The sequence below is a fragment of the Nocardia sp. NPDC059228 genome (assembly GCF_042754245.1).
Taxonomy (GTDB): Bacteria; Actinomycetota; Actinomycetes; order Mycobacteriales; family Mycobacteriaceae; genus Nocardia.
In genome coordinates, this window is record NZ_JBHZAL010000038.1 from 1 (window position 1) to 54,986 (window position 54,986).

Annotated in this window: 55 protein-coding genes and 3 pseudogenes (1 of these 58 running past the window's edge); 24 read left to right on the forward strand and 34 right to left on the reverse strand. The window is 67.8% G+C overall.

The features are described 5' to 3' along the window. Window positions 1–227 precede the first annotated feature (227 nt). The 3 genes from ACFXKA_RS36070 to ACFXKA_RS36080 are packed head-to-tail and all read right to left on the reverse strand — an operon-like array spanning window position 228 to window position 3,990. Window positions 228–1,433 (reverse strand): LLM class flavin-dependent oxidoreductase, encoded by a 1,206-nt coding sequence (locus tag ACFXKA_RS36070; protein ID WP_379430767.1) that lies wholly within the window; start codon window positions 1,431–1,433, stop codon window positions 228–230. After that, window positions 1,430–2,779: an NtaA/DmoA family FMN-dependent monooxygenase gene (locus tag ACFXKA_RS36075; RefSeq protein ID WP_379430768.1), complete on the reverse strand. Its 1,350-nt coding sequence runs from the start codon at window positions 2,777–2,779 to the stop codon at window positions 1,430–1,432. The genes ACFXKA_RS36070 and ACFXKA_RS36075 overlap by 4 nt, the downstream gene beginning before the upstream one ends. Beyond that, window positions 2,776–3,990 (reverse strand): MFS transporter, encoded by a 1,215-nt coding sequence (locus tag ACFXKA_RS36080; protein WP_379430769.1) that lies wholly within the window; start codon window positions 3,988–3,990, stop codon window positions 2,776–2,778. The genes ACFXKA_RS36075 and ACFXKA_RS36080 overlap by 4 nt, the downstream gene beginning before the upstream one ends. 66 nt (window positions 3,991–4,056) lie before the next feature. On the opposite strand from ACFXKA_RS36080, the gene ACFXKA_RS36085 reads away from it, so the two are divergent. Beyond that, window positions 4,057–4,437 (forward strand): MerR family transcriptional regulator, encoded by a 381-nt coding sequence (locus ACFXKA_RS36085; protein ID WP_379430770.1) that lies wholly within the window; start codon window positions 4,057–4,059, stop codon window positions 4,435–4,437. A 179-nt stretch (window positions 4,438–4,616) separates the two neighbouring features. Here ACFXKA_RS36085 and ACFXKA_RS36090 read toward each other — a convergent pair. Further along, a pseudogene (locus ACFXKA_RS36090) lies at window positions 4,617–4,985 on the reverse strand (transposase); the annotation flags it as partial. 230 nt (window positions 4,986–5,215) lie between these two features. Beyond that, window positions 5,216–5,533 (reverse strand): DUF4365 domain-containing protein, encoded by a 318-nt coding sequence (locus ACFXKA_RS36095; RefSeq protein ID WP_379430771.1) that lies wholly within the window; start codon window positions 5,531–5,533, stop codon window positions 5,216–5,218. A 105-nt stretch (window positions 5,534–5,638) separates the two neighbouring features. Between ACFXKA_RS36095 and ACFXKA_RS36100 the strand changes: the two are divergent. Further along, window positions 5,639–6,049, forward strand: a pseudogene (locus tag ACFXKA_RS36100) (transposase); the annotation flags it as partial. 15 nt (window positions 6,050–6,064) lie between these two features. On the opposite strand, the gene ACFXKA_RS36105 reads toward ACFXKA_RS36100, so the two are convergent. After that, entirely contained in the window at window positions 6,065–6,244 is a 180-nt protein-coding gene (locus ACFXKA_RS36105; protein WP_364615373.1) for a DUF1272 domain-containing protein, read from the reverse strand. Between the two features lie 60 nt (window positions 6,245–6,304). Further along, window positions 6,305–7,351, reverse strand: a complete 1,047-nt coding sequence (locus tag ACFXKA_RS36110) for an alpha/beta hydrolase (RefSeq protein ID WP_379430772.1) — start codon at window positions 7,349–7,351, stop codon at window positions 6,305–6,307. 145 nt (window positions 7,352–7,496) lie between these two features. Here ACFXKA_RS36110 and ACFXKA_RS36115 point away from each other — a divergent pair. Next, window positions 7,497–7,826, forward strand: a pseudogene (locus ACFXKA_RS36115) (transposase family protein); the annotation flags it as partial. A gap of 75 nt (window positions 7,827–7,901) precedes the next feature. On the opposite strand, the gene ACFXKA_RS36120 reads toward ACFXKA_RS36115, so the two are convergent. From ACFXKA_RS36120 to ACFXKA_RS36140, 5 genes are all read right to left on the reverse strand, one after another. Continuing rightward, a complete protein-coding gene (locus tag ACFXKA_RS36120) occupies window positions 7,902–8,294 on the reverse strand; it encodes a hypothetical protein (RefSeq protein ID WP_379430773.1) in 393 nt (130 codons plus the stop codon). Window positions 8,295–8,431: 137 nt separating this feature from the next. Then, the gene (locus ACFXKA_RS36125; protein WP_379430774.1) at window positions 8,432–9,094 is read right to left on the reverse strand and encodes a nitroreductase; all 663 of its coding nucleotides are present in this window, start codon (window positions 9,092–9,094) and stop codon (window positions 8,432–8,434) included. A gap of 181 nt (window positions 9,095–9,275) precedes the next feature. After that, window positions 9,276–10,028: a phosphotransferase gene (locus ACFXKA_RS36130; RefSeq protein ID WP_379430776.1), complete on the reverse strand. Its 753-nt coding sequence runs from the start codon at window positions 10,026–10,028 to the stop codon at window positions 9,276–9,278. A gap of 160 nt (window positions 10,029–10,188) precedes the next feature. Further along, window positions 10,189–10,959 (reverse strand): ATP-grasp domain-containing protein, encoded by a 771-nt coding sequence (locus tag ACFXKA_RS36135; RefSeq protein ID WP_379430777.1) that lies wholly within the window; start codon window positions 10,957–10,959, stop codon window positions 10,189–10,191. 334 nt (window positions 10,960–11,293) lie between these two features. Next, on the reverse strand, window positions 11,294–11,731 hold the full coding sequence (locus tag ACFXKA_RS36140) for a MarR family winged helix-turn-helix transcriptional regulator (protein WP_379430778.1): 438 nt from the start codon (window positions 11,729–11,731) through the stop codon (window positions 11,294–11,296). Between the two features lie 30 nt (window positions 11,732–11,761). On the opposite strand from ACFXKA_RS36140, the gene ACFXKA_RS36145 reads away from it, so the two are divergent. After that, a complete protein-coding gene (locus ACFXKA_RS36145) occupies window positions 11,762–12,307 on the forward strand; it encodes a cupin domain-containing protein (protein WP_379430779.1) in 546 nt (181 codons plus the stop codon). Window positions 12,308–12,860: 553 nt separating this feature from the next. Here ACFXKA_RS36145 and ACFXKA_RS36150 read toward each other — a convergent pair. From ACFXKA_RS36150 to ACFXKA_RS36160, 3 genes are read right to left on the reverse strand one after another with little or no spacing between them, the layout of a single operon-like run. Further along, a complete protein-coding gene (locus tag ACFXKA_RS36150) occupies window positions 12,861–13,613 on the reverse strand; it encodes a hypothetical protein (protein ID WP_379430780.1) in 753 nt (250 codons plus the stop codon). Further along, window positions 13,610–14,437, reverse strand: a complete 828-nt coding sequence (locus tag ACFXKA_RS36155; protein WP_379430781.1) for an ABC transporter ATP-binding protein — start codon at window positions 14,435–14,437, stop codon at window positions 13,610–13,612. The genes ACFXKA_RS36150 and ACFXKA_RS36155 overlap by 4 nt, the downstream gene beginning before the upstream one ends. After that, on the reverse strand, window positions 14,430–14,633 hold the full coding sequence (locus ACFXKA_RS36160; protein WP_354849218.1) for a PLDc N-terminal domain-containing protein: 204 nt from the start codon (window positions 14,631–14,633) through the stop codon (window positions 14,430–14,432). The genes ACFXKA_RS36155 and ACFXKA_RS36160 overlap by 8 nt, the downstream gene beginning before the upstream one ends. Window positions 14,634–14,723: 90 nt before the next feature. Here ACFXKA_RS36160 and ACFXKA_RS36165 point away from each other — a divergent pair, with 90 nt between their 5' ends. Both ACFXKA_RS36165 and ACFXKA_RS36170 read left to right on the forward strand, forming a co-directional pair. After that, window positions 14,724–15,284 carry a helix-turn-helix domain-containing protein gene (locus ACFXKA_RS36165; RefSeq protein WP_379430783.1) on the forward strand — a complete coding sequence of 187 codons (561 nt, stop codon included), beginning with the start codon at window positions 14,724–14,726 and terminating at the stop codon, window positions 15,282–15,284. Between the two features lie 86 nt (window positions 15,285–15,370). Then, window positions 15,371–16,096: an O-methyltransferase gene (locus tag ACFXKA_RS36170; RefSeq protein WP_379430817.1), complete on the forward strand. Its 726-nt coding sequence runs from the start codon at window positions 15,371–15,373 to the stop codon at window positions 16,094–16,096. A gap of 49 nt (window positions 16,097–16,145) precedes the next feature. Here ACFXKA_RS36170 and ACFXKA_RS36175 read toward each other — a convergent pair whose 3' ends face one another. Together ACFXKA_RS36175 and ACFXKA_RS36180 are read right to left on the reverse strand one after the other, a co-directional pair. Further along, window positions 16,146–17,507 (reverse strand): cytochrome P450, encoded by a 1,362-nt coding sequence (locus ACFXKA_RS36175; RefSeq protein WP_379430785.1) that lies wholly within the window; start codon window positions 17,505–17,507, stop codon window positions 16,146–16,148. A gap of 62 nt (window positions 17,508–17,569) precedes the next feature. Continuing rightward, window positions 17,570–18,358, reverse strand: a complete 789-nt coding sequence (locus tag ACFXKA_RS36180) for a thioesterase II family protein (RefSeq protein WP_379430786.1) — start codon at window positions 18,356–18,358, stop codon at window positions 17,570–17,572. A gap of 62 nt (window positions 18,359–18,420) precedes the next feature. Here ACFXKA_RS36180 and ACFXKA_RS36185 point away from each other — a divergent pair, with 62 nt between their 5' ends. Together ACFXKA_RS36185 and ACFXKA_RS36190 are read left to right on the forward strand one after the other, a co-directional pair. After that, window positions 18,421–19,794 (forward strand): CoA transferase, encoded by a 1,374-nt coding sequence (locus tag ACFXKA_RS36185; protein WP_379430787.1) that lies wholly within the window; start codon window positions 18,421–18,423, stop codon window positions 19,792–19,794. A gap of 174 nt (window positions 19,795–19,968) precedes the next feature. After that, window positions 19,969–21,531, forward strand: a complete 1,563-nt coding sequence (locus ACFXKA_RS36190; protein WP_379430818.1) for an MFS transporter — start codon at window positions 19,969–19,971, stop codon at window positions 21,529–21,531. Window positions 21,532–21,558: 27 nt separating this feature from the next. Here ACFXKA_RS36190 and ACFXKA_RS36195 read toward each other — a convergent pair whose 3' ends face one another. Then, window positions 21,559–22,131 carry a TetR/AcrR family transcriptional regulator gene (locus tag ACFXKA_RS36195; protein ID WP_379430788.1) on the reverse strand — a complete coding sequence of 191 codons (573 nt, stop codon included), beginning with the start codon at window positions 22,129–22,131 and terminating at the stop codon, window positions 21,559–21,561. A gap of 133 nt (window positions 22,132–22,264) precedes the next feature. Between ACFXKA_RS36195 and ACFXKA_RS36200 the strand changes: the two genes are divergently transcribed. The 3 genes from ACFXKA_RS36200 to ACFXKA_RS36210 all read left to right on the forward strand — a co-directional run bounded on the left by ACFXKA_RS36200 (window position 22,265) and on the right by ACFXKA_RS36210 (window position 24,657). Then, the gene (locus ACFXKA_RS36200) at window positions 22,265–23,296 is read left to right on the forward strand and encodes a nucleoside hydrolase (protein ID WP_379430819.1); all 1,032 of its coding nucleotides are present in this window, start codon (window positions 22,265–22,267) and stop codon (window positions 23,294–23,296) included. Window positions 23,297–23,379: 83 nt separating this feature from the next. Further along, window positions 23,380–24,180, forward strand: a complete 801-nt coding sequence (locus ACFXKA_RS36205) for an amidohydrolase family protein (protein ID WP_354849380.1) — start codon at window positions 23,380–23,382, stop codon at window positions 24,178–24,180. Between the two features lie 114 nt (window positions 24,181–24,294). Then, entirely contained in the window at window positions 24,295–24,657 is a 363-nt protein-coding gene (locus tag ACFXKA_RS36210) for a DUF1304 domain-containing protein (RefSeq protein ID WP_354849236.1), read from the forward strand. Here the strand turns inward: ACFXKA_RS36210 and ACFXKA_RS36215 are convergent. The 3 genes from ACFXKA_RS36215 to ACFXKA_RS36225 are packed head-to-tail and all read right to left on the reverse strand — an operon-like array spanning window position 24,643 to window position 26,524. Next, the gene (locus ACFXKA_RS36215) at window positions 24,643–25,638 is read right to left on the reverse strand and encodes a zinc-binding dehydrogenase (protein ID WP_379430789.1); all 996 of its coding nucleotides are present in this window, start codon (window positions 25,636–25,638) and stop codon (window positions 24,643–24,645) included. The two genes, ACFXKA_RS36210 and ACFXKA_RS36215, sit on opposite strands and share 15 nt — an antisense overlap. 11 nt (window positions 25,639–25,649) lie before the next feature. Then, window positions 25,650–26,072 carry an organic hydroperoxide resistance protein gene (locus ACFXKA_RS36220; protein WP_379430790.1) on the reverse strand — a complete coding sequence of 141 codons (423 nt, stop codon included), beginning with the start codon at window positions 26,070–26,072 and terminating at the stop codon, window positions 25,650–25,652. Beyond that, on the reverse strand, window positions 26,072–26,524 hold the full coding sequence (locus tag ACFXKA_RS36225) for a MarR family winged helix-turn-helix transcriptional regulator (RefSeq protein WP_379430791.1): 453 nt from the start codon (window positions 26,522–26,524) through the stop codon (window positions 26,072–26,074). Before ACFXKA_RS36225 ends, ACFXKA_RS36220 begins: the two co-directional genes overlap by 1 nt. Before the next feature lie 201 nt (window positions 26,525–26,725). On the opposite strand from ACFXKA_RS36225, the gene ACFXKA_RS36230 reads away from it, so the two are divergent. Then, window positions 26,726–27,910, forward strand: coding sequence for an acyl-CoA dehydrogenase family protein (locus ACFXKA_RS36230; protein WP_379430792.1), 1,185 nt, complete (start codon window positions 26,726–26,728; stop codon window positions 27,908–27,910). A 193-nt stretch (window positions 27,911–28,103) separates the two neighbouring features. Continuing rightward, window positions 28,104–29,081 carry an alpha/beta hydrolase gene (locus tag ACFXKA_RS36235; RefSeq protein ID WP_379430793.1) on the forward strand — a complete coding sequence of 326 codons (978 nt, stop codon included), beginning with the start codon at window positions 28,104–28,106 and terminating at the stop codon, window positions 29,079–29,081. A gap of 60 nt (window positions 29,082–29,141) precedes the next feature. Here the strand turns inward: ACFXKA_RS36235 and ACFXKA_RS36240 are convergent, their stop codons facing one another. The 4 genes from ACFXKA_RS36240 to ACFXKA_RS36255 all read right to left on the reverse strand — a co-directional run bounded on the left by ACFXKA_RS36240 (window position 29,142) and on the right by ACFXKA_RS36255 (window position 34,856). Beyond that, window positions 29,142–29,648 carry a GNAT family N-acetyltransferase gene (locus ACFXKA_RS36240; protein ID WP_379430820.1) on the reverse strand — a complete coding sequence of 169 codons (507 nt, stop codon included), beginning with the start codon at window positions 29,646–29,648 and terminating at the stop codon, window positions 29,142–29,144. A 5-nt stretch (window positions 29,649–29,653) separates the two neighbouring features. Continuing rightward, entirely contained in the window at window positions 29,654–30,652 is a 999-nt protein-coding gene (meaB, locus tag ACFXKA_RS36245; RefSeq protein ID WP_379402684.1) for a methylmalonyl Co-A mutase-associated GTPase MeaB, read from the reverse strand. Between the two features lie 125 nt (window positions 30,653–30,777). Next, window positions 30,778–33,036, reverse strand: a complete 2,259-nt coding sequence (gene scpA, locus ACFXKA_RS36250) for a methylmalonyl-CoA mutase (protein ID WP_379430794.1) — start codon at window positions 33,034–33,036, stop codon at window positions 30,778–30,780. Window positions 33,037–33,038: 2 nt separating this feature from the next. Next, a complete protein-coding gene (locus ACFXKA_RS36255) occupies window positions 33,039–34,856 on the reverse strand; it encodes a methylmalonyl-CoA mutase family protein (RefSeq protein ID WP_379430796.1) in 1,818 nt (605 codons plus the stop codon). Between the two features lie 168 nt (window positions 34,857–35,024). On the opposite strand from ACFXKA_RS36255, the gene ACFXKA_RS36260 reads away from it, so the two are divergent. Next, on the forward strand, window positions 35,025–35,738 hold the full coding sequence (locus ACFXKA_RS36260; protein ID WP_379430798.1) for a TVP38/TMEM64 family protein: 714 nt from the start codon (window positions 35,025–35,027) through the stop codon (window positions 35,736–35,738). On the opposite strand, the gene ACFXKA_RS36265 is transcribed toward ACFXKA_RS36260, so the two are convergent. The 4 genes from ACFXKA_RS36265 to ACFXKA_RS36280 form a co-directional block, all read right to left on the reverse strand. Further along, the gene (locus ACFXKA_RS36265) at window positions 35,717–37,456 is read right to left on the reverse strand and encodes a hypothetical protein (RefSeq protein ID WP_379430799.1); all 1,740 of its coding nucleotides are present in this window, start codon (window positions 37,454–37,456) and stop codon (window positions 35,717–35,719) included. The genes ACFXKA_RS36260 and ACFXKA_RS36265 overlap by 22 nt on opposite strands. After that, the gene (locus ACFXKA_RS36270; RefSeq protein ID WP_379430800.1) at window positions 37,453–39,303 is read right to left on the reverse strand and encodes a hypothetical protein; all 1,851 of its coding nucleotides are present in this window, start codon (window positions 39,301–39,303) and stop codon (window positions 37,453–37,455) included. Before ACFXKA_RS36270 ends, ACFXKA_RS36265 begins: the two co-directional genes overlap by 4 nt. A 7-nt stretch (window positions 39,304–39,310) precedes the next feature. Next, complete coding sequence (locus ACFXKA_RS36275) at window positions 39,311–40,603, reverse strand: ABC transporter substrate-binding protein (RefSeq protein ID WP_379430801.1); 1,293 nt, start codon at window positions 40,601–40,603, stop codon at window positions 39,311–39,313. A 221-nt stretch (window positions 40,604–40,824) separates the two neighbouring features. Continuing rightward, a complete protein-coding gene (locus tag ACFXKA_RS36280; RefSeq protein ID WP_379430802.1) occupies window positions 40,825–42,165 on the reverse strand; it encodes a lipase family protein in 1,341 nt (446 codons plus the stop codon). Between the two features lie 90 nt (window positions 42,166–42,255). Here ACFXKA_RS36280 and ACFXKA_RS36285 point away from each other — a divergent pair, with 90 nt between their 5' ends. Further along, window positions 42,256–42,672 carry a hypothetical protein gene (locus ACFXKA_RS36285; protein WP_379430803.1) on the forward strand — a complete coding sequence of 139 codons (417 nt, stop codon included), beginning with the start codon at window positions 42,256–42,258 and terminating at the stop codon, window positions 42,670–42,672. A gap of 77 nt (window positions 42,673–42,749) precedes the next feature. Here ACFXKA_RS36285 and ACFXKA_RS36290 read toward each other — a convergent pair whose 3' ends face one another. Then, window positions 42,750–43,085 (reverse strand): transglycosylase family protein, encoded by a 336-nt coding sequence (locus ACFXKA_RS36290; protein WP_364611591.1) that lies wholly within the window; start codon window positions 43,083–43,085, stop codon window positions 42,750–42,752. Window positions 43,086–43,521: 436 nt separating this feature from the next. Here ACFXKA_RS36290 and ACFXKA_RS36295 point away from each other — a divergent pair, with 436 nt between their 5' ends. The 6 genes from ACFXKA_RS36295 to ACFXKA_RS36320 all read left to right on the forward strand — a co-directional run bounded on the left by ACFXKA_RS36295 (window position 43,522) and on the right by ACFXKA_RS36320 (window position 49,540). Continuing rightward, window positions 43,522–44,262, forward strand: a complete 741-nt coding sequence (locus tag ACFXKA_RS36295) for an IclR family transcriptional regulator (RefSeq protein WP_379430804.1) — start codon at window positions 43,522–43,524, stop codon at window positions 44,260–44,262. A 172-nt stretch (window positions 44,263–44,434) separates the two neighbouring features. Further along, window positions 44,435–45,514: an ABC transporter substrate-binding protein gene (locus ACFXKA_RS36300; RefSeq protein WP_354849279.1), complete on the forward strand. Its 1,080-nt coding sequence runs from the start codon at window positions 44,435–44,437 to the stop codon at window positions 45,512–45,514. Next, entirely contained in the window at window positions 45,511–46,347 is an 837-nt protein-coding gene (locus tag ACFXKA_RS36305) for an ABC transporter ATP-binding protein (protein ID WP_379430805.1), read from the forward strand. Before ACFXKA_RS36300 ends, ACFXKA_RS36305 begins: the two co-directional genes overlap by 4 nt. Then, entirely contained in the window at window positions 46,340–47,212 is an 873-nt protein-coding gene (locus ACFXKA_RS36310) for an ABC transporter permease (RefSeq protein ID WP_379430806.1), read from the forward strand. Before ACFXKA_RS36305 ends, ACFXKA_RS36310 begins: the two co-directional genes overlap by 8 nt. 24 nt (window positions 47,213–47,236) lie before the next feature. Beyond that, window positions 47,237–48,583: an LLM class flavin-dependent oxidoreductase gene (locus ACFXKA_RS36315; protein WP_379430807.1), complete on the forward strand. Its 1,347-nt coding sequence runs from the start codon at window positions 47,237–47,239 to the stop codon at window positions 48,581–48,583. An 18-nt stretch (window positions 48,584–48,601) separates the two neighbouring features. Then, window positions 48,602–49,540, forward strand: a complete 939-nt coding sequence (locus tag ACFXKA_RS36320; protein ID WP_379430808.1) for a TauD/TfdA dioxygenase family protein — start codon at window positions 48,602–48,604, stop codon at window positions 49,538–49,540. A 100-nt stretch (window positions 49,541–49,640) separates the two neighbouring features. On the opposite strand, the gene ACFXKA_RS36325 is transcribed toward ACFXKA_RS36320, so the two are convergent. Beyond that, window positions 49,641–50,888 carry an SPFH domain-containing protein gene (locus tag ACFXKA_RS36325; RefSeq protein WP_379430809.1) on the reverse strand — a complete coding sequence of 416 codons (1,248 nt, stop codon included), beginning with the start codon at window positions 50,886–50,888 and terminating at the stop codon, window positions 49,641–49,643. Then, window positions 50,888–51,319 carry an NfeD family protein gene (locus ACFXKA_RS36330; RefSeq protein WP_357007533.1) on the reverse strand — a complete coding sequence of 144 codons (432 nt, stop codon included), beginning with the start codon at window positions 51,317–51,319 and terminating at the stop codon, window positions 50,888–50,890. Before ACFXKA_RS36330 ends, ACFXKA_RS36325 begins: the two co-directional genes overlap by 1 nt. A 128-nt stretch (window positions 51,320–51,447) precedes the next feature. Between ACFXKA_RS36330 and ACFXKA_RS36335 the strand changes: the two genes are divergently transcribed. Genes ACFXKA_RS36335 through ACFXKA_RS36345 form a run of 3 tightly spaced genes read left to right on the forward strand, consistent with a single transcriptional unit; the run spans window position 51,448 to window position 53,548 of the window. Continuing rightward, the gene (locus tag ACFXKA_RS36335; protein ID WP_379430810.1) at window positions 51,448–52,272 is read left to right on the forward strand and encodes a DUF3097 domain-containing protein; all 825 of its coding nucleotides are present in this window, start codon (window positions 51,448–51,450) and stop codon (window positions 52,270–52,272) included. A gap of 22 nt (window positions 52,273–52,294) precedes the next feature. Beyond that, window positions 52,295–53,104, forward strand: a complete 810-nt coding sequence (locus tag ACFXKA_RS36340) for a hypothetical protein (RefSeq protein WP_379430811.1) — start codon at window positions 52,295–52,297, stop codon at window positions 53,102–53,104. Window positions 53,105–53,155: 51 nt separating this feature from the next. Next, a complete protein-coding gene (locus tag ACFXKA_RS36345; RefSeq protein WP_379430812.1) occupies window positions 53,156–53,548 on the forward strand; it encodes a VOC family protein in 393 nt (130 codons plus the stop codon). Between the two features lie 288 nt (window positions 53,549–53,836). Here the strand turns inward: ACFXKA_RS36345 and ACFXKA_RS36350 are convergent, their stop codons facing one another. Together ACFXKA_RS36350 and ACFXKA_RS36355 are read right to left on the reverse strand one after the other, a co-directional pair. Further along, the gene (locus ACFXKA_RS36350) at window positions 53,837–54,292 is read right to left on the reverse strand and encodes an HNH endonuclease signature motif containing protein (RefSeq protein ID WP_379430813.1); all 456 of its coding nucleotides are present in this window, start codon (window positions 54,290–54,292) and stop codon (window positions 53,837–53,839) included. Beyond that, on the reverse strand, window positions 54,289–54,986 hold the 3' portion of the coding sequence (locus ACFXKA_RS36355; RefSeq protein ID WP_379430814.1) for a DUF222 domain-containing protein. The gene runs 304 nt beyond the window's last position; only the last 698 of its 1,002 coding nucleotides appear in the window; its start codon lies off the right edge, out of view; its stop codon occupies window positions 54,289–54,291. Before ACFXKA_RS36355 ends, ACFXKA_RS36350 begins: the two co-directional genes overlap by 4 nt.

The window sequence follows — 54,986 nt, forward strand, 5'->3', positions numbered from 1 at the left end:
TCTTGGCGCGGTCGACCGGGCTCGGACCTGTTGCGGCGCCCCTTTTTTCGCCCGCACGTGCGAGCCGTCGACCATGACCCGGTCGAAGTCGATCACCCGGGCGGCATGGGCACGGGCGAGCACGGCTTGATGGATCTGCTCGAACGCTCCGGCGGCTTGCCAGTCCCGCAACCTGCGCCAAACAGGTCATCCCTGACCCGAACCCCAGTTCCTGGGGCAGATTCGGTTCACTGGCTTGCGTCGGCAAAGCGACTGATCGGCCGGGCCAAGCCGAGCATGCCCCGTAACGTGGTCGCCTCGTACGCGGTCCGGAACCCCGCCCGGCTCTGCAATTGCGGGACCAGGTCGCGGCAGATCGCCTGGAGATCGTCGGGCAGCACGGCCGGTCGCAACCGAAAGCCGTTGAGACCGGCAGATTTCCAGTCCACCATCAGATCCGCCAGTTCACCCGGGGTTCCCGTGAAGATCTCGGCGTCGGAGGTCAGTGCTTCGCCGTCGAGAGTGTCGAGCCGGTGCAGGCGACCGGCGGCGGCGCCCGGCTGATCGTCGAGCACGACGAGCAGTTCACCGAAGACCGCAAGAGGCCAGTCAGCGGGACGGCCGGTCTTGGCCCGCGCGGCGTCGACCTCACCCAGGATCCGAGTCACATCCGCGCGCGAGTGCGGCGTGACGTAGACGATGTCGGCGTCGGCTGCGGCGAGCTCGTAGGGCACCGAGGCATGAGCGAGCACAGTGACCGGCGGCTGCCCCTGCGGCGGCCGCGGGGTGATCGCTGGGCCGCGGACACTGAAGTGTTCACCGCGAAAGTTGATGTGGTGCAGTTTGTCTCGATCGATGAACCGCTCGGTGGCGGCGTCGCGGATCTCGGCATCGTCCTCCCAGCTGTCCCACAGCCGCCGAGCGACCTCGACGACGTCGCCGGCCTCGCGGTGCAACTCGGCCAGCGCCGCCGCGATCGCCTCGGGGCCTGACAGATCCGTCGGCGACAGCAGTGGGGTCTCGCGGCGGCCGAAATGGGCCGCGTCCGCCGCGCGCGACGAGACTTGCGGACGCCAGCCGGCACGCCCGTGGCTGACATAGTCGAGCGTCGCTATACCCATGGCCACATGAAACGGTTCGGTGTGGGTGACATTGGTCGTCGGCACCAGGCCCAGATGCGTGGTCAGGGGTGCGAGCCGGGAGGCCAGCAGGACCGCGTCGAGGCGGCCGCGCACCTGGTCGGTGCGGTCGTCGGGCAGATGGAACCGAGCCGACTGCATGCCCAGCGCATCCTCGATCGTGACGAAATCCAGCAGCCCGCGCTCGGCCTCGGCGACCAGCTCGCGCCAGTATCCGACCGTGAACAACTCGCGGGGGCGCGCGTTCGGCTCGCGCCATGCCGCCGGATGCCAGCCGGCGCCGTCGAGCGCGACGGCCAAGTGCAGTTCGGTCATGATGCCTCCCTCGCAGTGGTGTGTCCGGGCCTGCGGTCCAGGCCCAGGTGCTCGCGCAGCGTGGTGCCGGTGTACTCGGTGCGGAACACCCCCTTCTCTTGGAGCAGCGGGACGACGTGAGCGACCAGATCGTCCAATCCGGTGGGCGTCAGGTGCGGGACGAAGATGAAGCCGTCGGCGCCGCCGCGGCGGGCGAAGTCCTCGATGGCGTCGGCAACGGCAGCCGGCGTGCCCACGAAGGTCGGACGGGCGGCGATCTCGATCACCAGTTGCCGAATGCTCAACCCCCGCGCTGCCGATATCTCCCGCCAGCGCAGAGCCGTCTCCGCGCGTGCGCTGCGGAACGTCGAATGTCCTTGAAGTAGTTGGCTTTCCGGAATCGGGTCGATTTCCGGTAGCGGCCCGTCCGGATCGTATGAGGACAGATCGCAGCCCCAGATCCCTTCCAGGAAAGTCAGGGCCGTGCGCGGGCCGACCTGGGCCCGGGCGATCTCCACAGCACGTTCGGCAGCCTCGGCCGCGGTGTCGCCGAGTACATACGTGGCCGAAGGGAAGATCAGCAGTTCGTCGGGCGTCCGGCCGTAGGTGGCGAGCCTGGATTTGACGTCACGGTAGAACGCGCGAGCCTCGTCGAACCGGTCGTATTTGCTGAAGACGACCTCCGCTTCCCGGGCCGCGAAGTCACGGCCCGTAGGGGATTCGCCAGCCTGGATGATCACCGGGTGCCCCTGCGGACCCGATGGCGTGGCGAACCTGCCATGAATGTCGAAATGCTCTCCGGGATAGGAGAATTTGCCTGCACCAGGCCGGATGAACGCACCGCCGACAGGGTCGGCGAGGATGTCGTCGGACCGCAGACTGTCCCACAGCTCGCGGGCGGTCGCCAGGAATTCCGCGGCGCGCGTGTACCGGTCCGCCTCGGTGAGGAACCCGCCACGCCGGAAGTTCTCACCGGTGAACGCGTCGAAGCTCGTCACCACATTCCATGCGGCCCGGCCATCGCTGAGAAGGTCCAGGGTCGCCAGCCGCCGGGCCACCTCATAGGGTTCGTTGAAGGTGGCGTTGATCGTCGCGGCCAGGCCCAGGCGTTCGGTGACCGCAGCGAGCGCCGACAGCATGGTCAGCGAATCCGGACGGCCCATCACGTCCATGTCGTGCAGGAGTCCCTTGTGTTCCCGCAGCCGCAGTCCCTCGGCGAGGAAGAAGAAGTCGAATCGGCCGCGCTCGGCGGTGCGCGCCAGATGCGCGAACGATTCGAATTCGATCTGGCTTCCCGCCCGTGGGTCCGACCATACGGTGGTGTGGTGGATGCCAGGCAGCTGGGCGGCGAGATGAATCTGCTTCACGCGTAGTCCTTCGATCGAGCAGGGAAGGCATGCCCGCGAGCGCCGAGGACCACCAGCAGGGTGGGTGCCAGCAGCACCAGCACGGTCCACGGGAATGCCATCGAGCCGAACAGCGTCAACAGCACCCCGCCGACGACACCGCCGCCGGCCATCGCCACGTTCCAGAGGGTGACCAGCATGGCCTGGGCCGCATCGGCGGCATCACCGCCGGCGATCGCCACCGCGGTCTGCAGCAGGGTCGGCACGCCGCCCCAGCCCAAACCCCACAGCGCCGCCGCCGGGTAGATCAGCACCGCGTTGTGCACCTGCGCGGCCAGCATCGCGGCCGCGATGGCCACCAGAATCGTTCCGGCGATGGTCAATCCACGCAGGCGGCGGTCGATGTGCGCGCCGGTGAACCAGATGCTCAGCATCGACGCGATGCCGAAGACCAGCAGCACCGCACCGACCATGCCGTGCAGCCCGGCCCCATCGAGGAAGGTGGCGATGTAGGTGTAGAGGATGGTGTGCGCGAGAACGAACACCAGGGTCACGAACAGCACCGCACCCACCCCGGGAACTCGTGCGGTTGCCGCCAGCTGAATGCGACCGCCGCCCGACTGCCCGGGAAAGTCCGGAACCACCAACGAGATCCAGGCCAGTAGCACCACCGCGAGCACTGACATCACCGCGAACGTCACTTGCCAGCCGACCGCATCGCCGAGAAACGTCCCCAGCGGAATGCCCAGAGACAGCGCCAGCGGAATGCCGGCCATCACGATCGCAATCGACTTGCCCTGCAACGACTCCGGCGCGACACGGCGGGCATACCCGGCCAGCAGCGCCCACACCACACCGGCCGCGACTCCGGCGATGAACCGCGCGACCAGCGTCAGCGGGTACGACAGCGATGCCGCCGTCACGGTATTGGCCACCGCGAATCCGGCCACACCAGCCAGGAGCAACCGCTTGCGCCGCCATCCGGCCGTCGCCACCGACAACGGAATGGCCGACACCGCGGTTCCGATCGCGTAGACGGTGACCAGCTGCCCCGTTGCCGACTCACTGACACCCAGGCCGGCGCTCATCCCGGGCAGTACGCCAGCGGGCAACGCCTCGGTGAGAACAGTGATGAACGCTGCGGTGGTCAGCGCGAGCAACGACGGAACTGGCAGTCGCGGAGCATCTTTCGTGGTCGTCTCCGACCGCGGGATCTGTATTCGATTCGCCATGCGGGTATCGTCAAACCTTCACATTAGTGTGAAGGTCAAGGGATTCGCCGAGATGAGGAACATCACATGCGCATCGGAGAGCTGGCCCGTCGCACCGGCACATCCACCCGGTTGCTGCGCTACTACGAGGAAAAGGCGCTGATCGTCTCACGCCGCTTGCCCAACGGCTACCGCGACTACGACGATGCCTTCGTCGACCGGGTGATGCAGATCCGCGGCCTGCTCGACGCGGGCCTGCCGACCCGCATCATCAAGCAAATCCTGCCCTGCCTGAACAAACCCCGAGTCATCCACTTCACCGACGCCACCCCGCAGATGATCGCTACCCTCGAGCACGAGCTGAACCGCATGACCGAGCGCATCGAAGTGCTCACCCACAACCGGGACGCCATCGCCGAGTACCTCGAGGCCGTCCTGGACGCCGACCAGCTTCGCGCGACCTCATGACGCCTCAGGAGCCTTGGCTTGACTCTGTCGGTGATCTTGGAAGCTGCGAGATCAACTGCCGACAGCCCGCCAGGACCGTGGTCGGGGAATTCGCTTGTGGTCCAAGTAGTTTTGGAAGGCCGTGGTGGTCGGGGCGGAAACGGCTCGTCCGGTAGTAGCGCTGCGCTGAGGCGTTCGATGTTCACGGCGATGGCGGTGAGTACGTGCTGGAGGTGGGTCTTGGTCTGGCCGCGGTAGCGGCATTGCCGCATGCCGTGCCCGTTCGCGAATCCGCAGACGGTGCCCTCGATGCCGGAACGCACGGCATACCGCTGCCGCCAGGCCGGGCTCTGCTGTTCGTCGCGGGTTCGAACTTGCAGGTCGAGTAGTTCTCGCCGGGAAATCCCACGTTGCGTGCGCTGTCGCGGGAGCTGGTGCACTGGCTGCGGACCGGACATGGCTGACACTGGGCTTTGGATCAGCTCCATGGGCACAGCCTCGGTCCGTGGAGTGTCGCGGAGGTGGTCCACTGGACGCTGCCGGGCATCGACGGCCTGGTCGGAATCCATCCCTCGTCGTTGTACGGTGCGGACCCGACCGCTGAGATCACCGCGATCGAGAAGCTGGCTCGGTACCGGCGTGGGCAGCTGCTCGTCGCTGGTCGTGACGATGCAGGACCGCGTAGCAGCGCATACTTGGCGGTGTGGTCGAGGCGGTTCGACTGCGGGATGAGGACCTTGTAGCCTCTGCCCGAGGTGCGTGCCACGTTCTCAGGAGCGATGTGCTGCCAATAGGCGCGCTACTGCTCCACGTCATACAGGACCACCAGAACTGGAAGCGTAGGCGAGAGCCAATACCTCACGTGCCGAGCGCGCGGCCGAAACACCCATCCCCGTGGTGTGGTGCTCTGTTCGGAGAACCAGCTGCGGCCAGCTTTGACCTGTACCGCGAACAGCCTGCCGTCAGGACGGCCCTCACAGACCTCCACCTGGGCATCGATGCCGTAGTCCGCGCCCTTCTGTTCCCGGTACTTCCACCGCAATTCGCGGATGACCAGAAGCCCCACACCCCATTCCCCCATCTGGCCGGTATTTTCGGTCGACGGAGAATCCTCCATGTGGGGCAGCGTAATCGGAGTCGCACACACCGACGTCATTGGTTCGATAACAGTCTCCGCAGCGCACACCCCCGCGACGGCACCGACCGTACGCGGCGAGTGGTATCGGGAATTCCTGTGTCGGTGGGTATTTCGGCGGCCAACACCAACGATGTCGAAGCGCTGAAACCGCTCGTCAAACCCGCAGTCCGCTCGCGGCGCGGACCGCGCCGCAGGCCCGGTAAACTGCACGCCGACAAGGCATACGACACTGCCGAGCTGCGGCGATGGGTCCGCGATCGTGGCATCGGGGTTCGGATCGCCCGCAAGGGGATCGAATCCAGCGAACGGCTGGGCCGCCACCGCTGGATCATCGAGCACACGATCTCGTGGCTGACCGGCTACCACCGGCTCAATATTCGCTACGACCGCAAGGCCACCCATTTCCTCGGATTCCTCACCCTCGCAGCGGCACTGACCTGCTTCAAAAAGCTGGCTCCAGATGATCGACGGTGCCGGGAACCGTCTTGGTGGTGAGCATGTACCGGCCCGTCAGGTGCGCCGCCGGGGCCTGGCTACCAGTTCGCCGCCGCAGTTCGGGCAGATCTCGCCCATCGTCTCGCTGCACGACACGCAGAAGGTGCACTCGTAGGAACAGATCCGCGCCGGCCCGTCCGCGGGCAGTTCGACCGTCTCGCATCGCTCACAGTGCGTTCGCATTTCCAGTGCCATGCTGGTCCTCCATTCCTCGGCGGGATTCTCGATGCCATTGCAGCGGATCGGGTTCCGCGGTCATGCGCCGACCGCCGAGTTCGAGATCCAGTTGTGGATTGCGGCATTGACCTGCGGTGCGCACTCGAGTCCGACCCAGTGCCCGGCGTCGAGCATCACCTCGGTCAGGTTGCGGCAGAGCTGACGCATGGGGCGCGCCAGCTCCGAGTGGGCGGTGTCGGCGACCGGATCGTAACGTGCCCCGACGAACAGGGCGGGAACCTCGAGCTGGCCGTCGGCGGGTGCGGTGTCGCTGTAGGCGAGGTTGTCGGCGTGGTTGAGGTAGTAGGCGGTCGCGGCGGAGAAGCCGTGGCGGGCGAAGGCGCCGCGGAGCTCTTCGAACAACGCGGTGTCGAGGATCCGTTCGTCGCGTGGGAGATCCGGGACTTCGGCGCTGCCGCCGAACCAGCCGCCCGCGTGGCTCACCGTCGCCGTGAGACCGGGTTTCCCTGCGCCGTCGGGGTTTCCGCTGCGGTAGAACGCTTTCAGCGTGCGCTCGGGGTGGGCGTCGAACAGCGCCGTCACGCGGTCGGGATGCCGCTCGTAGTAGCGCATGTAGTCGAATTGCGCGTCCGGGTACTGGTCTTCGGGATAGGTGTCGCGGTTGACGTAGGCGAGCATGGCGTCGATCCCGCGCTCGAGGGTGCGGTACGGCACCGCCAGGCTGACCACGCCCGAACACGCGTCGGCGTGATGGGCGGCCAGGCTCCAGACCGTCGCGCTGCCCCAGTCGTGACCGACCCAGATCGCCTGATCGCGGCCCAGATGCGCGAGCAGTGCCATCATGTCGGCGACCAGATGGCGTTGGGCGTAGGCGCTCGGATCAACCGGGGCGGCCGAATCCCCGTACCCGCGCATATCCGGGGCCACCACGCGGAAACCATGCGCGGCAAAGTAATCCAGTTGCGGACCGAACGTGCGCGCGATCCCGGGCCAACCGTGCACGAAGACGATCAGCGGCCCGTCGGACGGCCCGGCCTCGTGATAGGCGATCGACCCCGCCGGACCGTGGGCACTGCGCCGGAGGGTCGTCGCGTGCGACCCGGACATCTGACTATATGACGACATAGACAGGACAGTAGCTTGCTGGCTATGGTTCAGTAAAGTCAGTCATTCGGAGGTCTAACCATGACCGTTCTGATTCCCGCTGTCACCGGCCAAGTGGCATCCGCGCTGGCCAGAGGTATCACAGACCACGATCTCCCCGTCCATCGGAAAGCCGTTGCCGGGCAACCGCAACGACTGTCGCGCCTGGACCGAATCCGATGCCGCTCACGCCTGTCGCAACGCGGTGGTGATCGCTGATGGCGGCTACCAGGGCACCGGTCTGATCATCCCGCACCGCCGGGCGCCCGGTGCCGAGCTACCGGAATGGAAACAGGCCCACAACAAATCCCACCGCAGGGTCCGTGCCCATGTCGAGCACGCTTTCGCCCGGATGAAGACCTGGAAGATCCTGCGCGACTGCCGCTTACGCGGTAACGGTGTGGGTGTCGCGATGGCAGGGGTGGCGACTCTGGCCAACCTCGCCCACGCCTACTGATTCCTGGCCGGTGGACCGGTCACCGTCACCGACCCAGACTTACGGGACATCCCTTAGCGCCCGGCTGATGACGTACTAGCGGAGAGCTGGCGTTCGCGCCGATGTTGTGGATTGGCGGAAGCTGTCGACGAAGTCTTTCAGGGCCTGGCGGTCTTCGTCACCGGGCGGGCGGTGGCCACGTTCGGCCGTCACTACGACGAGGTCACCAGCTCGTATCTGCAGCACCTCCCAGCACACCGGCAGCACGAGAGCGTGGACGGTGCGGCCGCAGCAGCTGATTGTGAGGTAGGAGCTGTATCGACTCGCCACAGCCGCCAGATCCTCGGCGATATCCTCGGTGAGCGCTCCGGCCGCCCGAAACTCCTCGAAGTGCATGTCGTGTCCCCGTGCCCTTCTAGTGGCCTTGCCGGTCCCCAGCTCATGCAGCGTCAGGCATTCCAACGCACCAAACTCGGCATTACCGCGCACCGACGACATCCGGTCGGCCCGGCTCAGATGCCCTCTGCCCGTTGATTTTCCACGCACCCGCGCTGGCCGGTTTGGTCAGCGCGGTATGCGGTAATACAGGATGTCGGTCGTGCGTCTGTCTGGTTGGTTGCGGGCGGTTACTCCAGGAACGTCACTGTTTCGGTGAGGGGAGCTCGAGGGATGGAGGGATGGGTCGAGGCAGGGTTCGCGTAGCCGATGGACATGCCGCAGAAGAGTATTCGCTCGTTCGGTGGAGAGATCACCTCGTTGACGGAGCGGTGGTATTCCGCCCAAGCGATCTGCGTGCAGCTGTGTAGTCCTTCGGCGCGAAGGAGCAGCATCACCGTCTGGAGGAACATGCCCGCATCTGCCCATTGTGGCGCTGGCATGTCGCGGTCAAGGTAGCAGAACAGCACCGTCGAAGCGCCGAAACCGTTCCAGTTCTCGGCTCGAACTCGCGCACGGGCCTGGGTGTCATCGACGCCGATCCCGAGCGCGCCGTATCGGCGAGCACCCATATCCGCCAGGCGTTCCCGATACGGTGACCCCAGTTGCGGCGGGTAGAACGCGAACTCGCGCTCGTCGCCGGAATCACCGCAGGCCACACGCTCGCTGATCCGCTTCTTCAGCTCCGCCAGCCGGTCACCGCTCAGAACGTAGATGTGCCACGGCTGCAGATTGCCGCCCGATGGTGTGCGGACAGCGGCTGTCAGCACCCTGTCGAGAATGTTGCGTGACACGGGATGGTCGGAGAACGCACGAATCGACTGCCTGCTCTGCACAGCCTCATAGACATCCATCCCGCCGATCGTATTGGGTTGCCGTTCTCAAACATCCGCACATCGGCGCCACCTGTCCCGAAGCGAGCGCACGCTCATCGGCAGTAGCGGACGTTCCGCGGCGCACAGGGTTCCGGCCGCCGGCGGCTCGCGCTGGCTGGTTCGGTCAGCGCGGTGTGCGGCTAGAAGCGGATACAGCTCTTCATGGCTGATCCTGCCGCGCCTGGGTTCTGAGCACGTCGATTTCGCATCCTGGCGAGGTGGGATCGAAGCCGTGATCGATCAGCCAGCGCACGCCGCGCAGACTTCGTAACGACCACCAAGCCCGGATCACCTCGAGGTCCACACCTGTGCCATAGCCCGACGCCACATCTCTCAGGCGCTCCGGGTGCCCGAGTGTCAATGTGGCGAGGTCGTACATGGCGTCTCCTTGAGCCGCCTCGGACCAATCGATCACGCCGGTGATCGCGTCTCCGTCGACGAATACATGCGCGAGCTGTAGGTCACCGTGGGTGAACACCGGTGTCCATGGCCGGAGCGCGACTTCAGCGGTCCGGCGGTTGCGCGCGATGATGTCAGCGGGGAGGACGTTGTTCGTGACCAGCCATGCGCATTCGGCATCGAGTTCGGCGGCGAGCTGCTCTGGGGTGCGACCGGGCCGCGGTGGCAACGGTGCGTCGTGCAGCATTCGCAGGGCTGCCCCCGCCGCGGCCCACGCCGCCGTGGATGCGGACGACGGCTCGCCGAGCCGGCCGAGCGCGGTTCCAGGTAAAGCGGCGAGAGCAAGCACGAACGGCTTGCGCCACAGGATCTTTGCTGTCGGGATCGGTGCCGACACCATCGCCTCGACCTCGGCATCGATGCGCGCCTGATCACCGTCGATCTTCAGAAACACCTCACCGACCCGCACGGTCGCGCGTTCGTGATGGGTGACGACGATTTCGACATCTTCCACGCCGGTCAGTATCTACGTTCGCCGCCGGGTTTACCGCGGGCCGCAGGCAATAGCGGATGCTCTGCACCGCAGCATGTTCCGGCAGTCGACGCCTCGCGCTGGCCGGTTCGGTCAGCGCGGTCAGCGGCATTTGAGGATGGTCGAATAGGTGGGTACCGCGCTAGAGCCGCGCCGATTCGAGAAGCTCGCTCCACCGGCGCATGATCAACTCTGTGTACGAGTCGGCGTCGATGCTGTAAGCACCCAGCGCGTATCCGTCGTTCGCTTCCACGAGCGCCGTCTCACCGGTTGCCAGCACCCCGAAATCGATGCCATACGCACGCGGCGCCGTACCGGAACTGAGGTGCGCGACCACCGCCGCCTCCACAGCAGTCATATCAAGCAGAACCGCCGCATCACCGTCATAGTGATCGACGGACACGATGCGCTGATCGACCACGTACACGCGATACTCCGCAGCCCAACCAACAACCTCGGAGCACCAAACCCGTTGCCGCCTGCTGATATTGCCCAGAGCCGCGATATCTCGCTCGGAATAGCAGACTAGACCGCTGAAGCTCTTCCGACGATCGGCAGGTTTGACGAACGTCGGTGGCACGGCACCGGTCTCGAGTGCTCGTTCGACCTCTCCGAGAGTCGAGGGCCAAACCCTGCGCCGAAGGAACGCTCGGAGACTGGTGGGATAGTCGTCGGGTTCGGGCACCGTGATGTGGAGCTGACGCATAGCTCCATGCATCGCATCCATGTCGCCAGCGATGAACGTATTCGCGCCCAATGGCAACTGGCGACGATGAATGCGCTTGATCGTGTAGTAGCACACAGGTATCCCGCGCTGACGCAAGCCCGCCTCCAGGAGGCTCTCTTCGTGCCTCATCGGCCCCTTGCCGGAATACTGGAGGAACGCAGTCGTGATCATGATTGTGTCAATCATGCTGGAACCACCTCAGGGTGCACACATCGGAGTCTGACTACCCGGACCCGGGAGCCGCACACAAGCACGCTCATCGGCAATAGCGGATGTTCTGCGGCGCACCAGGTTCGGGCCGCCGGCGTACCGCGCTGGCCGGTTCGGTCAGCGCGGTACGCGGCAATTCAGTGCGGTGCTGGCATCTTCCAGCAGGCGAGCGCGTTCCCCGACCACCCCTACGCTTACGCCGCCGAACACTTCGACCACACGGTGCCGGATACATCGGCTGCGGTCCTGGGTCATGTGAACTGTCTTGTGCCGCTGACGCTTTCGGCGAGCTCATGCGGGGTCGATGAATTCAACCGATCAACAGCTCGTGTACGCGGCTCAGAGATCGCTGCAGATCGGCCGATGCACGCTCGCCCAGACCGATTGCCAGCCTCTGCTCGATCTGCCAGATCCGCTCCGCTGCCGTGGCGAGCGCCGCCTCGCCCGCCGCCGTCAGCACGACCAGCCGCGCCCGCCGATCGTCCGGGTCGATCCGCCGCTCCACATACCCGCATTGCTGCATGTGTGTCACCAGCTCCCCCATCGACTGCTGGGTCATGCCCGCTTCCTCGGCCAACGCGCTGATCCGCGAACCTTCCGGGGCCAAGTAGCGGAACACCGCGTAATGCGCGGGACGCAGGTCCTCGCGCAGTGCCCGCCTCAGTTCCCGGTTCAGCTCGCGTTCGAAGGCATGCGTCACCTGGCTGAGCAGCTTCAACAAGGTGGCGGGAGATTCGCTCGTTGACATAAAACAAAGGTTACCTTTATAAAATGGGGTATGCGCGACACGCTCACCTTCCGCAACGGTCATCGGATCACTCTCCTCGCACGCGGCACAGACGAGCGCGGCCCTTACCTGCGGTTGGAACATCAACTGCCGGAAGCCGATCGACAAGCGGGTCCGCATTGGCATCCGGTACTCAGCGAATCGTGGACCCTGCGGCGCGGCCGACTCCGCTTCAAGATCGATGGCTCGGAAACCGTTGTGCATCCAGGCGATTCACTCACCGCACCACCACGCACGGTCCACGAATTCTGGAGCGAAGCGCCCGACACGGTCTTCGACCACGAGATCCGCCCGCCACTACGGCACTGGGAGATGTTCCAGCTATGGCACGCACTCGATGCCGCGCACAAGACCACCCTGCGCTCCCGGACACCACGCAACCCCCTGGCACTGGCATTGCTGTGGGAGTACCAGGACGGCTATCTCGCGGGGATCCCGGTCTGGTTGCAGCATGCGGCATTCGGCGGACTCGCCCGGCTGGCCACCCGGATCGGCTATCGACGACGCTGGCTCGAAACCGTCACCCACCAGGACTGACTCGCAGACGAACCCACCTACACAGACCACAATCAAGCCGGTGCCGACCCGGGCGCTGACTGCGCGACTTGTTCTCCCGCCGGCTGTATCGGCCGACAGTTGTCGGCATGCTTCCGGGCACCTCGCCGGCCTGTTCGGCCAACACGGTTTACGACAAAGTGGACGACGCCGGGTGGTGGCATTGCGCCAGACCTGACCCGACGCGCGAAGGGTGGTGAGCTCGCAGGCAGTTGCGGATGTTCCTGCAACGCACCGCCACTCGAGGTCTCCCTTCGTATGGTACTTCAGCTGATGGCTCTCGATATCCATGGACTCCGAGTGGTGCGCTGTATTGGGAGCTGGCATGGGCCGTCGTGCATTTGGTCACGGCCCGTATCGACGGCGTCCGCGTGATCGAGCATCCCGGTCCCGGCCCGCTGGAGAACTCGACCGATTGAATGGCCAGCCCGCGAACCTGTTCGGTTCTGGCAGAACCTATCCCGCGCCCCGGCGAGACTGCACGCACCAGCGTCCTCGTGGGTGGGCCTGTATCTGTTGTCGCGGCACCGGGCCGCTACGCAGCGGTCCTGATCGCGCGAATCGGTGTGGTCAGAGCAGCAATCAGGGCGAGTGCCGTCGCGATCAGCAAGGCCAGCAGCGATTTCGCCGCGTCGGCCGGGGACCAGCTCGCGGCCTCGATGGCCGGTTGCAGGGCGGTGGTGGGCAGGTAGGGCTGCACCGATGGCACGGCCGACACCAGCAGGCAGCCCACGTAGACCACGGCTGTCACCCCGGCGGCAATACCCGCCGAGCCGAACCGCGCCGCCAGGGCCGCGGCGAACACCGCGAACGACACCACCGCGAGGGCTTGCACCGCAAGCGAACCCACGGCCGGACCCAGCGGGTAGGACCCGAACAGCGCCCAGCACTCGTACAGTGCGACCGCGGCCCCGATCGAGGCAGCCGCGGTGATCACGGCTGCGGCGACCAGGATCCGGGGCAGATAGAGCCGCACCGGCGAGACCTCGCGACTGAAGTAGTAGATCCCGATCGGATCGGTATTGCGCAGGGCGCATGCCTGCGCGGCCAGGATCATGGCCACCGCCGCGACCAGCAGGCCGGTGTTCTTGACGTACTGCTGCAACCCGTCTCGCCAGTCGGGCACGCGTAGCAGCTGGATCTCCGCGGAGTGCCCGATCAGATCCGGCAGGTACTTCGCCCCGAGCAACGAGACGAATCCGAACAGGACGAACGCGGCTACCAGGGCGACCAGCCGCCGCGTGCGCAGCCACCGGTACCACTCGACCCGGAATACGGTGCGGTTCACGACTTCTCCCCGATGGCAGCGAAGAACGCGTCGGTCAAGGTCGGACGGGTGATGCGGATGTCGTCGAGCAGGCCGCTGTGAGCGGATGCATCCGCCAGGGCCGGACCCCACTGCGGCTGCTCGGCTTCGATGATCCGGCCGTCGGTCATGGCGATCCGCAGGGTCGGCGCGGCGGTGTGCTCATCCAGGAATTCTCCTGTCTCCCCGGCGAAGACGGCCCGCCCGCGATGCAGGACCAGCAGCCGGTCGGCGAGATCCTCGACATCGGCGAGCAGGTGGCTGGAGAACACGACCGTCATCCGAGTGCCCAGGTCCCGGATCAGCCCCAGCACGGCGGCGCGGCCTTCGGGATCCAGTGCGCTGGTGGGTTCGTCGAGAATGAGCACCTCGGGCTCGCGGACCAGTGCCGCGGCAATTCCCAAGCGCTGCAACATGCCCCGGGAGAACCCTCCGGCACGCCGGTGGGCGTGCCGTTCCAGGTCGACGGCCGCGAGCGCCGCGTCGGCGGACCACGTGCCCGCGCCGCGGGCCGGTCCGATCGCTGCGGACTGTTCGAGGACCTCCCGCGCGGACAGCCAGGGCTCGAAACCCGGTGTGTCCGGGCAGTATCCGAGGGCGTCCAGCCCGACCGGCACCCGTACGGCGCCGCCGGTCACCGATTGCAGGCCCAGCACCGTCCGGATCAGGGTGGTCTTGCCCGCGCCGTTGAGTCCGATCAGCCCTACCACCCCGGGACCGTCCACGGTCCAGCTCACGGTGTCGAGGGCGAGGAAGTCGCCGAAGCGCACCGACACATCGGTGACCTCGAGGTGGGGCTCAGCCACGGACCGTGTCACCGTCCCGGCCGACGATCAGGTAGATGATCCCGCCGAGCGGAATGCTGATCAGGCAGATGATCGCCCACGCCCATTTCGGCAGGTACTTCACCCGTGTGCGGGACAGGTCGTACCAGCAGAAACCGACGAAGCCGAGCCCCACCACGATCAGGGGCACCAGTGCGGCTACCGGAATGTTGGACACCGCGATTCCTCTCTTCAGCGCGAGCGCGTGATTGCTACCAGATGTGCGAACATTATCAATACCGATAGCAATGGTGCTAGTGTCCAGCCTGTGGAATCCGTCGAACTTCTGCTGCACCCGGTTCGGCTGCGGATCGTGCAGGCATTCCTCGGCGACCGGACCCTGACCACGAGCGAGCTCAATGCCGAACTCGCCGATGTGCCGCCCGGCAGTCTCTACCGGCATGTCGCCAAGCTGGTCTCCGCCGGCGTCCTCGACGTCGTCACCGAGCGCCGTGTACGCGGCACCGTCGAGCGCACCTACCGGCTACGCCTGAGCGCCGCCCAGATCACCCCCGACCAGCTCGACGCCATGAGTCCCGAGGACCACCGCCGCGCCTTCATGGGCTTCATCGCCGGACTCATGGCCGACTTCGACCGGTACCTCGACGCCGGCGATATCGATTACCTGCGAGACGGAGTCGGCTACCGCATGGCCGGTCTGTGGCTCGACGATGCCGAATTCGCCGACTTCGCCCGCGATCTGGGCCGCGTGCTGGCCCCGCGCCTGGCCAATGGCCCCGCGCCGGGCCGGAGGCGCCGTATCCTGCGCACCATCCTGATCCCCGACTCCCCCACCCCCGGAGGCGAAACCGCTTCGGGCCCGGCATAATCGCGCTGGCCGTCACAGCGAACGAAGGGGAATCAATGGGTGGCACATCGATCGGGTCGATCTTGCGCGAGCGCGTGGTGTATCCGATGCGCACGGCCGTCAGCACCGTGCGCGGACTCGGAAACTTCACGCGCACCGGTCAATTCGGCGATGGCCGCGAGGCCGCCGTGCGCGACCACGTCCTCGCGAACGCCGAGCAGGGCGATCCGGACAGTGTGCTGGCGGCCATCGACAAGTTCGCCCGCACCCGCAGCAACCTGGTGAACGTCGGGGACGAGAAGGGCCTGCTGCTGGATGCCGCTGTGCGCAAAGCGAATCCGACGTTGCTGCTCGAACTGGGCACCTATGTCGGCTACAGCGCGGTCCGCACCGCCCGCACCATGCCGGAGGGCGCGCGCCTCATCTCCGTGGAGTTCAGCGCGGCCAACGCGGACGTGGCCCGCGCCATCATCGCCCACGCCGGCCTGGCGGAGCGGGTGACCGTGGTGGTCGGCACCATCGGCGACGGCGGCGAGACCATCCGGCGGCTCACCGAGGAGCACGGAATCACCCAGGGCACTCTCGATTTCGTCTTCGTGGACCACGACAAGTCCGCGTACCTGGCCGACCTGAAGCACATTCTCGCGGCGGGCTGGCTACACCCGGGCAGCATTGTCGTCGCCGACAATATGCGCGTCCCGGGCGCTCCGGACTACCTGCGGTACATGCGTGAGGCCGAGGGCAAGACCTGGCGCACCGTCGAGCACGACACCCACATCGAGTATCAGTCGCTGCTCAAGGACCGGGTACTCGAGTCGGAATACCTGGGCTGAGACAGCTGGAAAACCCGGGCCGAGACTGTTTCTCGGCCCGGGCACGGGTTCAGCGACGCCGCAGCGTCACGGGCAGATCGTCCTTCGGCAGCGGCGTCGCACTCATGTCCAGGGGCATGACGTAGTCCTGCGGCACCTCCCACTCGAAGGTGTGCAGCAGCTGGTGCACGATCGTCTTGATCTCGAGGCCCGCGAAATGCTGTCCGAGGCACTTGTGCGCACCCGCCCCGAACGGGGCCCACGCCACCCGGTGCCGCTTGTGCTCGGCGCGTTCGTCGGAGAAACGCTCGGGATCGAATTCCTCAGGATGCGACCACATATCGGGGCGGCGGTGGTTGACGCTGATCGGGACGACGACGAAGGATCCCTTCGGCACGAAATAGCCGCACACCTCGGTGTCCTCCTGCACCGCGCGCGGGAAGATCTGCACCGGGGTGCACAGCCGGGTGGTTTCCTTGATGATCCAGTCGAGTTCGGTCAGCTCGGCGAGCTCGTCGTAACCGAGTTCGAAGGGCATGTCCAGTGAGCGCGCTCGCGCGCGCTTCTGCCATTCCGGGTATTTGGCCATGTTGTAGACGACCCCGGACAGCGTGGTCGTGGTGGTGTCGTGGGCGGCGGCCAGCAGGAAGATCATGTGGTTCACGATGTCCTGGTCGGTGAACCGATCACCGTCGTCGCCCGCGGCCTGACACAGCATGGAAAGCAGGTCGGTGCCCGGGTTTTCGCGGGCGGCGACAATGCGGTCGGCGAGGAAGGCCGCCATGGTCTTGCGGGCGCGCATGCCCCGCCACCAGCGGTTGCCGGGAATGGCGACGCGCACCATCGCGCCGCCGGCCTGCAGGATGTCCATGGTGGCGCCGCAGATGCGCTCGGCTTCGTCGCGCGGCAGGCGCGCGCCCATGAAGACCTCCAGCACGATGTCCAGGGTGAGCCGCTGCAGGTGCTGGTGCATGAGCACCGGATTACCCTCGGCCACACTGCCTTCCGGCAGCTTGCTCAGGTGGCGGTGGGCGATCTCGTGCATGTCCTTCAGATACGACGTGAGGGCGCCGCGACCGAAGGCCTGCTGCATGATCGAGCGGTGGCTGCGGTGCTCGTCGAAATCCAGCCGGACCAGACCTCGGTCGAAGAACGGTCCCTGCAGCGGCGCCCACGCCGGACCGTTGGCGAACACCCGGTCCTTGTTCATCAGGATGCGCTGTGCCGCTTCGGGGCCACCGGCGATGATCCACTTGTCGCCGAACATGTTCAGGACATAGAGCGGGCCGTAGGCCGCCTCGTCCTCGAAGGCGGCCCCGGTGGGGTCGCGCCGCTGCCGTTGCAGCTGGGCGATCCAGTGCGTCGCGGGCCCGCTGATCTGCTTCAGATCACTGCCCTCGGGCGGAGCGGCGACGAATTGTGTTCTGGGCATTGAGAACCCCCTCCTGCTACGAAGACGCAACGGAGGAAGCTACCCGCACGAAGACGGGGTGCTCAACTCGAGCGCCCCGGAACCGCCGCGGCCAGCGCGCGGGTGATCAAATCGCCTATCGCGGGCAGGTTTTCCGGCAGATCCAGATAGAAATGGCCACCCGGGAACGTGGCGAGGTCGAATCCGGCGGTGGTGTAGTCGCGCCACTCCCCCGCCTGCGCGGCCGAGGTGGTCGGATCAGCGGAGCTGACCAGCGCGGTGATCGGCGCGCGCAGCGGCGCACCGGGCTCGTGCCGGTAGGTCTCCACCGCGCGGTAGTCGCTGCGGACGGCCGGCAGCACCAACTCGGCCAGACCGGGCTCGTCGCGCAGGATCCGCACCGACGCCGGATCGTTCGACAGGCGTTCCAGATCGGCGATGAGGCCCTCGTCGGGTCCGGCGTGCAGGCTTCCCGTCTCGGCGAAAGCCGGTGCGGGACGGCCGGAGACGAACAGGTGGGTCAGCTCGCGCCCGCCCGCCTCGACCCGGCGGGCGGCCTCGTAGGCGACGGTCGCGCCCATGCTGTGCCCGAAGATGGCCAGGTGCACGTCCCGCGGCCAGGCCAGCAGGTCGGCGGCGGCCCGATCGGCCAGTTCGGTGAGCTCGGGCACCGGCGCGTCGCCGAGGCGGTCCTGGCGGCCGGGGTACTGCACGCCGAACACCGCGGTACCCGAGCCGACGCGCTGCGCCAGCGCGCGGTAGGCGGTGACCGAGCCGCCGCCGGGCGGGAAGCAGACCAGCACGGTTGCGGGGCCGGGAGCGGATTTCAGTTCGCGCAGCCAGGCGGTTCCGGTGAGTCGTTGGGCTGTCATCCGATCGAGTATGCCGTGAGATGTGCCACCGTGGTCGGACCCGGTGCCGGCGATACAGTCGGATGGTGGCTACCTACGACGCGCTGGTCGGTGAGTACGAGGCCGGAATAGGCGTCCCCGGCACACCGCTGCCCACAGTCGATCCGGGTGCGAATCTGGCTGCGACACTGCCGGTCTGGGCGCTGGCGGGCGGTGCGGTGGCGGCCTTCGCCGCGGCGGCGGATCGCTGGCGGACCACCTGCGGCGTGACGCCGCTGGGCGGTACGGTCGACCCGGCGCGGGTCGCCGCGGCCTTCTCGAGCGAGCGGCTGTTCCGGCTCCACGGCGAACCGCCGGACATCTTCGCAGAGTTGTCGGGATTCTTCAGGGCTGCGGACGCATGGGTGCGTACGCACGCCAACTATCCGCATCATCGCGCCCGGCTGCTGGCCGCCGTGGAGTTGCCCGGCACGGCCGGTCGCGAGGATTTCGCCCGGCGCGCAGCGACACTGACGGCGGCGGATATCGAGCAGCGGGCCGGCGAGCACGGTGCGATCGCGGTGCGGGTCCGCCCCGAGCGGGAGTGGGCCGACAGCCCGCAGGGCAAGGCCGCCGCCTCCGGCCCGCTCGTCGCCGTGGCCGAGCGCGGCGATCGGGGTGGATTCGAGTGCCCCACTGCCGCAACACAACTGCTCCCGCTGCGCGGGATCCGGGTGCTCGATCTCACCCGGGTCATCGCCGGACCGGTGGCGACGCGGGCATTGGCCCTGCTCGGAGCCGATGTGCTGCGGATCGACCCGCCCGGGTTGCCGGAGATCGGCTGGCAGTACCTGGACACGTGTCAGGGGAAGCGCTCCACTGTAGTCGATTTGCGTACCGGACTTCCTGTTTTTCGCGAATTGATCAGCAATGCAGACATAATCATCTCGGGTTACCGACCAGGCAGCTTGCAACGCCTCGGAGTACGACCCGGGGAAATTCGCCCGGGAATTGTGCACGGCCGAGTTTCGGCCTGGGGCGAACTCGGCCCGTGGGGTGATCGACGCGGTTTCGACAGCATTGTGCAGGCTGCATCCGGAATTTCGCTCATCGAAGGCACACAGAATAATTCGCGGAGCGAATCATCCGTGGGCGCCCTGCCGGCCCAGGCGCTCGATCACGCCAGCGGATACCTGCTCGCCGCGGGCGTACTCGACGCGCTGTGCGCGCGCCACGGTGACGGCCTCGGCCGCGATGTCCGGGTTGCCCTGGCCCGCACGGCATCCTGGCTGATCACCGCGCCGGGCCGGACGCCCGCCCACGCACCCGCCGCGGCGCCGGATGTCCGGTACGCACTCACCCACGACGCGGTGACCACCGCCGGACCCGCGCTGACCGAGTATCCGGACCATTCGTGGCCCGCTCCGGCCCACGGTTCGAGTGCTCCCGAGTGGAAAGCCCGACCGGACGGTTCGTAACGCGCGCGAATGTATACAACACGCTGCACGCACACCCGCAAGTGCATCAGCGAATTAGGCGAATTGGCTTGCAATACAGCGCTTTCAACACGCCGGACTTATCCCACGTACGGCGTTAATATTTGAGACCCTGAAACCGACATCAAAATTGTCGACCCGTATGTCGACATGCGGATGGAGGACGTCATCGTGGACACACCTACTCCCTTGCTCACCGCCGCCGGCGACGCCGGCGCCACCTCGGTGGGGAGACGGGAATGGGCCGGATTGGCGGTGCTGGCGCTGGCCTGCCTGGTGTACTCGATGGACCTCACCGTCCTGCACCTGGCGGTCCCCCAGATCAGCGAGATACTCCGCCCCACGAGCTCCCAATTGCTCTGGATCATCGACGTTTACGGATTCCTGGTCGCCGGGTTGCTGCTCACCATGGGCACCATCGGCGATCGCATCGGCCGGCGGCGACTGCTGATGGTCGGGGCGGCCGCCTTCGCCGTGATCTCGGTGATCGCGGCCTTCGCGCCCTCAGCGCCGGTGCTGATCGGCTGCCGGGCCCTGCTCGGCGTCGCCGGGGCCACCCTGGCGCCGTCCACGCTCTCGTTGATATTCACCATGTTTCGCGATCCGGGCCAGCGCTCCATCGCGGTCGGGGTGTGGGTGGGGTCCTACTCGGTGGGCGGCTCCATCGGGCCGCTGGCGGGCGGCCTCATGCTCGAGCACTTCTGGTGGGGCTCGGTGTTCCTGCTCGCGGTGCCCGTCATGGTGTTGCTGATCGTTCTCGCGCCCCGTGTGCTCCCCGAGTTCCGCGATCCCGACGCCGGCCGCCTGGACCTGGTCAGTGCCGGATTGTGCACGACGGCAGTGCTCTTGGTGGTCTTCGGCATGAAGAAGGCCGCTCAGGACGGCCCGGGCGCGGCCGCGGTCTCGGCGCTGGCGGCCGGCCTCGCGATCGGCGCGCTCTTCGTCCGGCGACAGCTCAATACCAGCGAACCCATGCTGGATCTGCGGCTGTTCCGGCTGGGCAGCTTCCGCACCGCGCTCACCATCAATATGGTGGCGATCTTCGTGGCCTTCGGGTACGCCCTGTTCGTGGGGCAGTATTTCCAACTGGTGCTGGGCATGTCGCCGCTGCGGGCGGGTCTCGCCACCATCCCGGCGGGCCTCGGCTTCATGATCGGCTCGCAGCTGGGCCCGCGCATCATGAAGGTGATCCGGCCCGCCTACATGATCGGCGGGGGCATGGCCATGGCGGCGTGTGGACTGCTGCTGCTCACCCGGATTACCGCGACCGGCGGCGTGGAGCTCACCATCGCGGCATCGCTGCTGGTGTCCTTCGGGCTGGCACCGGTTTTCGGCATCACCACCGAGCTCATCGTGGGCACCGCGCCTCCGGAGCAGGCGGGCGCGGCCTCCGGGCTCTCGGAGACCGGGGCCGAATTCGGTGGTGCGCTGGGCATCTCCATTCTCGGCAGCATCAGCATCGCGATCTACCGCAACCAGCTCAACACCACCCTGCCCTACGGGGTGCCGGAGCCCGACGCCCGCACCGCCCGCGACACCCTGGGCGCGGCACTCGAAGTCGCCCGGACCATGCCGGGGAAGATGGGCAGCGCCATGGCCGAGGCGGCCAAGCACGCCTTCCTGACCGGCATGCACCTGACCGCCGCGATCGCGGCGGGCGCGGCGCTGCTGCTGGCCGTCATCGCCATGACCCGGCTGCGGCACGTGCCGCCGGGCTGAGTTCACCCGGCCGGCCGGACGGTGAGTTCAGCGGCCCCGGATGGCTTCGATGGCGGTCACCAGCGAATCACCGTCCAGCAGTTCGGCACCCGGCGCGATCATCTTCTGGATGGCGAGGCCCTGGAACAGCAGGAACAGCAGCTGCGCGACCGCCGCGGCCTGCTCGCCGGTCAGATCCGGGTGCGCCGAATGGACGGCCGCGGCGATTTCCCGATGCGCGACCGCGCTGGCCTCGGCCATGTAGACCTGCTGCGCGGGATCGCGCGCGATCTGGATGCCGTTCTCGGTGCTCAGCAACAGGCCGTCGCGATTGCGCTGCACCACATCGACGAAGCCGTTCCAGATCGCGGCCAGCGACTCCCACAACGTGCGGCCCTCCCCCGCGTCCCGGATGGCGGCCTCCATATCGTCGCCGATCTGGGTGCCGACGCCCATCGTGATCGCCTCGGTGACCAGCTGGTCCTTGGAACCGAAGTGATAGCCGATGGCGGCCAGGCTCACCCCGGCGGCACTGGCGATGTCCCTGGCGGTCACCTTGGCCAGGCCGCGTTCCAGGACGGCCTTGCGGGCGCCCGCCAGGAGGTCTTCTCGATTACCCATGGGACCACCCTACCAGCGTCTTAGACGAATGTTCTAGACGGGTGTTTCACAGGCTGGCGGGACCGGAGCATCCTCCCTGCGGGGCCCCGGCATCGATACGGCTACCCTCGAACGCGTGCGGCAGAAGATCCTCATGGACAACGACACCGGCATCGATGACTCCCTGGGCCTGCTCTACCTCCTCGCCTCCCCCGAGGCCGAGATCGTCGGAATCGCCTCCACCGCGGGCAATGTGCCCGCGCCGCAGGTGGCCGCCAACAATCTCGCGCTGCTCGAGCTGGTGCGGGCCCCGGAGCTCGAGGTCGCTCAGGGTGCGCTGACACCCCTGGCCGTACCACTGCGCACCACCGAGGACACCCACGGGCCCCAGGGCGTCGGCTACGCCGAGCTGCCGCCGACCACCCGGAGGCTGTCCGAGCGATCGGCGGCCCAGCTGTGGGTGGACCTGGTGCGCGAGCATCCGGGCGAGATCGTCGGGCTGTGCACCGGACCGCTCACCAATCTCGCCCTGGCGCTGCGGATGGAACCCCAACTGCCGCAGCTGCTCCGGCGCCTGGTGATCATGGGCGGCGCGTTCAACCATCCCGGCAACACCACCCCGACCAACGAGTGGAACGTGCACGTGGATCCGGAAGCGGCCAAGGAGGTGTTCGACGCCTTCTCCGCCGCGCCCGCCGACCGCCGGCCCATCGTGTGCGCGCTCGACATCACCGAGACCATCGAGATGAAGCCCAAACATCTGGCGCTGCTGGCCGAACGGGCCGGGAGCACACCGGTGGAGCATGTCAGCGAGAACGATCCCCCCGAGGCGCGGTCGGCGGCCAGCAATCCGCTGGTGCGGTACCTGACCGATGCGATCCGCTTCTACTTCGACTTCCACAAGCTCTACGACCAGGGGTATCTGGCGCACATGCACGACCCGTTCGCGGCGGCCGTGGCACTGGACCCGAGCCTGGCCGTCACCAAACCGGCGACCGTGGACGTGGAGCTGACCGGAACCATCACCCGTGCCACCACGGTCGCCGACTGGGCGGGCATGTGGGGGCGGGAACCCAACGCCGACATCGTGATCGGGACCGATCCGGAGCTGTTCTTCGAGCGGCTCGTCGACCGGGTCGGGGATTACGCGCGAACCGTGTTCGCGGAAGGAGATTCGAGCCGGTGACCGACGAGCAGGACCTCGACTACGTCACCGATTTCCATACGCGGCTGGGATTGCCCGGAATCATCGATGTCCACACGCATTTCATGCCCGAACAGGTGCTGCGCAAGGTGTGGGGCTACTTCGATTCGGCGGGGCCGCTGCTCGGCCACCGCGAGTGGCCGATCACCTACCGCGCTGAGGAGCAGGTGCGGCTGAAGACCTTGCGCGGCTTCGGCGTTCGCGCCTTCACCTCGATGGTCTACCCGCACAAGCCGGAGATGGCGGCCTGGCTCAACGACTGGTCCGGCGATTTCGCCGCCCGCACCCCGGACTGCCTGCACACGTCGACCTTCTACCCGGAGCCGGGCGCGGCCGAGTATGTGCGTGCCGCGATCGAGTCGGGGACGCGAATCTTCAAGCTGCACATCCAGGTTGGCAACTACCATCCGGCGGATCCATTGCTGGACGAGGTGTGGGGACTGGTCCAGGAGGCGGGCATCCCGGTGGTCACGCACTGTGGATCCGGTCCTGCCGCCGGGCGATTCACCGGTCCCGAGCCGATCGCCCAACTGCTGCGGCGGTTCCCGCGACTACGCTTGATCATCGCGCACATGGGGGCGCCCGAGTACAGCGAGTTCCTCGACATCGCCGCGGACAACCCCGGAGTTCTGTTCGACACCACCATGAACTTCACCGACTTCTTCGAGGCCGCTGACCCCTTCCCCGCCGCCGAGCTGCCGCGCCTACGAGACCTCGGGGATCGCATCCTGTTCGGCAGCGACTTCCCGAACATTCCCTATTCCTACGGCCATGCGCTGTTCGCTCTGGAACGGCTCGGTCTCGGTGACGACTGGCTGCGAGCGGTCTGCTACCGCAATGCGGCGGACCTCTTCGGCATCGGATAGTTCACCGGGGCGCGACACTCCGGGTCTCGACGATGCGCTCAGGGCCTTCCGGCGCATGGGTCTGAGACGATGAGACGCGATGTCGGCTGAAACCTCACGGAAGGCGGGTCGGTCATGCGATTGGTCGCGGACATCCTCGTCGGATTGCTCGCCGCGCTGCACGTCTACATCCTGATCATGGAGATGTTCCTGTGGACCACGCCGCGGGTGCGCGCGGGCTTCGGCGTCACGGCCGAGTTCGCCGAGGAGTCCAAGGTGTTCGCCGCGAATCAGGGGCTCTACAACGGTTTTCTGGCGGCGGGGCTGATCTGGGGTCTGATTGCCGCCGATCCGGTGGGGCAGGCCGCGAAGATCTTCTTCGCGGCCTGCGTCGTGGTGGCCGGACTCTATGGCGGGGCTACCGCGAGCCGCCGGATCTTCGTCGGGCAGGCGCTGCCCGGCGCGATCACCCTGATCGCGGTCCTACTGGCCGGGTAGCGCCGCGGCGCTGAGCGCGATCTTGGCATTGCGGCCCGGGCGTTCGCTGGCGGCCGCGGCCTCGGCGGCCTCCGCGAGCGGGTAGGTGGCCTCGATGGCCAGGTCCAGTTCGCCGCGCGCGGCCAGGGTCACCAGCTCGGTGATGAGGCGGCGGCGTTCGTCACCGCCGATCTCCTCGGCGCGCTTGGAACCCCAGAAGCCCTTCACCACGGCCTGTTTGAAGATGATCGGGCCGGGGTTGAGCACCAGCGGCTGGCCCGACAGCGCACCGAAGGTGATGAGCTCACCACGCGGGCCGAGCACCGAGAGCAGGTCATTGGCGGCCGGCCCACCGACCTGGTCCACCGCACGGGCGATCGGTTCGCCGCCGGTGACCTCCGCGACCTGCTGCTGCCAGTCCCCCGACTCGGTCTCGAGCACCGGTTCGAAGCCCAGCTCCCGCAACGACTTCGCGGCCGCCGCGCTGCGGACCAGGTTCAGGACGTGGACGCCGCGGGCGCGGGCGAGCTGGTTCACCAGTCGTCCCACCGCGCCATTGGCGGCATTGATCGCGATCCACTGGCCGGGTTCGACATCGAGATCCTCGAGCAGCATGAGTGCGCTCAGCGGCATGGCCAGCAGCTGACTCGCGGTCGCGTCGGACACCGCGTCCGGCACCGGGACGATCCCGCCCGCCTTGGCCACGAAGTACTCCGCCCACGCGCCCTGCACACCCGAAACCGTCACGCGCTGACCGATTTCCAGGCCGGTGACCCCCGGGCCCAGGGCGTCGACGCGGCCGACGGCCTCGGTGCCCGGGATGGCGGGCAGCTCGGGCCGGTAGCCGTAGACGCCCCGGATGATGGCCAGGTCGTGATTGTGGATCGGGGCCAGCGTGGTCGCGATCCGCACCTCACCCGGCCCGGGCTCGGGCACCGGCCGCTCGGCCGTGGTCAGGACCTGCTCGGGCTCGCCGAAATGTTCGATGATTACCGCGCGCATGCTCATCCTCCTCAGTCTTCGACCACGATGACGTCGACCTCGATATTGCCGCGAGTGGCATTGGAATACGGGCACACCTGGTGAGCCTTGTCCGCCAGCGCCCGCGCCTCGTCCAGGGGCAGGTGCGGCAGCGACACCTCGAGGGTAACGGCCAGGCCGAACCCGCCGGCGTCATTGGGGCCGATGCCGACCTTCGCGCCCACGGCCGAGTCGTCCACGTTCGTCTTCAGCGACCGCGCCACGGTGCGCAGCGCCGAGTGGAAGCAGGCCGCGTAACCGGCGGCGAAGAGCTGCTCCGGGTTGGTGCCGAGGCCATTGCCGCCCATCTCCTTCGGAATCGAGAGGGTGGCGTCGATCTTGCCGTCATCGGTGCGGACCTGGCCGTTGCGGCCGTCTCCGGTGGCGAGGGCTTCGGCGGTGTAGAGCACGTTCATCAGGGGGTCTCCTTGGATCTGGTGTGGGAGGTGAGAGCTTCGGTGAGTCGGTGCAGGGTTTCCCGCAGTTGGATCAGTTCCTCGCCGGGCAGGCCGGCGATCTCGGCCGATCGCGCCGGGATCCGGCAGGCGGCCGAACGCAATTCGCGGCCGCGGTCGGTCAGCGTGATCTCCACGCGGCGTTCGTCGGCGGTCGAGCGGCGGCGTGCCACGAAGCCCGCCGCCTCGAGCCGCTTGAGCAGTGGCGACAGCGTGCCCGAGTCCAGCTCCAGCGCCGAGCACAGATCGCCGACGGTGCGGTCGTCGCGCTGCCAGAGCGCGAGCAGCACCAGGTATTGCGGATAGGTGATGCCCAGGGCGTCCAGCTGGGGCCGGTACATGGCGGTCATGGCCCGCGACGCCGAGTAGAGCGCGAAGCACAGCTGGTTTTCCAGCGCCATCTCATCGGTCATGTCCAATACGGTAGCTATCAATTAGATTGTGCACAATCTAATTGATGGTCTGCTGCGTCACATCCGGCGATAACATCGCCCGGACCCTGCCGCAGGGCCGGGTTCCGATCATCGGGAATTTCGCTCGCGGACAGGCGGATTCCCGGACACCTCCGCTAGAACGCGTTCTAATGGGGGCACACCGAACCAGTGGGAGTTGCGATGACGCACGAGGTAGTGAACCGGGTCGCGGAGCTGTCGGGCCAGTTGGCGGCGACCGCCGAGGAGACCGAGCGGCTGGGCAAGCTCTCCGACGAGAGCGTGAAGCTGATCCGTCAGGCCGGGGTGATGCGGCTGCTGCAGCCCGCCGATTTCGGCGGGTACGCCGCGCATCCTCGGGATTTCGCCGAGGCGGTCATGGCCGTGGCCCGGCACTGCGGGTCCACCGGCTGGGTATGCGGCGTCGGCGGCGTGCACCCGTGGGAGATGGCACTGATGGACCGGCGGCTGCAGAACGAGGTATGGGGCGAGAACCCGGACACCTGGATCGCCTCGCCGTACGCCGCGCAGGGCGTAGCGACGCCGGCCGACGGCGGATACACCCTGCGCGGTCGCTGGAACTTCTCCTCCGGCACCGATCACTGCGACTGGATCTTCCTGGGCGCGCTGCTCGGTGACGCCGACGGCAATCCGGTCATGCCGCCGGCCGTGCTGCACGTGGTGCTGCCGCGCACGGACTACACGATCGTCGACGACTCGTGGGATGTCATCGGGCTGCAGGGCACCGGCAGTAAGGACGTCGTCGTGGACGGCGCGTTCATCCCGGCCTATCGGACCATCGAATTCGATGCCGTCGCGGCCGGTGAGATCGCGGCCGAGCGGGCGGGCCGCACCGAGACGGTCTACAAGCTGCCATTCTGGGCCATGTTCCCGCTGGGCATCACCTCCGCGGTGATCGGCATCGCCGAGGGCGCGCTCGCGGCACACCTGGACTATCAGCGCGACCGGGTCACAGCCATGGGCACCAAGATCAAGGACGATCCGTACGTGCTGTCGGCCATCTCCGAGGCGGCGGCCGATATCGCGGCCTCGCGCACTCAGCTACTGGACGGCATCAGCCGCCTCTACGACCAGGCCGAGGCCGGGAAGACCATCACCTTCGAGGACCGTTCCCTGGTGCGGCGCAATCAAGTTCGCTGCGCCTGGCGGGCGGTGTCGGCGGTCGACGAGATCTTCGCCCGGTCCGGCGGCAATGCGGTGCGGCGGCAGAACGTCATGCAACGGTTCTGGCGGGACGCGCACGTGGGTCTGCAGCACGCCATCCACACGCCCGGATCGCTGTACCACTCGACGGCATTGACCATCATGGGCATCGAGCCCGAGGGTCCGCTGCGCGCCATGATCTGACACCCGCCGGGTCGGCTCGGCACGGTTTCCGCGCCGGGCGGCCGCGCTGCCAGGCCGCCCCGATGGGTGATGCTACAAGTTTGCTACCGAACGGTTTCGAGAAGGATGCAATCACGCCACCGCGGGGCATTCGGGAGAACAACACGCACGATTATGCCGAGAAAATAGCCTCAAAAGCGACATACTCGCTGTCATGCATCGGCTGTCGCGCTACCTCGTCGCCCTGATCGCCACATTTGCTGCCCTTGTGCCCGTCACCGCGTCGGCCGACCCCGGCGATAGGGCTTCCATCGTGGACGTGCGCCCACTGGGCGGCCGCCAGTACGAAGTCACCGTCTACTCGGCGGCCATGAACAGGACCATCCCCGTGTGGGTTTCACACCCGGACGGCCCCGCGCCCGCCCTGTATCTGCTCAATGCGGTGGACGGCGGTGAGACCGGCGGCCCGTGGACCAATCGCACCGATGTCGCCCAGTTCTTCGCCGACAAGCCGGTCAATGTGATCACCCCGATCGGCGGCCGTGCCAGCTTCTACACCGACTGGGTCGCCGATGATCCGACACTGGGCCGGAACCAATGGTCCACTTTCCTCATTCACGAATTGCCGCCGCTGCTGGAATCGCGATTCGGAATGACGGGGCGCAATGCCGTCGCGGGCGCATCGATGTCGGCCACCTCCGCACTCAACCTCGCCATCCAAGCACCCGGTATGTATCAGGCGGTGGGTTCCTTCAGCGGTTGCCCGCGCACGGCGGACGCGGCGGCGCGGGCCTATGTGCGATCCACGCTCGAGCTGTTCGGCGCGAATGCCGCCAATATGTGGGGCGGCGACGACAATCCGGCCTGGAGCGCCCACGACCCGGTTCTCAATGCGGACCGACTGCGCGGTGTGGCGCTGTACATTTCCGCGGGGAATGGCGTTCTGGGAGATCATGACTCGCTCACCGATCCCAGCATCGGCGGGAATGTCAACGCGCTGACGGACCGGCTGGCCGTGGGTGGGGCCATGGAGACGGTGGTGCGAGGCTGCACGGATTCGCTTGTCGGAGAGTTGGGTTCGCTGGGGATTCCGGCGCAGGTGGTGTACCGGAATGGAACGCATGCGTGGCCGTACTGGCAGGACGACATCCATGACTCTTGGCCGCTTTTCGCGGGGGCTCTGGGAGTCTAGGAGGAGAAAGAGAAGGCTACCCGGCTGCGTCGCATCGATCGACTGATCGCGATTCCCGCATCAGCTGCGTGACCAGGTAATTTCCAGTTCCTGAAGATCGAAGCCCTGGGGGAAGTGTGCGGTCCGGGGTTCGCCGGGGTGGCCGCCGTGGCGCTCGTAGAAGGCGATGGCGGGCGTATTGGCCTGGAGGACTTCGAGGTAGACGGGGCGGCCCGGGTATTCGGCAGCGGCCCATTCGAATCCGTGGTGCAGGAGGCGGGAGCCGATGCCGGCTCGTTTGAGGGTCGGGCCGACGTGCAGATTGTCGATGAGAATGCGGCCGTCTGCGCGGGGTGCGAGGTAGATGAATCCGAGTATTTCCGAGCCGGATTCGGCGATGAACAGGTCGCCTTCGGACCGGTCGCCGGTCAGGCGGCTGTGCCAGAGCGCCTTGTGGTCGTCGGTCAGCGCGCCGTTCAGGTAGCTCTCGGGCATGATGCTCGCGTAGGCGGTGCGCCAGCTGGCGGTGTGCAGCGTGGCGACCGCTTCCGCGTCGGATTCGGTACCTGGTCGGATCCGGATGTCCACGGGGCTCAAGACCGTTCGTCGAAGGCCCGGAGGATTTCTTCGGCGGCGAGAGCGGGGGTGAGCGAGCCGTCGCGGACCTGTTTTTCCACCTGGGTGCGCAGGGCCTTGACGTTCGGGTTCTCGGTGAGGCGGCGGAGCAGGTTGTCGTGGACCATGGTCCAGGTCCAGTCGACCTGCTGGCGGCGGCGCTTCTCGGCGAACTCGCCTGCTTCGGTGAGGACGCGGCGGTGGGTGAGGACCGTGTCCCAGAACGAATCGAGTCCGATGCCGTTCAGGCCGGACATGGTGAGAACCGGTGGACGCCACAGGGATTCGCGCGGGTGGATGAGCCGCATGGCGCCTTGAAGCTCCCGGGCAGCGGCCTTGGCCTCCAGCTCGTGGCGGCCGTCGGCCTTGTTCACGGCCACCAGGTCGGCGAGTTCGAGGACGCCCTTCTTGATTCCTTGCAGCTGGTCGCCGGTGCGGGCCAGGGTGAGGAAGCAGAAGACGTCGACCATATTGGCGACGGTGACCTCGGACTGGCCGACACCGACGGTCTCCACCAGGATGACGTCGTAGCCCGCCGCCTCCAGCAGCACGATGGTCTCGCGGGTCGCTTTCGCCACGCCGCCGAGGGTTCCGGCCGTGGGGGACGGACGGATGAAGGCGTCCCGTTCCACCGACAGTCGCGCCATGCGGGTCTTGTCGCCGAGGATCGAGCCGCCGGTCCGCGTCGAGGACGGGTCCACGGCCAGTACCGCCACGCGGTGGCCCTGGCCGATGAGGTACATGCCCAGCGCGTCGATGAACGTCGACTTGCCGACGCCCGGAACGCCGGTGATGCCAACGCGATTGGACACCACCTTGCCCGCTTCGGGGGTCAGTCGCAGCAGCAGCTGCTGGGCCAGGTCCCGGTGGTCGGTGCGGGTCGATTCGACCAGGGTGATGGCGCGGGCCAGCCCGGCCCGCTCCCCGGCCCTGACCTGCGCGGCCAGTTGGTCGACGTCGATCACTCGGCGCGCCACCGGAGTGGCGGGCTGGGCGCCGGGGCCGGGCGTTTCCGCGCCGGCGGGGCCGGGCAGGCCGACGCCGGCGGTGGTGCCGAGCCGGGGGTGGATTCCGCCACCCTCGGTCCCGCGTGCGGCGTCGCTCATTCCGTTGCGCCGGTGCCGATCTCGTGGCCCAACTGTGCGGCCAGCTTCTTGATCAGGTCGATCGCGGCGTCGGCGATGATGGTGCCGGGGCCGAAGATGCCGGCGGCACCCGCGGCGTACAGCTCGTCGTAGTCACCGGGCGGGATGACGCCGCCGACGGTGACCATGATGTCGGGGCGTCCGACATCGGCCAGCGCCTGCCGCAGGGCGGGCACCAGCGTGAGGTGGCCTGCGGCCAGCGACGAGACACCGACGACGTGCACGTCGTTGTCGGCCGCCTGCTGCGCCACCTCCTCGGGGGTCTGGAACAGCGGGCCCACGTCGACGTCCATGCCGAGGTCGGCGAAGGCCGTGGCGATCACCTTCTGGCCGCGGTCGTGGCCGTCCTGACCCATCTTGGCGACCAGGATGCGGGGGCGACGGCCCTCCGCCTCGGCGAACGCCTCGACCAGTTCGATGGCCTTGCTGATGTTGGTCACCTTGCCGGCCTCCTCACGGTAAACGCCGGAGAGCGTGCGGATCTCGGCCTGGTGGCGGCCGTACACCTGCTCCAGCGCGTCGGAGATCTCGCCCACGGTGGCCTTGGCGCGCGCGGCGTTGATGGCCAGGGCGAGCAGGTTGTTGTCCATGCCGCCCTCGGACGAGGCTGCCGCACGGGTCAATTCGGCCAGCGCCTTCCCGACCTCGGCCGAATCGCGTTCCGCCCGCAGCTTTTCCAGCTTGGCGTTCTGCTCGGCGCGCACGCGCGAGTTCTCGACCTTGAGCACCTCGATCGGGGTGTCTTCCTCGACCAGGTACTTGTTGACGCCGATCACCGGCTGCTGGCCGGTGTCGATGCGCGCCTGGGTGCGGGCCGCGGCCTCTTCGATGCGCAGCTTCGGGATGCCCTCCGAAATCGCCTGTGCCATTCCGCCGTGCGCCTCGATCTCGGCGATGTGGGCGCGGGCGCGCTCGGCCAGCTGGTGGGTCAGCCACTCCACGTAGTACGAGCCGCCCCACGGGTCGGCCGGACGGGTGGTGTTGGACTCCTGCTGGATGAGCAGCTGGGTGTTGCGGGCGATGCGGGCGGAGAAGTCCGTCGGCAGCGCGAGGGCCTCGTCCAGCGCGTTGGTGTGCAGCGACTGGGTGTGGCCCTGGGTGGCGGCCATGGCCTCGACGCAGGTGCGCGCGACGTTGTTGAACACGTCCTGCGCGGTCAGCGACCAGCCCGAGGTCTGCGAGTGGGTGCGCAGCGCGAGCGACTTGGAGTTCTTGGGCTCGAACTTGGCGACCAGCTCGCTCCAGAGGAGCCGTCCCGCACGGAGTTTCGCGACCTCCATGAAGAAGTTCATGCCGATGGCCCAGAAGAACGACAGTCGCGGCGCGAACTTGTCGACCTCCATGCCCGCGTCCAGACCGGCCTTGATGTACTCCACGCCGTCGGCGAGGGTGTAGGCCAGCTCCAGGTCGGCCGTGGCTCCGGCCTCCTGGATGTGGTAGCCGGAGATGGAGATCGAGTTGAACTTCGGCATCTTCGCGGAGGTGTAGGCGAAGATGTCGGAGATGATCCGCATCGAGGGCTTGGGCGGGTAGATGTAGGTGTTGCGGACCATGAACTCCTTCAGAATGTCGTTCTGAATGGTTCCGGCCAGCTGCTCGGGCTTGACGCCCTGCTCCTCGGCGGCGACGACGTAGAGCGCCAGGATCGGCAGCACCGCGCCGTTCATGGTCATCGACACCGAAACCTGGTCCAGCGGAATGTGATCGAACAGTTCCCGCATGTCCAGGATCGAGTCGATGGCGACACCCGCCATACCGACGTCACCGGTGACGCGCGGGTGGTCGGAGTCGTAGCCACGGTGGGTCGCCAGGTCGAAGGCGACCGACAGGCCCTTCTGGCCCGCCTGCAGGTTGCGGCGGTAGAAGGCGTTCGAGTCGGCGGCGGTGGAGAAGCCCGCGTACTGGCGGATCGTCCACGGCTGGTTCACGTACATGGTCGGGTACGGGCCGCGCACGAACGGCGCCACACCCGGCACGCTGTCGAGCGGGTAGCCCTCGGCCACGATGGCGTCCCGGTCGGCCTTGGTGAACACCGGCGGCACGTCGATGCCTTCGGGGGTCGTCCAGGTGAGCTGTTCGGGCGCATAGTGATTGGCGGTCGCGGCCTCCTCGACGAAGGCGTCGACCTGCTCGCTGCTGACCTCGGCAGGGGCGGTGTCGCCCTCGGTCAGCGGTACTTCGGCGAAGTTGCCGATCCGGTGCTTGATATCGCTCATCTCTACGCTCCCAGCTTCTCCAGCAGGCCGGACAGAGCCGCCACCGCGTCCATGCGCGCGGTCACGAAACCGTCGGGGCGCTGCGCACCGGTCAGATCGGCGACCGCCTTCTCGGGTCCGGCCAGCAGCACGGTGGTCACCCCGGCCGCCCGCAATTCCTCCACGGCCGCGGCGGCGTCGGTGCCGTAACGGGTGTCGGAGCCACACAGCACGGCGATCGACGGGCCGGTCTCGGTGACCGCCTCGATGCCGCCGGAGGCCAGCAGGTTGGTGGTGAAGGTGACACGAACATTGTTCTCCGACACCGGACCCAGCGGAACCAGCCGCACCTGCGGGCGGGCGCCGTGGGCGGCCAGGTAGGCGTCGGAGCGGTTGCGCAGCGCTTCGAAGGCGGCGCCGTAGCGGGCCGTGCCGTTCTTGGCGCGGGCGGCCTCCGACAGCGGCTTCTCACCCAGGTTCGGGAACTCGTTGACGCCGGTGACGGCCGTCTTGCGGTGCGCCACATCGGAATCACGCTTCGCCTTGGTCTCGGCGATGCGCTCGGCGAGCAGGCCCGCCTGCAGCGCGGCCAGGTAGCCGCCGGCGGCCTCGATCTCCTGCATGAACTCCCACGCCTTGGCGGCGAGCTCATCGGTCAGCGACTCCACGTACCAGGAGCCCGCGCCCGGGTCCTGCACATGGCCGAGGCGCGATTCCTCGAGCAGCAGCAGCTGGGTGTTGCGAGCCATGCGCTCCGAGAACGCCTTGGACACCTCGAGCTCCCCGGCGGGCAGCGCGTCGTCGAAGGGCAGCACGGTGACGATATCCGCGCCACCGACGCCCGCGCCGAACGCGGCGAGGGTGGTGCGCAGCATGTTCACCCACGGGTCGCGCTGGCTCATCATGGCCGCGGACGTGATCGCCTGCTGCGGCGCGTTACCGAAGGCCGGAGCCCCGCACACATGCGCGACGCGCGCCCAGAGTCGCCGGGCGGCACGGAATTTGGCGATGGTCTCGAACTGGTCGTCGGTGGCCGCGAAGCGGAACTCGAGCTGCTCCAGCGCGTCCGCGATATCGGCCCCGGCGTCGGTGAGCGAGCGCAGGTACTCCAGGCCCGCGGCCACCGCCGCACCCAGCTCCTGGGCGTCGGAGGCGCCGGAATTGTGGAAGGCCACGCCGCACACGGTGATCGCGCGAACCGTCTCGGTGCGGGCCACCGCCTGCTGGGCCAGCGCGACCGCACCGTCCAGGTCGATGGCCGAGGAGCCGGCGAACAGGCTCGTCAGCGGGGTGGCGCCCAGCGAGACCCGAATGTCCTTGCGGTTCGGGGCCTCATAGCCGTCGAGCACCGAGAACAGCGCGGCCGCAGCCTCATTGGCGGCCGGCCCGGCATCGAGGGTGAGCGGCGCCAGCTCGAAGAGGAAGCCCTGCAGTGCGGTGGCCAGCCCGTCGACCGGCACGCCGCGCTCGGCGACGCCCAGCCACACCGCGCTCACGCCGTTGTCGAGCGCGAAGAGGATGTCCGAGTTGACGGCCTTGGCGTCGGCGCCGCCGAAACGCTGGCTGACGAACCAGCCACGGTGCACGTCACGGGTGGCGTCGCCACCGCGCACGTAGGGGAACTGCCCGGGAAGCGGCTGCTCGGGCAGTTCGTCGCGGCGCGTGTAGAGCGGGTTGACGGTCAGGCCGTCATAGGTCGTGACCGCGAGCAGCTTCTCCGGCTCATCCGGCAAGTCGCTCGCATCCACCCTGCGGGCCTTCGCCAGCACCCCGGCGACACCCTTGCGCCAGGCGGCATACTCGGGCACCGGATCGGTGTCCGAGTCGGAAGCAATCGGCATAGCTGCTGTTCCTTCTTCCACTCCCTGACCGGATGGCCGTTGCACCGGCATTCACCCAGCTCAACGGCCACTTTGGTTAACGAGCATTCATCGTCTTTCCCCTGATGCTAGCGGCAGCCTCGAGATAACGGTCTCCGGAGTCTCACTACCAGCGGGTAACCTGGCGCGGTGCCAACAACCGTGCGTGTGCCGCTCGAGCGGGTATCCGGGCTGCTCAGCCGTCTCCGTCAACCGCGAAATCTGGCCTTGCTGATCGGCTGCGGGGTACTTTTCGCGCTGGCCGCCTTCGCACCGCACCCGGCACCCCAGCAGATCCGGCACTGGGCCGACTCGGTCGGGCCGCTAGTGCCGCTGGTGTTCTTCGCGGTGCACACGCTGGTGTGTGTCGCGCCCTTCCCGCGCACCATCTTCACCCTCAGCGCGGGCATGCTGTTCGGCTCGGTGGAGGGACTCACGCTGGCCCTCGCCGCCACGACACTCAGTGCGGTGCTGGCACTGTGGCTGGTGCGCGCCGTCGATCACGAGCGGGTACGCGCGCGGCTCACCCATCCGACCGTGCAGGCGGTCGACACCCGGTTGGCGCGGCGGGGCTGGCTGGCGATCGGATCGCTGCGACTGATCGCCTTCGCGCCGTTCTCGATCGTGAACTATTGCGCCGCATTGTCTTCGATCCGGTTCACCCCGTACCTGATCGCCACCTTCATCGGGATCATCCCGGGCACCGTGGGCACGGTGCTGCTGGGCGACGCCCTCACCAATCGCACCTCCCCCGCCCAATTGATCGTCACGGCAGCCTGTTTGGCGGTCGGCGTGATCGGGTTGGTCGTGGACGCGAGAATGGCCATTGCGGAACCCGAGGCTCAGCCGGAGCCGGTCGCCTGATCGGACGGCGGCAGCGGCCACTGGTCGAAGCCAGGGAGCGAATCCAGGGGCGGTGCGGGTTCGATCAGCTCGTTCAGTTGCGCGAGCAGGTCATCCTGGTGTGCCTCGGCGTAATTCAGCGTGCGGTCGAGATCGTGTGCCCGGACCAGCCAGCCGCTGGCCTGACGGACCACCTCGGCCGGTGTTGCCGCGCCGTCGGAGTCGAGGAGGAATGCGGCGAGCGCCGGCTCGAGCGCGGCGGCCGACCCCAGATGTTGCAGGCACCGGCCGGTGCCGAGATCGTCGGCGAGAGCCCGCCATTCGCTCAGGGCGGTCTGCCATCGCACCAGCGCGTGCCGCGGTTCGCCCACCGACCAGTCGAGAACACCCGCGATCTCGTGCACGTGGGCCAGCCCGCTGGGGTCGCGCCCGCCCGCGGCCATCGATTCGGCTAATTCCAGACGGTCACGTGCGGCGGTGTGCCGCCCCTGCACGAGGTGCGCGATCGCCATGTTCACCAGGGCGCACACCTCACCGGCGACATCTTCGCGCGGTAGCAGCCACCACGCCTGTTCCAGGAGATTGACCGCCTTGCTCAGATTCGCGTCCGTGGTGTCCATGGCCCCCAGCGCCTGTCGGTGCAGGGCCCGAGCGCGCAGGCTGCGGGACACCGTCCACGGGCTGTAGCGCGCCGGTCGCCGCTCCGGCACCGTCGCGCGGATGTCGGCCAGGGCATGCAACGGACCGTATCGGGTCGCGGACGTGATCGTCACCATCGCTGCGGCCGGGCCCGGCTCGTGGGGGCCGCCGCCCGTGCCCGGGCTGTCCTCCGCGCGGCCGCTGCGCGCGAACCAGCTGTCCAGGGCGTCGGCGATCACGGCCAGATCCGGCACCACCGCGCGTATTCGGTTCAGCAGGGTGTTGTTCGCCTGTCCCGCTTGCGGTTCGGCCCGTCGCGCACAGTTGCGCAGGAGGAGACAGAGCCGGGGCTCCTCGTTCTCGAACCAGCGGCGCGCGACCGCGGCGTGTGCCGGAAGATCGAGCGCCCGCGCCCACAGCGTGGCTTCCTCGGCGTGTCTGCGGAGCAGCACCGCGAGCGCGGCCCGCCACTCGGGCGTCTCGGTGATGGCGGGATCCTCGCCGGCGGGCGGCACCTCGGCCAGCCGGTAGCGCCCCGGCGGCATCGGCTCCACCGCGCCCGCTGTGGTCAGGCTCGCCAATAGTCGCGGTGCGGAGGGGGTTTCGGTCTCCGCCGTGGCGGCGGGGAGCCGGGCGGCGGCGCTCGCCCCGAGCACCTCGAGGAGCACCCCGGTCTCATAGGTTCGAATGGGCAGCTCGCGGAGCACCGCCGCGGCCCAATTGCCCGTCAACTCCGGGTTCGTCTCCGGCTGGGGCTCCGGACCCCAGGGCGCTCCGGGATCGGGCAACTCCACGGGTCGCGGACCCGTGAGCCCGGCCCGATCCTGCACCAATCGATAACCGCGCCGAGCGGATTCGGTCAGGAAGTAGACGAGAACGACCCACCCGACGGCGGACTCGGTCCACCGCACGGCGGGGTTCGCCTTGAACGCGTCGGTCATCACATTGGCGATCAAGGTCGCGATACCGATGCCCACCAGTGCCGGGGCGCCCAACAGCCACTGCCACACCACGGATTTCGGCGTGGCCATGAGGCTGCGGCTCTCGCGGGCCAGCTCGGTGGACTCGGGTCCGCCGGGCGCGGATTCCGTTTCGCTCATATCCGCGCTCCCCCGGCCAGGCCCGGTACCAGCCAGCGTCGCCAGCACACCAGCAGCAGCACCAGCGGCACGACCGCCGAGACCAGCGCCCCGGTCGCGAGTTGGGCGGAGCTCTCGTCGAATTGGCGGGTGTAGCCCCACAGCAGCAGCGACCACGGGCTGCCTCCGGTGCCGTTGACCAGCAGTCCGATGAAGAAGTCGTTCCACACCTGGATGAACTCCAGCACCGCCACCGCGACGACGGCCGGCACCACGGCACCCAGCCGGGCGACGATGGTGCGCAGCGAAGCCAGTCCGTACAGGGCGTCGGCGGCCGGGGTGTAGGCCGGTGCGAGGAGGGCTCCGCGCAGGACGAGAATCGAGATCGGCAGTCCGGCGGCGGCATGGGTGAAGATCAAGGGGACCAGGGTGCCGAACCAGCCGGAGGACCCGATCACCCGCTGCAGTGCGCCCAGATACATCTGGGCGGGCAGCACGGTCAGAATCACCAGGCAGGGCACCGCGGTTCGGACGCGCGCGGCGGCCAGCCAGTGGGCGACCGGCAGTGCGAAGGCCACGACCATCACGGTCGCGGGGACCGCCACGGTCAGGGTGGTGCGCAGTGCGTCACGCAGGGCCGGATCGGTCGTGACAGCATGTATGTCAACAGCTTTCGGCCCGGCGGTCCCGTGCAGCGCGACGTAGACCAGCTCTGCGATCGGCGACAGCACCACCAGCACGGCGACTCCCACCAGGAGCCAGCGCGGGATGGCCCGCCACAGGGGCAGGCGCTCATGCCACGCGGCGGGGCGCGGGCGCAGCGGACGCGGACCGCTCGGGCGGCGCACATTGATCCGATCCTGCGCGAACAGCGCGGCCAGCACGAGGGCGGCCGTCAAGGGCAGGGCGTACGCGGCCGCTTCGCCGCACGAATTCGCCTCGCACGCGCTGGTGAGACGCCACCATTCCACGGTCGCGGTGCCGACATCGTGTTGCAGCGACCGTGGCACCGCACCGAGTACGGCGTCGAATACCCGGGCCGCGGCGACCGCCACCACCAGGAAGGCCACGGAGGCGACGGGCCGCACCTGCGTCCACAACCGGATCGGCATGAGCCAAGGCGGACCGCCGGCCAATTCCGGGGCGCGCACCGGATCGTCCTCGATCGCGAGGATGGCGGCACGGAACAGGCCGACCAGCAGCCCCAGCCAGGTCCAGACGAAGGCCGCCACCAGAACCGCTTCGAACGCATAGCGTTCCGCTGCGACACCGCTGAAATATCGCCCGCGCGTAGTGGTTTCGAGAATCAGCCGGAAGGCGATCCCCGAGGTGAAGGCCGAGACGCCGAACGGCACGATGAACGGCCACCACAGCCACGGCAGGCGTCGGCTGGGCCAGGCCAGCACCAGGGCCACACCGACGAGGACGATGGCCAGCGCCACCCAGCCCGCGGTGTGCAGGTACGCGCTGCGGCTCGCGCGGGGCAGCTCCCCCCACACCACCAGGGATCCGGCCGCCAGGCAACCGAGCCCGAGCGCGGCCGCGAACGCCCACGCGGTGAACGCGAACAGGTTTGGCAGGGCGGCCATTCCGGTGCGCAAGCGCCGCCGGTCCACGATGAGCAGCGCGCCGCCACCGAGCAGTTGCAGCCCGCAGCCGAGGGCGAGCCCCGGATGTGTGCGTGCGCCGAGCCCGACGGTGTACAGCGCCGGAGCCACCAGCAGCAGCCCCATCAGCACGACGGCCGGTGCCCGGACCAGGTAGTTGACCACGACCTCGAGGTGCGGATGCCGGCCCGGCACCAGCGGCCCCGACAGCCTGCGGGTGGCGAGTGTCAGTTCGAGGCCGTTGGAATGCACCGAATACACGCGTATCTCACCCCTGCCGAGTGCGTTCCAGCTCGTAGACGGCGTCCACGGCGGTGCGGACGGCCGCGGCGGCGCGCTGCGACGAATCCGCCGGAGTGCCATCGAGATCCATCAGGAATTGCGTGATGATCCCCCACAGCGGATTGTCGCCGCCCCGCGAACCGATGCGGTCGGCCAGGTCGAATTCCGTCCAGGAGCGGACGCGCGGACCGAGGGGTTCGAGCATGGCCGAATAGGCCGGGCGGGTGCGCAGGTCGGGTGCGATGAATCCGCCTTCCTTTCCGATCCAGCTGTCCGGGGCATCGGGCAGCGACAGCAGGCGGATCAGTTCGGCCGCCGCGTCCTTGGCCGATCGGGTCAGGACCATGATGTCGCCGCCGCCGATCACCGGGCCGTCGCGGAATCCAGGGAGGATGCTCGGAAACAGCGACACCCCGACGGCCTGTTTCATCGCCACGTCATCGCCGCGGAAACAACTCCTGACTATCGGCTCGGCGAAATCGGGCGCCACCACCATGGCCGCGTCGCCCTCGGCGAACACCTCGCGCACGGCATCGGGGAACTGCTGAGTGAGCGCTCGGCCGATACTGCCGGGAAAGGCATTCGGAAATCCCCAGATTCCGGCGAGGGTCTCGAGTGCCCGGGTGATTTCGGCACGCCGCTGCCCAGGACGCCAGTCGTTCGGGGTCGCCACGCTCTCGTAGGCGTCGGGTGACTGGGCGAGCAGCACATTCGCGAAGAAGTCGGCGAGCATCCAGCCGTCGGCCGCGCCCAGCGCCAACGGGTGGGTTCCACTGCGCGCCAGGCGATCCAGCAGGACGGGCCACTGCCACGGGGCCCAGCTGCCCGGCGGCGGCAGGCCGAGCCGTCGAAACTTCGCCAGGTCGAACCACACCAGCGATTTGCAGGAGGCCTTGAACGGCAGTCCGTAGAGCCGATTGCCGGACACCGTCTCGACATGCACCAGTTCCCACCAGCCGTGGGCATAACGCGGCGCTTTCCGGTCATCGCCCCACAGTGATTCGTCGAGCGCGCGCAGCCGTCCGTCCTGCGCCAACCGCGTTATCTGCCCGAGTTGCGGCAACACCACGATGTCCGGCGTGTACCGGCCGGCCGAGAAGACCGTCCCCACATCGTCACCCAGGGTGAATACCTGAGTGCTGTGCGAAAACTGGTGGGAATCACGCAGATCGGCGAGCACGTGCTCGAATGCCCGTAACTCCGCGCCGCCCCAGGGCACCGCAAGTTTCACCGTGTCGGAATTCGGGCCGGACACGAAGGGGGTACACGCCGCAGCCATCGGAAGCATCGCGCCTGCACGCAAAATGGTTCTGCGGGTCGCCATTCCGTCCCCCCAACCGATGCGACTTCGCCCCGGTTCCGGCCTCGGTGCGGAACACGTTACTCCTGTGGATGGTCCGGCACGATCGCTATTCGCGAGGCGGCCGCACCCCCCGCGTGCCCCTACGCCACTGTCGTCAGGACGAAATCGACAGCAGCGCAGGATTTTCGAGGCGCAAGTCAGTCGAGGGCGCAGCCCGAGATCGGCACGTCGTTGAGGCGATCGACCAGATAGCCGATCACATTGTCGGTGCCGAAGCCGTCGATCAACTCGGGGCCGAAATGGTTCGGGAGGGTGGCCCCGGGCAGGATCGGCGGCAGCTCGTCGGTCCGGAAGCTGACGCCGGCGCCCCTGCCGCACCATTCGGTGGCGAGTTGCCGGGCCTGACCGTAGGGGACGGTGTCGTCGTTGCGACCGCTGGTGATCAGGACCGGGCTTGCCGGAGTGAGGTTTCCGATGTGCTGCTGCCGCAGGATGTCCTCGGCCTCGGGGACCTCCTGGAGGTGATCGATCATCGGCCGATGATCGACGGTGAACTCGGTGCTGCGCAGGAACGGATGCTTCAGGATCACGTCACCGATGCACTCGTTGCCCAGGTCGCTCAGCAGCGCCTTGCCCTCCGGCGTGGTGCGTTCGTCCAGAATCGGCCGCAGATCGGGGTAGCGCGCGACGAAACCGTTGAGCGCGAACCCGATCACGCCGCTGATCAGACTGCCGTCGGCCCGCTTCAGCACCTCGGTCAGATCCGCGACCGGCGCGCCCGCCCACGTCCCCTTCAGGTTCAGTTCGGGAGCGTAGTCGGGTTGCATCTCGACCGCCGCGGCCGTGGCGCCGCCACCCTGGGAGTACCCCCACAGCGCCAGCGGTGTGTCATCGCCCGAACCGGCCACGTTGTTGGCCGCGCGCGCGGCGTCGAGGACGGCATGGGCCTCCTCGACGCGGTTGACATAGGTATGGGTCCCCGGTGTTCCCATGCCGATGTAATCCGCCACGAAGACGCGGGCGCCCAGCGAATTCCACGTCAGCGCCGAGATCGCCTCCTGGTTCGCGGAGAAGGTCGGCGGCGTGATGCTCGCGTACATCCCGGTCGAGAAGGCCAGCGACACCGCGCATTGATCGCCCTGACCGGTGGTGCCGGGCGCGATGACGATGGTGGGCCGCGGCCCGGACCCGTGCCAGGGCCGGGTGGAATCGAGGAAGACACCGGTCGCCGCGACGGGCGTGCCGTCCTGCATCCGTGTCGTGTACATGACCTGTTCGGCCGGCAACGGCCAGACCCCGTTGTCCGCCGGCAGCGCCAGGTAGGCCGAGATATCGGTGGTCTTGATGATCGCTCCGCGCGTCGGATCGAATTGCGCAGGGGGAACATAGAAGTCGTTGACCGGATCGGCGGAGGCCGACGCCGGAACGGCGGCGGCACCGGCGGCGGTCACACACAGCGCCGCCGCGATGGCGAGGGCGTGATCGACCTTCCGGGACGTCTGTCGCTTCCGAGGATTCGGACGGCGTTGTCCAGACATTTTCTGCTTTCTCTGCGGGGCTGGCGAGTAACACCGTTACTTGAGTAACGCGGTTACTCTAGCCACCGGCGAACGCCATTGGGAAGAGGGTTGACTCCGGTCCGACCCACATTCACCGTCGGAATCAGACTGTCGGCGGACCCGATCATCGCCGCGCCGCAGATCGCGCGGGTGCCGGTCAACGATCCGCACATCATCCTCAGGCACGAACCGTTCGGGGGGCCGGATCAGCTGACCCGGGAGCGGATGCAGGTGGAACCGCTGCGACCGAGGCGCGAATCGGGCAAAACCATTGCGTTCGTGACCCATTCGGTGGAGGAGGCGGTATACCTGTCCACCCGGATCCCGGTCATGAATGCCCGCCCGGGACGGATCATCGTCGACCGGGAGGTCGTATTACCGGGCGATGACGAGGCGGGCGTCCGGGACATCACCGTCACCGCGACGCCCGAATTCCAGGCCCTCGAAATCGAATTGGCGACGGCGATCCAGGCCGCCCACGTTTGATCATGAATACGACGATGGCCCGTGCCGCGATTTGCGGAACGGGCCATCGGACGTTTCGAACTGACGCGAAACCTGAATTACAGGTAGGCGCCACACACGGGCCAGGCGCCCGGACCCTGACCGGCGAGCACGTTCTCCGCGACGCGGATCTGCTCCTCGCGGCTGGCGTTGGCAGCACTGCCGCCACCACCGTAGGCGTTCCAGGTACTCTGGGTGAACTGCAGACCGCCGTAGAACCCGTTGCCGGTGTTGGCGCCCCAGTTGCCGCTGCTCTCGCACTGCGCGACAGCGTCCCAGTTGTGCCCGGCGGCCGAGGCGGTCGCGGTGGACAGCGCGAACGGGATGGACACGAGCGCACCGATGGCCGCCGCTGCGGCGAATGTGCGGGTGGTGAGCTTCCGGTTGCGATGCATAGGGTATTTCCTCGCCTGCGCCCGCCGGCCCGCGCTCTCGGCTACGGGTCCCCGTCCCCAGGGGTTTCTCGGTTGCTCTCGAATCGCGGGACGGAGTTGCCGGTGTTCGTCGATTCGAGCGGGGCCCGGTTGAATCCGAGCCACGAACGACGGTAACGGATCAATCACGTTAGATCACGTAACGATCACGGCCAGTTGACAGATGGGTATCCGGGATACTCAATCCGTTCTCGCAGTTCGCATCGGAATTTCGCCGAATGACATTTCTGGAATTCGTAAACAATTTTGTGACGGAGGTCACTAGAAAATAGTGATCCCGATCGCGTAATACAAACCCGAAACAAAACGATCCTGGCCCAAAATCGCCCTCCGACCGGCTCGGATCGTGGTGCGCACAACCATTGCCCCAGTTCAGAGCCGTGACCATAGTGCCTCCATGGCCGATGAACCCCGTTCCGGAGCACGCGCTGTCGACCGCGCGATCCAGGTGCTGAATTGCTTCCACGGCGACGATCCGGAGCTGTCGCTGAGCGAACTCGCCCAACGGGCCCGGCTGCCCGTCAGCACCGCACATCGTCTCGCCCAGGCGCTGGTGCGTGGCGGCCTGCTCGAGCAGGGCCCGGCCGGTGATCGCTACCGCGTCGGGCACGGGCTGGCGACCCTGGCCCGGCCCGCCCTCGCCCGGCTGGGTCTGGAGTCCGCCGCGCCCCATCTGTACGCGCTCGCCGCGGGCATCCGGATCACGGTCAGCGTGAGCGTGATGGACGACAGCGACGCGCTCACCGTCTTCCAGGCCCGCCCGCCGATCCACTTCTGCCACCACCAGGTGCCACGGTCCCGGCAATCCCTGCATGCCAGCGCGACGGGCCACGCCCTGCTGGCCTACTCCCCCGCCCGCGCCGCCGCCGACGTCGATCTGGACCGGGTCCGCCGCACCGGCTTCGCCTCCGAGCTGATCGAGACCGACGATCCCATCCGCGCCCTCGCGGTGCCCATCGTCGGGCCCGGCCGGCAGGTGCACGGGGCGCTGGCGGTGCAGGCCCGCTCGGCCCGCCTGGACAGCGAGCTGATCCGGGCCGTCGTGCCCGCCATGCGGATCGCCGCGGGCCGGATCGCGCCGCTGTTTCAGACCACCGACGGCGCGGTGCCCGCCGCCGCCGAATTTCGCTCACGCTGATTTCCACATGGTGAAAAGCCGGTTGCCGCACCGCGGCGCCCATCGCAGCATGTGACCACCGCCGAATCATCGCCAGTTCCCCTGTCCGGCAAAGGAATCCCCATGACGCTCTGTTGTCGCCCAGCCCTCGAATCCCACCGAGCGACAGTCGTATTCACCGAAAGACTCCCCCATGGCATTCCCTCCCCGCCGGACCCGGGTGCGCCGCGTCCTCGCCGCCGCGTTCGCCGTCTCCAGTGCTCTCGTCCTGCTCACCGGCTGCGCGAAAACCGACGCGGGCACGACCGCCGACGGTAAGACCGTCCTCCGCTATCAGGGCTCGACCGGTCAGGTCTCCGCCTTCGAACTGGCCGCCGACCTCGGCTACTTCAGCAAGATCGACCTCCACTGGGAGGGCGACACCACCAGCGGCCCGGCCAATATCCAGGCCGCCGCCACCAAGCAGGTCGAATTCGGCAGCGCCTTCAACGGCGCGGTCATCAAGCTGGTCGCGGGCGGCGCTCCCGTCACCGCTGTCCTCAGCTCCTACGGGGCCGACGAACTCAACTTCACCGGCTACTTCGTCCGCGACAATTCCGGCATCACCTCCGCGCGCGACCTCATCGGCAAGAAGGTCGGCGTCAACACCCTGGGTGCGCACCACGAGTTCATCACCCGGCAGTGGCTGCACGACCAGGGACTCAGCGATCAGGAGATCAAGCAGGTCCAGCTGGTCGTGTTGCCGCCTGCCAGTACCGAGGACGCGCTGCGCAACGGCCAGATCGATGTGGCCGCGCTCGGCGGCGTCTTCCGCGACACCGCCGTCGGGCGCGGCGGAGTGCATCCGCTCTACACCGACAAGGATCTGTTCGGTCAGTTCGATTACGGCACTTACGTTTTCCGCAACGACTACCTGAAGTCGCATGCCGCGGCCGTCGCCGATTTCGTGCAGGGCACCGCACGGGCCACCCGCTGGCTGCAGGTCACGCCGCGCGACGAGGTGGTGGCGCGGTTCGCCGACATCATCCACAAGCGCGGGCGCAACGAGAACACCGGGCTGCTGCAGTACTACAAGAGCTCGGGTATCCCCGTCCCCGGCGGCGTGATCGCCGAACGCGAACTGCAGATCTGGATCGACTGGCTGGTCCGCAATGGGGAACTGCCCGCGGGCAAGCTCGCGGCCAAGGACCTCTACACCAACAAGGACAATCCCTACGCCAACGGCACCTACCCGGCCGCCAGCGGTCCCAGCGGTGAGGCGGTGGCGAAATGAGTTCCGCGACCGTCAAACTCGCGCTCACCGGAGTCAGCAAGGAATTCGCCGTGCGCGGGGAGCAGGAGAGTTTCACCGCGCTCGCCGATATCAGCGTCGATGTGCGGGACGGTGAGTTCCTGGTCCTGGTCGGGCCCAGCGGGTCGGGCAAGTCCACCCTGCTGGATCTGCTCGGCGGGCTCGGCAAACCCACCTCAGGACAGATCCTGCTGGACGGGGCGCCGGTCACCGGACCCGGTCTGGACCGCGGGATCGTCTTCCAGCAGTACGCGCTGCTGCCCTGGCGCACCGCCCGGGCCAATATCGAATTCGGCTTGGAGGCCAAGGGCATTCGCCGGCGCGAACGCCGCGAGGTCGCAGAGCACTATCTCGAACTGGTCGGCCTGGCCGGATTCGGGAACCGCTATCCGCACGAATTGTCCGGCGGCATGAAACAGCGGGTCGCCATCGCCCGCAGCCTGGCCTTCGACCCGGAGGTGCTGCTGATGGACGAGCCCTTCGCCGCCCTCGACGCCCAGACCCGGGAGTCGTTGCAGGACGAGCTGTTACGGATCTGGCGGGCTACCGGGAAGACGGTGCTGTTCATCACCCACGGCATCGACGAGGCGGTGTACCTGGGCCAGCGCGTGGCGGTGCTGACCTCGCGACCCGGGCGGATCAAGGCGGTCGTGGACATCGACCTCGACCGTGCCGGGGACCCGGATATCCGTTCCAGCGAACGATTCCGCGAACTGCGCCATCACGTCTGGTCCCTGCTGCACGACGAGGTCACGCGGGCACAGAACCTCGAGCAGGCCGCGCTCACCGCCGACAAGAGGAGCTCCCATGTCTAGCGCACTGCAACTCGTCGAAGCATCCATCGATCTCCGTCCGGAGCCGGCCGGCACCGGCGACGTCACCCACACGGGAACCCGGCGTGCTCCGGCCGTGCTGCCCGCCGTCGCCAGAATCGCCTGGCGAATCGGTAAGCCCGCCATCGTGATCGCAGCCTTCCTCGCCCTGTGGGAAGCCGCGCCACGGCTGGGGCTGGTGGACGAGGTGTTCCTGCCGCCGTTCTCGGCGGTCGTGCAGGCGGGGCTGGAGCTCATCCGCAACGGCCAACTGTGGGAACACGTCTCGGCCAGCGTGACCCGGTCGCTCATCGGCTTCTCCATCGCCCTGTTCGCGGCCATTCCGGTGGGTGTGGCCATTGCCTGGTACCGGCCGGTGGCGGAATTCCTGAGCCCGGTGCTGGAACTGTTCCGCAATACCGCCGCCCTGGCGCTGCTGCCGGTGTTCATCCTGATCCTCGGCATCGGCGAGACCTCCAAGATCGCGCTGGTGGTGTACGCCGGGTTCTTCCCGATTCTGCTCAACACCATCAGCGGGGTGCGGACGGTCGATCCGTTGCTCGTGAAATCGGCGGTCTCGCTTGAGTTCTCACCGCTGCGCCTGTTCCAGAAGGTGATCCTGCCCGCCGCCGTGCCGTCGATCTTCACCGGCATCCGCATGGCCGCGTCCGGATCGATCCTGGTGCTCATCGCCGCCGAGATGTTCGGGGCGCGCTCCGGGCTCGGCTACCTGATCACCGCCGCCCAGCAGAACTTCCAGATTCCGGACATGTACGCCGGGATCGTGGCCATCGCCCTGGTCGGACTCACCTACAACGGCGTGCTCGTGGCCATCGAGCGACGGCTGTCCCGCTGGCGCGCCCACTGAAACCTGTCGAAGGAACCCTCTTCTATGTCCAACGCACGCAAGACCTTCCACCTGAACGCCTTCCTCATGGGCGTCGGCCACCACGAGGCCGCCTGGCGGCATCCGCGCACCGAGGAGCATCGGGTCCTGGATGTGAAGCACTTCCAGGAACTGGGCCGCATCGCCGAACGCGGCAAGCTCGACTCGGTGTTCTTCGCCGACGGGCTGGCCGTCGGACCCCGGATCAAGCGCAACGCGCTCGCCGTCTTCGAGCCGATCACCCTGCTCGCCGCCATCGCCGCCGTCACCGAGCACGTCGGATTGATCGCGACCGCCTCCACCACCTACAACGAACCCTTCAACCTGGCACGGAAATTCGCGTCCCTCGACCACATCAGCGGCGGCCGGGCCGGCTGGAACATCGTCACCTCGGGTAGCGAGGACGAGGCGTTCAACTTCGGCTACGACGCCATCCCCGAGCACGCCCGCCGCTACGAGCGCGCCGACGAATTCGTCGATCTGGCGGTACGGCTCTGGGACACCTGGGAATCCGATGCCATCGTGCTCGACCCGGAGACCGGCATCTTCGCCGACCCCGACAAGGTTCACACTCTCGACTACCGCGGCGAACGCTTCCAGGTCCGGGGCCCGCTGAATTCGCCTCGCAGCCCCCAGGGCCGCCCGCTGCTGGTGCAGGCCGGATCCTCCGAGAGCGGCAAGGAATTCGCCGCCCGCCACGCCGAAGCGGTGTTCACCGCGCAGCGCACCATCGAGGAGGGGCAGAAGTTCTACCGCGACCTGAAGTCCCGGCTGCCCAAATACGGCCGCGCCGCCGACGACCTCAAGGTCCTGCCGGGCCTGGTCCCCTTCATCGCCGACACCGAGGCCGAAGCCCGCGCACTCGAACAGGAATTCACCGACCTCATCTCCCCCGACTACGCCCTGCGGCAACTCTCCACCCTGCTCGGCGTCGACCTCACCGAGCACGCCCTCGACGCACCGCTGCCGCCCTTGCCGCAGGAGAGCGACATCCAGGGCGGCAAGAGCAGATTCACCCTCGTCAAGGAGCTCGCCGAAAACGAGGACCTGACCGTCCGCCAGCTCATAGGCAAACTCGGCGGCGGCCGCGGTCACCGCACCTTCGCCGGCACGCCCGAACAGATCGCCGACGAACTCCAGTCCTGGTTCGACCAGGGCGCGGCCGACGGCTTCAACATCATGCCGCCCTACCTGCCCGGCGGGCTCGAGGACTTCGTCGACCGTGTGGTCCCGATCCTGCAGGAGCGCGGCCTGTTCCGCACCGACTACACCGCCCCGACCCTGCGCGGCCACTACGGACTCACGCCCGTGGAAAGCCAGTTCGCACCCGCCCGTACCCAGGCGACCGCCTGAGATCTGAAAGGAACGCACATGACCACCGCAACCGAGAACCAGGTCGGTACCTTCCGCATCGGACCCGTTGCCGGGCATATCGGCGCCGAGATCAGCGGCATCGACCTGCGCGACGACTTCACCGACGAGCAGATCGCGGTACTCACCGCCGCGCTGCACGAATACAAGGTGCTGTTCTTCCGGGATCAGCACATCGGGCACGCCGAACAGATCGCCTTCTCCCAGCGATTCGGCGCGGTCACGCCCTCGCACCCGTACGACGATGACGCGCCCACCGAGTACCCGGAGATCCTCGCCGTCGACAGCCGCCTGTACGAAAAGCGGTTCGGGAAGAAGAAATTCAGCTACACCAACCACTGGCACACCGACGTCTCGCCGCTCATCAACCCGCCCGCGGCTTCGCTGCTGCGGGCCGAGATCGCGCCCGAGCGCGGCGGCGACACCCAGTGGACCAACCTCGCCGCCGCCTACGCGGGCCTGCCGGATTCACTCAAGTCCTTCCTCGACGGACTGCGCGCCGAACACCGATTCGGCGGCAAGCTGCCCGCCTGGGACGCGGAGAGCGACTACGCCAAGCGGGTCGCGGCCGCACCGCTGATCACCGAGCATCCGGTGGTGCGGGTGCATCCGGTGACCGGCGAACGCGTGCTGTTCGTGAACCCGGGCTTCACCACCCGGATCGTGGGCCTCAGCCCGCGGCAGAGCGACGCGCTGCTGGAACTGCTCTACGCCGAACTCTCCGATCCGGCGTATACGGTCCGATTCCGTTGGGAGAAGGGCAGTGTCGCGTTCTGGGACAACCGGGCCACCGCGCACCTCGCGCCCGGCGACCTCACCCACCTGGACGTGACCCGCGTGCTCTACCGCACGACCCTGGAGGGCGACGTGCCGGTCGGCGTCGACGGCGAGCCCTCCCGTTCCATCGCCGGTGAGCACTTCGGCGGCTCGCGGAACTGATCCCGCGGCGCTCGCCACCAATCAGCGGGGCCCTCTCGACAGTGTCGAGAGGGCCCCGCTCAGTTCCTGATTCGATCCCCGTGTTCGATACCCCGGACCGTCAGCGGCCCAGCGGACGCGGCGGCGGAGGCGGGTTCTGCCAGCGCTGGTCCGGGGGCTCCTGCCTGTACTGCGGCTGTACCGGCTGCTGCTGCGGCTGGGGCGGACGTTGTCCCAGATTCGGCCGGGTCGAGGTCTGCGGCAAACCGACCGGCTCGATCGGTGCCCGCGCATCGGCCTCGGCTGCCCGGACGGCCCGCTGGGTGGCCGGGTCGGTGGCGGTGTCGAACCAGTCGGCCACCTCGTCGGCATCGTTCTCGGGCGCTTCCGCGGCCGCACCGTCCTCGGACGGCTCGTACCGGAACACGCCGTCCTCGCCCTGCTTGCCGAAGCCGCGCGCGAAGCCCTCGAGGGCCTTGCCGAAATCGCTGGGCACCAGCCACACCTTGTTGGCGTCGCCCTTGGCGACCTGCGGCAGGGTCTGCATGTACTGGTAGGCCAGCAGCTCGGGGGTGGGCTTGCCGTTCTTGATGGCGGCGAACACCTTCTCGATGGCCTTGGCCTGGCCCTGCGCCTGCAGGTAGGCGGCGGCCCGCTCACCCTGAGCGCGCAGGATGCGGGACTGCCGCTCGCCCTCGGCGGAGAGGATGGCCGACTGCTTGGAGCCTTCGGCCGCCAGGATCTGCGCCTGCTTCTGGCCCTCGGCCGTCTTGATCGACGCCTCCCGCTGACCTTCCGCGGTGAGGATAATGGCGCGCTTCTCACGGTCGGCCTTCATCTGCTTCTCCATCGATTCCTGAATCGACGGCGGCGGATCGATGGCCTTCAGCTCGACGCGCGACACCCGCAGACCCCAGCGGCCGGTGGCCTCGTCGAGCACCCCGCGCAGCTGGGTGTTGATCTGGTCGCGGGAGGTCAGGGTTTCCTCGAGGGTCATGCCGCCGACCACATTGCGCAATGTGGTGATCGTCAACTGTTCCACCGCCGCAATGTAATTGGAGATCTCGTAGACCGCGGCCTGCGGACTGGTGACCTGGAAGTAGACCACCGAGTCGATCTGGACGGTCAGGTTGTCCTGGGTGATGACCGGCTGCGGCGGGAACGACACCACCCGCTCGCGCAGATCCACCTTGGCGCGCACCCGATCGGCGAACGGCACCAGGAAGGTCAGCTGCCCGGACACCGTCCGCGAATACCGGCCGAGCCGCTCGATCACGGCGGCCTCGGCCTGCGGCACCAGGGCCACCGATTTGAAGACCACCACCACGACCAGCAGGATGAGTACGACGGCGACTATCAGTACAGCCATCACGGCCCTTTCATGACGACGGCGTGGGCGCCGTCGATCCTCATGATGTACACGGTCGAACCGACGGGATAGGACTCCGCGGCGTCATAGGGACGCGCGCTCCACACCTCGCCACCGAGCTTCACGCGACCGCCGTGCTCGTCGACCGTTTCGAGCACCTTCGCGGTCTTGCCGGGCAACGCGTCCACCCCGGTCTGATGTGGCGGCGGAATCGCGTAGCGCCGCAACAGGAATGGGCGGACCAGCACGAGCAGGGCAATCGACGACACACTGAACACCACCGCGTCGATGAGTACCGATGAGCCGGTGAGCTCGTTGGCGCCCGCAGTGATGAGCGCGGCAACACCCAGCATGATCAGCACGAGACTGCCCGTGAGCATCTCGGCCGCCGCGAGCAGGATGCCCGCGACCAGCCAAACTATTGCGGCCACGTCACCAACAGTAACCGTAATCGCGGGTTACGGCCGGTATTCGTGATCACTCCGCGCTTTCTACCGGACATATCGGAATGGGCGCGGCGCGAGGGGGATTCCCGCTCACCGCCGGTAACCTCGACGCGGTGAGTGGGCACCAACGGTACGGCGACATCTTCTCCGGGCACGCACGCAAGCAGAAACGGGAGGTGCCCCGCGTGGTCGCCGAACGCGACCTCGTCGCCGAGGACGCGGCCACCGGATTCTGCGGCGCCGTAGTGGGTTTCGATCGCAGCTACGACGGCGAGTTCGTCAAACTCGAGGATCGCAGTGGGCGGGTCCGGCTGTTCGCGCTGCGAGAAGCCGCGTTTCTGATCGACGGGCAGCCGGTGACACTCGTGAAGCCCACCGCCTCCGCACTCGAGCAGCCCACGCGATCCGCCTCGGGATCGACCCGCGTCGAAGGGCTGAAGGCGCGCGTCGCGAAGGCCAGCCGCATCTGGGTGGAGGGTGTGCACGACGCCGCACTGGTCGAGCGGGTGTGGGGTCACGACCTGCGGGTCGAAGGCGTGGTGGTCGAACAGCTCGAGGGCCTCGACCATCTCGGCGCCAAACTCGCCGAATTCCAGCCCGGACCGACCCGGCGCGTCGGAGTCCTGGTCGACCATTTGGTCACCGGCTCCAAGGAATCCGGCCTGACCCAGGGCCTGGGCGCGCACGTCCTCGTCACCGGTCACCCCTACATCGACGTGTGGCAGGCCGTCCGCCCGCAGGCCGTCGGCATCCCCGCCTGGCCCGATGTCCCGCGCGGCAAAGACTGGAAAACCGGCATCTGCCAGCGGCTACGCTGGGGCACGCCGCAGGAGGGGTGGCGGCGCGTCTACCACGCGGTCAACTCCTATCGCGATCTGGAGACCCCGCTCATCGGCGCGGTCGAACGACTGATCGATTTCGTCACCGAGCAGGAGTAGCCCGCCAGTTATCCTCGAATGCATGAGTTCCCCGAGTGCATCGCTGACGGTCTGGGCCGGCGCCTGGCTGGCCGGCCGCAGCGCCCCCGACGACGTGCTGGACGCGCTGCGCGCCTGGGCTCCCCAGCAGACGGTGGCCGCCGGGGATCCCGTGACCGGCGGACGCACCGGATTACCGTGGGCGTCCGACGACGAGCCCGCGGCAGTGGCCGGGGCGGGAATCATGGTGCTGCTCAAGGTCATCCGGGAAGCGATCGACGGGCCCGAGGCGCAGCTGCGGCTGGTGCTGCCGATCCCCGGAGACGTGCGCGGACTCCCGGTCGGCACCGAATTCGCCACCGCCGCAACCGAAGCCGAGGAAGGCATTCTGATCGGGACGGCCGGGTCCAGCGGCACCGGGCTGGTCCCGGTCTGGACCGACGACGACGCACTGCAATGGCGGGTCTACTCGGCGCCGATCCCCTTCGCGCTCGCACCCAAAATGCCGCTGGGCGAAGCCGAATACACCATGCGGGAAGCGGTCCGCGACGCCGCCGACGCACTCCAGCAGCTCCAAACCACCAGGCTCGGGTCCGGCGGAGTCGGGCCTCGCGAACTCGTCGAGGCCGAACTGGCCGGACATACCAGGCATAAATACCCCGATTCGATGCCCCTGCGCGCGCGGCGGATCCTCGATACCGCCGACCAGGTGGCCGCGATCCTCACCGTCGCCGAACGCGAACCAGCCTCGGCCCCCACCTCCGCGACCGCCGTGGCCGCCCAGGAGGCCCTGCTCCGGCCACTCTGGAACGCGATCCGGGCCGCACGCCTGGCCGCGGTCCACGCCCGCTGACTGTCCGATTTCTTCAAGACCTCCCGTGACGGGGCCGCATACCGTTCGGGTATGGCTATTCGACTGAATGTGATCGGGATCGTGGTGACGAACATGGGTGCGTCGCTGGAGTTCTATCGGCGTCTGGGCGTGGAGTTCGCCGACGGCTCCGAGCAGCAGCCGCACGTGGACGCCCACCTGGGCGGCGGTATCAAGCTGATGCTCGACACCGAGGAGACAGTCCGCTCATTCCATCCGGACTGGAAGGCAGTTCCTGGGCCCGGGCGAATCGGCCTCGCGTGCGACTGCGGCTCACCTTCCGGGGTGGACCAGAAGTTCGAAGAGCTGGTCGACGCAGGCTACCGAGCAGAGCTCAAACCCTTCGATGCGTTCTGGGGCCAGCGGTACGCCACAGTCCTCGACCCCGACGGCAATAGCGTCGACCTCTACGCCGCCCTCACGTAAAGCGTCAAGCCCCAAGGGCGAAAAGACAACTGGTCACGGTGGCGACGACCGTGCCGATCGCGGCGATTGCGGCGATTGCGGGAATCCCACTATGAGTGTTGCGGGTTCGCGGATCAGCCGCGAGATAGCGGTGGGTTTGGTGTCTGTAAAAGGTGATGCGTGCAGTCCCTGGGCTGGGATCGGTGGGAGACGCTCCCGACCCGGCGTCAGCCCAAGCCCGGCAGGGCAGGCGAAGTGACCACACTCCCCGGTCCCTGCGCACGCCAGTAGGACATGCGCAGCCGGGATTCATGCGGCCCGTGAACCCCACCGCCGGCAACTGTAATCGATGGCAGCGGCGACCTGCTGCCCCACGTGATGTCTGTCGTTCACCCGCGCCGCGCCCGTGGGGTCAAGGCGTTTCGGGGCAATCCACCCGGTCCGGCCCCGATACGGGGAATCCTTGCCCATGACAACGGTTTTCCAACCCTCGGCACTGTCGTTCACCAGCGCGTGGCAGTGATCGCAGACCAGGGTCAGATTGGCCAGATCCGTCGGCCCGCCTGTGGCCCAGTCGGTGATGTGGTGGACCGCGCACATCGACGCGGGTGCGTCGCATCCCGGGCGGGTGCAGCCCTTGTCGCGAGCGATCAACGCCAACCGCTGGGCCGGGGTGGCCAGGCGTTGGCAGCGGCCCAGGTACAGCGGCAGCCCGTCGGCGTCGAGGACCGCCAGTACCGGGCGGGTGCCCTCGGCCAGCTTCAACGCCTCGTTGATCGAGACATGGCCGCCCGAGGCGGTGGTCGCGACCCCGGCTCCACGCTCGCGAGGTCGGCGAGGTTCATGGTCAGGATGGCCTGCACCGGCAGACCCCGGTGCGAACCCAGCTTGGCCGGGTCGACGCCGGGCTGCAGGAGCGCGAACAACGCGTCGTGGGTGCGTTGACCGCCATCACGGCGGTCACGGCGCGCGGCCGCCTCGAGGACCTTGGAATCGACGACCCTGACCGTGGCAGCGACGCTGTCGACGTCGTCGATGTTGCACATACCCGGACGCGCGAGCTTGGCGAAGACCGCATCGAGCAGGGCACGCAGCTCGGGGGTGATCCAGCCCTCGATCCACGACATGCCGTCCACTCCGGGACGTCCCAGGATCAGCCCGCGGCGGCGACGGCGGTCGGTGTCGGAGACGACCTTGCCGTCCGGGTCGACCCGGGCGAGGATGTCGCGGCCGATCTTGGGCAGGTCATCGGGCCAACCGACACGGGAGTGGCCGACCAGGATGGCCTCGGCTTCCGTGCACGTCTCGGCGGGGATGTCGGCGGGCAGGTGGTTCATGACGTCGATGATGTTGCGGACGTGATCGCGTGAGATGTCGCCTGCTTCAAAGGCTTCGGCAGTCGAAGCCAACGTCGCCGGGCGCAGGTGTCCGGTGGGTTCGAAGAATTCCCCGCACTGGC

Bases quoted from the DNA above. Each gene is read 5' to 3' on its own strand.
- ACFXKA_RS36070 (WP_379430767.1), bottom strand. From the start codon at position 1,433: ATGACCGAACTGCACTTGGCCGTCGCGCTCGACGGCGCCGGCTGGCAT.
- ACFXKA_RS36080 (WP_379430769.1), bottom strand. From the start codon at position 3,990: ATGGCGAATCGAATACAGATCCCGCGGTCGGAGACGACCACGAAAGAT.
- ACFXKA_RS36085 (WP_379430770.1), top strand. From the start codon at position 4,057: ATGCGCATCGGAGAGCTGGCCCGTCGCACCGGCACATCCACCCGGTTG.
- ACFXKA_RS36095 (WP_379430771.1), bottom strand. From the start codon at position 5,533: ATGGAGGATTCTCCGTCGACCGAAAATACCGGCCAGATGGGGGAATGG.
- ACFXKA_RS36105 (WP_364615373.1), bottom strand. From the start codon at position 6,244: ATGGCACTGGAAATGCGAACGCACTGTGAGCGATGCGAGACGGTCGAA.
- ACFXKA_RS36110 (WP_379430772.1), bottom strand. From the start codon at position 7,351: ATGTCGTCATATAGTCAGATGTCCGGGTCGCACGCGACGACCCTCCGG.
- ACFXKA_RS36125 (WP_379430774.1), bottom strand. From the start codon at position 9,094: ATGGATGTCTATGAGGCTGTGCAGAGCAGGCAGTCGATTCGTGCGTTC.
- ACFXKA_RS36135 (WP_379430777.1), bottom strand. From the start codon at position 10,959: ATGATTGACACAATCATGATCACGACTGCGTTCCTCCAGTATTCCGGC.
- ACFXKA_RS36140 (WP_379430778.1), bottom strand. From the start codon at position 11,731: ATGTCAACGAGCGAATCTCCCGCCACCTTGTTGAAGCTGCTCAGCCAG.
- ACFXKA_RS36145 (WP_379430779.1), top strand. From the start codon at position 11,762: ATGCGCGACACGCTCACCTTCCGCAACGGTCATCGGATCACTCTCCTC.
- ACFXKA_RS36170 (WP_379430817.1), top strand. From the start codon at position 15,371: ATGCGCACGGCCGTCAGCACCGTGCGCGGACTCGGAAACTTCACGCGC.
- ACFXKA_RS36175 (WP_379430785.1), bottom strand. From the start codon at position 17,507: ATGCCCAGAACACAATTCGTCGCCGCTCCGCCCGAGGGCAGTGATCTG.
- ACFXKA_RS36180 (WP_379430786.1), bottom strand. From the start codon at position 18,358: ATGACAGCCCAACGACTCACCGGAACCGCCTGGCTGCGCGAACTGAAA.
- ACFXKA_RS36185 (WP_379430787.1), top strand. From the start codon at position 18,421: ATGGTGGCTACCTACGACGCGCTGGTCGGTGAGTACGAGGCCGGAATA.
- ACFXKA_RS36190 (WP_379430818.1), top strand. From the start codon at position 19,969: ATGGAGGACGTCATCGTGGACACACCTACTCCCTTGCTCACCGCCGCC.
- ACFXKA_RS36195 (WP_379430788.1), bottom strand. From the start codon at position 22,131: ATGGGTAATCGAGAAGACCTCCTGGCGGGCGCCCGCAAGGCCGTCCTG.
- ACFXKA_RS36200 (WP_379430819.1), top strand. From the start codon at position 22,265: ATGGACAACGACACCGGCATCGATGACTCCCTGGGCCTGCTCTACCTC.
- ACFXKA_RS36205 (WP_354849380.1), top strand. From the start codon at position 23,380: ATGCCCGAACAGGTGCTGCGCAAGGTGTGGGGCTACTTCGATTCGGCG.
- ACFXKA_RS36210 (WP_354849236.1), top strand. From the start codon at position 24,295: ATGCGATTGGTCGCGGACATCCTCGTCGGATTGCTCGCCGCGCTGCAC.
- ACFXKA_RS36215 (WP_379430789.1), bottom strand. From the start codon at position 25,638: ATGCGCGCGGTAATCATCGAACATTTCGGCGAGCCCGAGCAGGTCCTG.
- ACFXKA_RS36220 (WP_379430790.1), bottom strand. From the start codon at position 26,072: ATGAACGTGCTCTACACCGCCGAAGCCCTCGCCACCGGAGACGGCCGC.
- ACFXKA_RS36225 (WP_379430791.1), bottom strand. From the start codon at position 26,524: ATGACCGATGAGATGGCGCTGGAAAACCAGCTGTGCTTCGCGCTCTAC.
- ACFXKA_RS36230 (WP_379430792.1), top strand. From the start codon at position 26,726: ATGACGCACGAGGTAGTGAACCGGGTCGCGGAGCTGTCGGGCCAGTTG.
- ACFXKA_RS36235 (WP_379430793.1), top strand. From the start codon at position 28,104: ATGCATCGGCTGTCGCGCTACCTCGTCGCCCTGATCGCCACATTTGCT.
- scpA (WP_379430794.1), bottom strand. From the start codon at position 33,036: ATGAGCGATATCAAGCACCGGATCGGCAACTTCGCCGAAGTACCGCTG.
- ACFXKA_RS36255 (WP_379430796.1), bottom strand. From the start codon at position 34,856: ATGCCGATTGCTTCCGACTCGGACACCGATCCGGTGCCCGAGTATGCC.
- ACFXKA_RS36265 (WP_379430799.1), bottom strand. From the start codon at position 37,456: ATGAGCGAAACGGAATCCGCGCCCGGCGGACCCGAGTCCACCGAGCTG.
- ACFXKA_RS36275 (WP_379430801.1), bottom strand. From the start codon at position 40,603: ATGGCTGCGGCGTGTACCCCCTTCGTGTCCGGCCCGAATTCCGACACG.
- ACFXKA_RS36280 (WP_379430802.1), bottom strand. From the start codon at position 42,165: ATGTCTGGACAACGCCGTCCGAATCCTCGGAAGCGACAGACGTCCCGG.
- ACFXKA_RS36290 (WP_364611591.1), bottom strand. From the start codon at position 43,085: ATGCATCGCAACCGGAAGCTCACCACCCGCACATTCGCCGCAGCGGCG.
- ACFXKA_RS36295 (WP_379430804.1), top strand. From the start codon at position 43,522: ATGGCCGATGAACCCCGTTCCGGAGCACGCGCTGTCGACCGCGCGATC.
- ACFXKA_RS36300 (WP_354849279.1), top strand. From the start codon at position 44,435: ATGGCATTCCCTCCCCGCCGGACCCGGGTGCGCCGCGTCCTCGCCGCC.
- ACFXKA_RS36305 (WP_379430805.1), top strand. From the start codon at position 45,511: ATGAGTTCCGCGACCGTCAAACTCGCGCTCACCGGAGTCAGCAAGGAA.
- ACFXKA_RS36310 (WP_379430806.1), top strand. From the start codon at position 46,340: ATGTCTAGCGCACTGCAACTCGTCGAAGCATCCATCGATCTCCGTCCG.
- ACFXKA_RS36315 (WP_379430807.1), top strand. From the start codon at position 47,237: ATGTCCAACGCACGCAAGACCTTCCACCTGAACGCCTTCCTCATGGGC.
- ACFXKA_RS36320 (WP_379430808.1), top strand. From the start codon at position 48,602: ATGACCACCGCAACCGAGAACCAGGTCGGTACCTTCCGCATCGGACCC.
- ACFXKA_RS36325 (WP_379430809.1), bottom strand. From the start codon at position 50,888: ATGGCTGTACTGATAGTCGCCGTCGTACTCATCCTGCTGGTCGTGGTG.
- ACFXKA_RS36340 (WP_379430811.1), top strand. From the start codon at position 52,295: ATGAGTTCCCCGAGTGCATCGCTGACGGTCTGGGCCGGCGCCTGGCTG.
- ACFXKA_RS36345 (WP_379430812.1), top strand. From the start codon at position 53,156: ATGGCTATTCGACTGAATGTGATCGGGATCGTGGTGACGAACATGGGT.